The organism is Solirhodobacter olei, from assembly GCF_004010155.1.
GTDB classification, from domain to species: domain Bacteria; phylum Pseudomonadota; class Alphaproteobacteria; order Rhodobacterales; family Rhodobacteraceae; genus Solirhodobacter; species Solirhodobacter olei.
Genome location: NZ_RRYH01000030.1, coordinates 1 through 54,216 on the forward strand (window position 1 = coordinate 1; position 54,216 = coordinate 54,216).

Here is a 54,216-nt window from a genome sequence, read left to right on the forward strand (position 1 = left end):
CGCTAGACTGCACGCCAACACCCGTCAACTTGACGATGCCCTCCTGGGACTTTCGCTTACTAAAACTCCGTTTTCGACAAGATACTCGAGCTTCTCAGCTGCGGCCTCAATGGCCCTCTCGAAGTGCTCGCATGCATCGCCCATAGATAGCCCCTTTGCTGGTCCATCTCCCCATCCGAGCATCGAACCCGAGGACGGTGTTGTCTACGTCAAGCAAGTGTCGGTGGATCAGACTCCACGCGCCGGCCATTCTTGTCCCCAAAAGTCGCCGGTTGTGCTGTTGGCAGAACAGCAGGTGCGCCTGGCGCGCCATCGGGCGCTCGGAGCCCACACGCGATGGGGCACGCCGAAGCGACTTGGTCGCTGCGGTCCGAGAGCGTACAATCGTCGGTGGGTCAGCGGCTCGAACCGAGTCCAATGTTGACCGGGCGATGTCAGCGCCTCAGATCAGCCAGGTAGCGCTGACACACGCGCGGAACGTACCCCTCGTTACCGCATCTCCAGAGCACAACTGCGAGATTCGGTCGAGTGGCTGGCCCGCCATGGAGGCGCAGGCACGGAGGCACCGGACGGGCTGCGGCCGGAGCCTGAGGGTGATGATGTGCCGCAGCGGTTTCTGACGACTCCTTCGCGAGACTAGCCTCTCTACATGTCGCGGGCCACGATCATGGGTCGCGTCCAGACAACACGCCCAACACCTCCGCGACCCTCGACCAAGCACACAACATTGGAGCCGGGCAGCCAGGTCACGGTGCTAATCAAGTGCTTCGCCTTGTTGATCGCCTCCGTCATGTCCCTTGCGCGCAAAGGGACGGACTGGTCCAACGCTCGGATCATATCCCCACCGCCGCGACCGACCTGAAGTGTGTAAACGCGCATTTCGACATCCTCCTCCGCCTATGAGGATAGAGGGGTGGCGTGAACCTGTCTGGTGGCATGGTGTCGCCCCACCGGCCAGCTGAGCGGAAAGGCGCAAATCCGTAGGCGAATTGCCGCCGCGGAGGCCAGCTGAATTTTCGGACACTATGCGGACATGTGCAAAGCCTCTTCGCCCGCTATCGCGGGGGAGAGGCTAGTGCACTGATTTCTTTTATTTTGTTCTCCGGCGGTAGGGATCGAACCTACGACCAATCGATTAACAGCCAACTGTTCGCGTCCCCTCTTGGAAGGGCAGCTAAGGTATCCATTCCTCGCCGCAAGCGGCCAGTCCGCAGCCGGCCCCGAAGCTGTCGTTCGGGTGTGTGTGGAAGGCTGGCGCTTTGAGAGCGGCTAAATCTGAAATTGTCCTTTATTTACAATTCTCTGTAATTCGGCCGGCAATAGTCATTATGTAATATCATAACGCAGCCGAGCGGCATCAGCCTGAAGCTCTGTCCTCATGAGGACGAATGCTGATCGACATACCGAGCGCTTTGACCACGCCCAACAAGGTCGAGAGCTTCGGATCGCCGTCCGGCCCAAGACTCTTGTAGAGGGCCTGTCGGGACACATGCGCTGATTTGGCAATTTCGGTCATGCCGCGTGCGCGGGCCACGGTTGCCAAAGCCCGTTTGATTTCCCCCTCATCGCCTTCCTCGAAGGCAATCGCCAGAAACTCTGCCTGCGCCTCATCGGTGCGCAGATACTCTGCCGCGTCGAAGGGAGTTGTCGCCAATACCACGTCAGACCTCCTTTGCCATGTCCCGCGCGCGGGCTATGTTGCGCCGCTGCGAGCTTTTGTCTCCGCCACACAAAAGAACTACAACAACGTCGCCAGTTCGGACCAAATAGACCCGGTAACCTGGGCCATAGTCGATGCGTAATTCTCCAATTCCATCGAAGTACTTCACGTCCCCGAACGCCCCGCGTTCAAGCCGCGCGATCCGGGTGGCGATCCGCGCGACAGCTCGCTGATCCTTCAGGGCTCGAAGCCACCGCCCAAACCTTTCCGATTGCCGCACCTCGATCATCTGTCAACTATAGGCGACAGGACGCAGAACGTCAACTATAGGCGACAATTAGAAGCCCGAACGGGGCGGGGCTGTAGTCCTGGACTGCCACATCGGCTACCGGCCAGGAACATGTCTGCCACCGTCACCGAAACAACGCCGATTGCCGGGACTGCTCCCACTCGGCGAGCCCCCGGGCAACCAGCTAGGCCGCACTGCGGCGGGCACGCAGTCGAAGTCGTGCGCAACCTCCGCTGAGCCCGGGACTGCGGGGTGCCTCGAGCGTACCAGTTCCAAACGGCCGAAACGCTCATCATGCATGTTCGTGGGTGGAGCATAGGTGTAAAATGTCACCGGGCGTTGCGTCGTGCGACCAAACCAACGGCGCCGCGACAGCCTTTCGAACTCGCTGCGCAGGAACGGCATTGCCAACTTGTTTATCGAGGGCCCTTGGTTAGGTGGCGGGGATGAAGATACCGAGCACCATGCCGCGCTTGAAAGGCTACCGCTTCCCGCGCGCGATCGTTGCCTACGCGGTCTGGGCGTATCACCGGTTCGCGCTCAGCACCGGCGATGTGCTCGACATCCTCGTGCAGAAGCAAAGGAATGCGAAGGCAGCAAGGCGGTTCCTGGAGCGGCTGATCGGTCGGTTCGGTACTCCGCGGGTCATCGTTACCGACAAGCTGCGCAGCTACACCAAGCCCATCGGCCATCTTGCACCCCGTGCCGAGCATCGGGCGCACAAGGGCTTGAATAACCGCATCGAAGGATAGCACAGGCCGACCCGAAAGCGCGAGAAGCTCATGGGGCGGTTCAAGTCCCCGCGACAGGCGCAGAGGTTCCTTGCCGCCCATGACCAGATCAACACGCTCTTCCGGCCCCGCCGCTATCGTCTCTCCGCACTCTCCTGGCGCCACGCCCGATCCGATGCTTTCGATCTCTGGGGCGCCTACGTCCTCGAAATGACCGCCTGACTGAAGCGGATCAGGCCGCGTTCACGCCAAGCCAAACAACTTGGCAATGCCTCGGTATCTTCATGCACGCCACCTACGCCAAGGACTTCCCGCAAACAAGTTGGCGATGCCAACCACTGAGGTAGACAGATTGGGGGCCGCTCGGTAGTATATTGGAGCACCAAGGGGAGGTCGTCATGGGGGTCCACAAACAGTCCGTCAGTTTCACAGACGCCGCCTTCGCCTACGCGAAGGAATTGGTCGACCGCGGAGATTACCCGAATGTAAGCGCGGCAGTTTCGGGGGAGTTGGCCCGAGCCCGGGCTGCGCGGGAGCGGGACCATATGATCCTCGAAGCTGAGGTGCGGCGACGTCTTCAACTGCCTGCGGACCAGTGGGAGCCTGTTTCGACGGCGGCGGAGTTCACCGCAGATGCGCGTTCATTTCTGGCCGAGCTCCGGGGCGGAGAAGCGTCCCAGGCATGATCCGGATCGAACGGCTTCCGCTCGTCCGACGTGATCTTAGGGAGTTGGCGCGCCATGTGGCAGAGGCGTCCGGTGATCTGCGTGCGGCTGCACGCCGTCTAGATCAAGTCGATGCGTTCCTGACCGACATTCTGGAGAACCCGAGTTTGGGATCAATCCTGAGTGCGGAACTATCCGGATGGCGTGTCCGGCATGGTGGCGCGGGTCGTCGGATCACTATCGTCTTCCGTTTCACGGAGGATGGAAGGTGTCTTCAGATCGCGTTGGTGGCCTTTGGCGGCCAAGACTGGATGGGCGTGGCTCCGGAACGATCCGTGGCGTTCAAGAGAGCCTGAAAACGGGATGGCCAAGTATTTTTGGCCGAAATCGGCATGGGCCTGAGTGGTGTTCGTCAGGCGCTCATCTCGAGGGTATAGGCACCCCATAGATCGAAGGCATCGGATCGGGCGTGGCGCCAGGAGAGAGCGGAGAGACGATAGCGGTGGGGTCGGAAGAGCGTGTTGATCTGGTCATGGGCCGCGAGGAACCTCTGGGCCTGACCGGGTGACTTGAACCGTCCCATGATCTTCTCGCGCTTCCGGGTCGGACGGTGCGATCCTTCGATGCGGTTGTTCAAGCCCTTGTGCGCTCGATGGTCCGCACCCGGCGCGAGATGGGCAATCGGCTTGGTGTAGCTGCGCAGCTTGTCGGTGACGATGACATGTGGAGCGCCCCAGCGACGCATCAGCTTGCGCAGGAACCGCATGGCCGCTTTGGCATTCCGACGACTCTGCACGAGGATTTCCAACGTGTCGCCCCTGGCATCGACGGCGCGCCAGAGCCAGTGCTTCCGGCCGCGGATCGAGATAACGACTTCATCCAGGTGCCAACTGTCCGCCGCTGCAGGCCGGCCCCGTCGGATGCGGGCAGCAAACTGCGGCCCGAAACGGCCTACCCAAACCCGGATCGTCTGGTAGCTGACCAGAGCGCCGCGTTCAGCCAACAGGTCTTCAACGTCGTGCAAACTGAGCGCAAATCGACGATTGGCCCACACCGCATAAGCAATGACTGAGCGCGAAAAGCGGTGCCCTTTGAGCGCCGCTGCTTCGATGTCGATCATCCCGACCCGCTGGGCGCCAGGCACCACCTCGTCAACTTTACAAAGCCTGCCCAACGCCCCGACTCGCTCCGGCCGTGTTCCCGTGTCACCGATCCCCAAAGTGCGATGGGCCGGGAAAACCGATGAAAGATTCAACCTGAGTTAGAAACATTCATCTGTTTGGACGATGCGCGGCACCGGTCACTGGTTCCATACTGGGTCTGTGCCGGCGGGCCTCGTCCGGCTCAGTCACGGGCCGCAAGACGCGACCCAATAGCACATCAACGGAACAGGAGACTCGAAATGAAGAGCTTCAAGACCTTCCTCAAGCGCTTTCACAAGGACGAGAAGGGCGTGACTCTCGTCGAATACGGAATCGCACTAACGCTCGCCCTCATCGTGGGCGGCACGGCGCTGACGAACCTCGCTGGAAGCGTCTCCAACCAGATGGGCGTTGCCCAAACCGCCTTGTGCGCTGGCGCCGCCGGAGCAACCACCGCCAGCTGCAAGTAGTAGAACTAGAGGATCAGGCGGCTCTGTCTGCCGCCCGAGTGCTTACCCCAGGAAAAAAGCCGTCGCCCGCCGACAGCCTTGGCGGGCGACAGCAGAGCCGAGGGTTTCCCCGGCTTCCACACAATCCCCCGAGGAAAGTGACATGGCCTTCCGATCCATCCTCGTTGCCCTTGTCGGCGTCGTCGTCGCTGGCGTTTCCGCTTATGCAACGCGCGAGTATCTCAGCCTGCAGACGGCACAGGCCCAAGTCGATCCGAAAGCCCAGTTGACCACGGTGGTCATCGCGGCGACGAACATCGATTTCAGCCAGCCGATTGAGCCGCAGGAACTCAAGGTGATCCCGTGGCCCCGCGCGGCACTGCCGCCGGGCGCCTTCCAGACGACGACGGCGCTGCTGCCCGCAGCGGGAAGACCGCCGCGTCGGGCGACCCGCGATTTTGCGCAGGGGGAGCTGATCCTCGCCTCCAAGGTTTCCGGCTTCGGCGCGAAGGTGACGCTGGTCCAGAGCCTCTTGCCCAACATGCGGGCGATGGCAATCCCGGTGACCGCGGTGACCGCCGCGGGCGGCTTCGTCACGCCGGGCGATCACGTGGACATCATGCTGACCCAGGGCAGCGGTTCCGACCTGCGCACCGTCACGATCCTGCAAGATATCCGTATCCTTGGCGTGGACCAGACCTCGAACCAGAGCCATGACAAGCCCGATATCGCCAAGACGGTAACCGTCGAGGTCACACCGGATCAAGGCCAGGTGCTGGCGCTCGCACAGCACGCGGGAACGCTGAGCCTCGCCCTGCGGGCGGCCGGCGTGGCAGGCGCGAAGAAGCAACCGATGGCATCGCTGCGGCTCGCCGACATCCTACAGGAAAAGTCACCGGCCGATGTGCCGAATGCGGGTGTGACGATCAAGGTGCACCGGGGCGACAAGAAGGTCGAACTCGTCGAGGTCAGCAAGTAGCCGCAAAAGGGGGGCGCGGCCGGGCACGCTTACGGCGGGCCGCAGAGGGAATGTGCAAGAGGACTGGGACCATGGCACGGATGATGCGCAAGTTCATCGAAGACACCCGTGGAACGATAATGGTGTTCTGGGCGATGTCGTTGGTCGTGATCATCGGGCTGGTCGCCCTGTCCTTCGATATCGGTCGCATTGCCTCGACCCGTGCGCAATTGCAGTCCTTCGCCGACAACGTGGCGCTCGCCGCCGCCGGCGAACTTGACGGCGGCTCGGATGCGATTACCCGGGCGACAACCGCGGCGGATACGATGATCAGCGGCTCACAGACCTTCGGGAACGGGTCGCACAGCCTTTCCGGCTCCGCTGATTTCTCGATTGCCTTTTACGCGACGCTGCCGGCCAACGACACGTCGCCGCTTGGTGCCACGACGACCGATCCGGCGAAGGCACAGTACGTGAGTGTCACGGCCACGCCGCGCAGCATCGGTCTGACTTTCGCCGCGGCGCTCTACCAGCTGCTTGGCCAGCCTGTGCCCAAGGTACTCACCCAGGCGACGGCGGTGGCGGGCTTCACCCAGTATGCCTGTGACATCACGCCGATGATGATGTGCCTGCCCCACAACACCGACGCCGAGGGCAACCCGATACCGTATCGTGCCGAAGATAATGTGGGCAAGATGATCCTCATGCGTGCCGGCGGCCAAGGGGCCGCCTGGGGACCGGGAGATTTCGGTTTTCTAGATCCCTCCGCCTCAGACATTGCTGCCGATCCGAATGGGCCTTGTGCCGGCCTGCCAACAACCGGCGAGAAATACTCCGAATGCCTGCTCGCAGCCGAGGGCAGCGTCAGCCAGTGTTTCCGCCAGCGCGGGGTGACGACCCAACCCGGGCAGGCCAATGGCATCAATAATGCCGTCATGAATGTCCGGTTCGATATCTATCTGGCAACACTGAACCATGCCAATAAAGATCCCAACTACCCGGCAGCCCCGAATGTGATCAAGGGCATTATCCCGCAAGGGACTGGCCAGACCTGCATCGGCCAGAACGCACAGGTATCTCCCAATACCGAGGCCCTACCGAACGACACCTGCCTCAACAACGGCTCCTGCACTCAACCAGGCGGAAATGGGCGGTTTGGGAACGGTATCTGGGATTCTCCAGGCTATATCACCCAGAATTGGGGGGGCACGGCCCCCCCAGGGTGGAACGGCGTCACCCGCTGGTCGCTCTACAATGCAGAGATCAAAAGTGCCGATCCTCCCAACGGACCGTCAATCCTGACCGACAAGGCGGAAACTGGGCGGCCGATCTGTTCCCAATATCAATCGCAATATCCGGAGCGCCGCTTAATCGTCGTGGCTGGCGTAGATTGCACCGCCAATCCGATCAACGGCACGTCCACCGTACCGGTGCAGGAATTCTTCAAGATCTTCCTGACCCGGCCCGTGGGGCCGGACCCGACGACCCCCTCCAAGGAGGATATCTTCGGTGAAATCGTCGGACCCGCTCAGGGCTACGGCGGCGCTGGCGGCAAGGGCGGGCTCTTCCACGATGTCGTGCAGCTTTACAGGTGAGGTGATGGAAGGGCGTCCGATGATATCCCCAATCATCAAGCGATGCAGGGCGTTCGCGGGTGGCGAGCGGGGCGCGATCCTGGTCGAGTTCGCCCTCGTCCTGCCGATGATGCTCATTTTCTTCGCGGTGATCGTGGAGGGATCGCGGATGATGTGGTCCTACCAGACCGCGATCGAAGGGGTTCGTGACGCGTCGCGTTATCTGGCACGCGTCGCGCCGGCGAACATCTGCTCGCTCGGCGGCGGATATGATATCAGCGTCTGGCAACCAGACCTGCAGCAGATCGTTAGCCAGACGATCTCGGGGCAGGTGTTTCCAACTGACGTCACGGTCTCAGTGACGCCCGGGTTCCGCTGCGACACCGGCGATTTTCGAAACACCCCTGTCACGATCGGCACGGTCAGCGCGCAGGTTCAGATACAGTTTCCCTTCTCAAGCCTTCTGAGCTTCTTCGGCGGCACGGCGCCCGCCTCGCTCCAGACCACGCTTACGGATCAGTCGAGGATCTACGGCTCATGAGCGAACGGTCGAAACAGATTGCCATCTCAAGCACCCCGAACGGACCGGCTGACGAGTCGGGCGCGGCACTGGTGGAGCTTGCGCTCGTATTGCCGCTGTTTCTGTTCCTGCTTTTCGGGCTGATCGACTTCGGGCGTCTCGGCTTCTCCATCGTGATGGCAAGAAGCGCCGTGGATATGGCCGTGCGCACGGCAGTCGTCCGCCCGTTGGCCTGCGATGATCCGACCTTTCCGACAAGCAACCAGCGTGGTTCGGACACAACGCAGCCATTACCGCCGTTCGGTACCAGCTGCAGCCCCGGGACAACCGGGATATGCGCTGCACCAAGTCCTGTCAGTTGCACAGGAAGTGAAAGCAACACCACGGCCTTCGAGATCTGGAACAAGATCGCACCGCTCATGCCGTTCGGGACAACGATTGCAAACCTGCAATTTACTTACACCTACGACCCGAACCTGGGCTTTCTCGGCGGCCCCTACGTCCCGACCGTCACGGTGGCGCTCACGGGTGCAAAATTCCAGTTCGTAACGCCACTTGGGGCGCTCGCCGAAGCGTTCGCAGGCGGTCCTCTGAGTTTCGACACATCCAAAGGGATCGACTTTCCGACAATCAGCGCCGCTCTGCCGGGTGAAGATCTCGCCGAAGGAACAGGCGGGTAATCCGCTGGCGCAATGGGAGATTAGAGAATGTCAATGAAACAGGTACCGCGCTCGATGCTGGTCATCTCCCCGGACCGGACCGTGGCAAAGGCAATTTCGGATGCAGTGCTGTCTGTACCAAACATACGGCTGGATAGCGAAATCGGCACGATCGGAAGTGTGAACGGCCGCGCCGTTCGACTCCTTTCCGGGCGGGACATCGTGTTGTTCCAAGCTGATGCAGCCGACCCATCCGAGCTCGATGCGATCAGGCGGCTGGTTGCAGAGCGCGGAGGCAAGACTAGGTTCGTCGCGCTTGCGGACGAACACATGTCGCTCGCGCAAGTTCGTTCGCTGACAGAAGCCGGGGCGGATGACGTCATGCCCCTTCCGACCCAAGGAGGTGACCTTGGCAAGGTCCTTTCTCGTCTGGGCGAGACCGCCCCGGCAGATCGCAAGATGGGCCATCTCTTCGCCGTCATCCAAGCGCGCGGGGGAATTGGGGCCACGACCCTTGCTGTCAATCTCGCTGATCAGCTCTGCCCGCCGAAGGGCCGTCGTGGTGGTAACTCAAAGGGGGTCGCGTTAGTCGATCTCGATCTTCAGTATGGAACGATCGGCAGCATGCTCGACCTGCCCGAACAGGACGCGCTCTACCAACTCGCGTTCGATGGCACGATCCCTGACGCGCAGTTCCTGGACCTCTCGATGAAGACCCTGCCTCAAGGCCTCTCAGTGCTGGCTGCACCGAGCCGCCTCGGCCCGGTGGATTCGCTTAGCACTGAGCAGATCAAGGCGCTGCTCGATCTCTTGCGTGAGCGGGCCGAATATGTCGTGGCCGATCTGCCGCATGTTATGGTGCCTTGGATGGATCCGGTCTTGCGGCAGGCGGATACAATCCTTCTGGTTTCCGACACCACCGTCCCAGCAGTCAGGCATTGCCGCCGGCTGATAGACTTCCTGGCTGCCGATCATCCGGACCTGCCGGTGCGTGTGGTGCTGAATCATGAGACGCGGCCGCTGTTCCGCAGCGCGGCGCTGCGTGAGGCATCGCGTGCCTTGGAGCGTCCGCTCGACATCTGGCTGCCACATGACAGTAGGGCCGCACGAGCTGCCGCCGATCGCGGCATGCCGTTGTCCCGCGTGGCAGGCCGCTCGGCTCTGACACGCTCGATCCGGCGCCTTGCAAGATCCCTCGCCGCGGAGTTCCCGCCGTCCGCTACCTCCCATCTGCCTATGTAGGAGCGCCAAAGTGTTCAAACAATTTGCAAAACCAACTGCGAAGTCGGTGAGCAATGTGGTCGAATTGTCCCCGGCGCTCAGCCCGGACAGCCAAAGAGCCCACTTTGTCGAAGATCAGCCGGACAGCGATCTTCTTGCCCGTCTCGAACTCAAGACCCGGCTGCACGAAGTCCTCCTGGAGAGGCTGAACCTCGCAGTGATCGACAAGGTGGAGCCCGAGGAGCTCCACCGCGAAGTGAGCAGCGTCGTTTCCCAAGTCCTGGCCGAGGAAAAACGACCGATGCGGGGCGAAGACGTCCGGAACCTGGTGAACGAGCTGCTGGACGAGATTCTGGGCTACGGACCACTCGAGCCGCTGCTCGCCGATCCGACCATTTCTGACATCCTCGTAAACTCCTATCGGTCCGTGTACGTGGAGCGAGCGGGAGTCCTGGAAAAGAGCCGAGTTCGGTTTCGTGACGAACGCCACCTCATGCGGATCATCGACAAGATCGTGAGCAGGGTGGGTCGGCGCGTCGATGAAAGCCAGCCTTGGGTCGACGCACGCCTCGAGGATGGCAGCCGTTTCAACGCGATCATCCGACCCTGCGCCATCGACGGCCCATCCGTTTCAATCCGGAAATTCGCCAAGATGCCCTACACGATGGAACGTCTGATTGAATGCGGAGCCCTCTCGCATTCGGCGGCCGGGTTCCTGAAGGCCCTAGTTCAGGCGCGCCTCAACGTACTTATCTCCGGCGGTACGGGTTCGGGAAAGACGACCATGCTCAATGCCATGTCCTCTTATATAGGTGGTCGCGAGCGCATCGTCACCATCGAGGACGCCGCCGAGCTTCAGCTGCAGCAGGAGCATGTCGTGCGGCTTGAGACCCGTCCGCCGAGCCCTAGCGGAACGGGCAACGTGACCCAGCGTGACCTTGTCCGCAACGCGCTACGGATGCGGCCCGACCGGATCATTGTTGGCGAAGTCCGGGGGGCCGAGGCGTTCGACATGTTGCAGGCAATGAACACCGGGCATGAAGGATCGATGACGACGGTCCACGCTAACAGCCCGCGCGACGCGCTGATGCGGGTGGAACAGATGGTCACTATGACCGGTATCGACCTGCCCGTACAAAGCATCCGCGGGAACGTCGTCTCGGCACTTAACATCGTCCTCCAACTCAGCCGGCTGAGCGACGGTCGCCGTCGTGTTCTCGCCATCTCCGAAATAACCGGCATGGAAGGTAATACCATCACGATGCAGGACATCTTCGTGTTCCTCCGCGGCGGCATCGTCAACGGAGAGGTCCAGGGTGAATTCGTCCCGACCGGCATCAGGCCTCAATGCTATGGGCGGCTGGTCTCGGCCGGAGTCGAATTGCCGGCCGAGACGTTCGTGCGGAAAGGGGTGATGGTATGACTGTCCTAAACGGATTCGAGTCTGGCATATCCGGTTACATCGGCCTGTTCATCGGCATACTGCTCATCTACGAGGGCCTGTGGCAACTTCTGACCCGGTCAGAGGCCCAGGCCAAGGCACGCAACCGCCGCATGAAGATGATCGCGCGCGGAGCTACGGCCGACGATGTGCTGAAGGTCATGAAACCCAACCAGGACGAGTGGTGGCTTCGAGGGCTGCCGTTCATAAGCCGCATTCCGAGCGATCTTCGCCAGGCCGGAATTACTATGGCTCCTCTCAATCTGGTTCTGATTTGTGGTGCCGGGGCAGTCATCACGGCCGTCTTCGCAGCCCTCAGGCTTCCCTCCGCCCTGGCCGGCGGATTGGCACTCGGCCTGTGGATCATGCTTCCGCTTCTCTTCCTGCGCGTTATGCGTAACCGTCGTCTTGACCAGTTCAGCCGACAGCTGCCCGACGCTCTGGACCTGATGGCACGCGGATTGCGCGTCGGGCATCCCCTCAACGTCACGATCGCGTCCGTGGCTGAAGAGATGAGTGATCCTGTCGCGAGTGAATTCGGGATCATCGTCGATCAGGTATCGTACGGCGATACGCTTGTGGACGCGGTTTTCGATCTGTCCAGGCGCATGCAGACTGAGGACGCCCAGTACCTTGCCTCGTCGATTTCCATCCAGCACGGAACGGGTGGCGACCTCGCGCGAATCCTATCCGTGTTGTCGACGGTCATTCGCGGCCGCAACGCGCTGCGTCGCAAGGTCAAGGCCATCTCGGCCGAGGGAAGGCTTTCGGCAAGATTCCTGTCCGCCATTCCTCTTCTGATGGGGGGCGTCATGTCGGTGATAACCCCGAGCTACTACGGTTCTGTCTCGAGCGACCCCGCGTTCCGCCCCGCGGCCGCAGCGGTTGTCATCCTGATCCTGTTGAATGCGCTGATTCTGCGCCGCCTTGTCAATTTCCGTGTTTGAGGAGTGCTGCCGATGTCCAGCCAACTGCTGCCTCCGCTCGCTGCGTTCGGCGTCACCCCCGTGGAACTCGCAATGCTCGGAAGCGCTCTCGGAGCCCTTCTGATCGTCTTCGGCGTGGCAAGCGCGTTCCGACGCAAAGACCCGGTCCTGCGCCGCCTGGAGGCATCCGGGCCCAAGCGGCAGCGCACAGTGGAGTCCGGGCTGCTGCTACCATCGGCGCCTGACCCGCGAGGCTTGGACCGCGTGCTGATACCATCGGATCGGGCCGAACGGACGCACGTTCAGCGTCAACTCTCTTACGCCGGCCTCAACGGGCCCCATGCTCTGCGCAACTATTACCTAGTGCGCATAATGCTCAGCATTATTCTGCCGCTGCTATTTCTCGGTTTGATATTCCTGCTCCGCAGCGGTGGCCTGTGGGTCCCGACGCCAATCGCTCGCCGCCTTGGCGCAATGAGCCACGTCACGATGATCCAGATCACCGCCCTGCTTGTCGGTGTAGGGTTCTTCTTCCCTGCGCTCTGGCTGCGCGATCGCGCCAATCAGCGCCGCGACGCGATCGAGAAGGCCTTTCCAAACGCGCTCGACCTGCTTCAGGTGTCGGTGGAGGCAGGCCTGGGCCTCGATGCCGCCATCATTCGAGTAGCAAACGAAATTGCGGAAGTCGCCCCGGAGATTTCCGAGGAATTCCTGACCGCGCAGCGAGAGGTCCAGGCTGGCCGCGGTCGAGACAAGGCTCTGTTCGATATGGCGGAACGGACGCAGGTCGAGGAAGTTAAAGCCTTTGTCAACGTTGTGATTCAGGCCTCTCGCTATGGCACAAACATCACGGACGTTCTGATGACCTACGCGCAAGAAATGCGTCAGAACCGGGAACTGAAAGCACAGGAAATGGCAAACAAGCTCCCGGTAAAGATTTCGGCGGTCATGGCTTCGCTGATGTTGCCAGCCCTTCTCATCATGACCGTTGGGCCGATTGCGCTGCGCTACATGCGCGTGTTTGGCGGATGAATGTACCAATCAGGTCATCCCAATGGCATTGCCAACTTGTTTGTCGTGGGCCCTTGTCGTAGGCGGCACAGATGAAGATGCCTTTCAGCTTGCCGCACCTGAAAGGCTACCGCTTCCCCCGCGAGATCGTCGCTTACGCGGTCTGGGCGTATCATCGGTTCGCGCTCAGCACCGGCGATGTCGAGGATCTGTTGGCCGAGCGCGGCGTGACGGTCAGCCGGGAAACTGTGCGGCAGTGGGTCAACCGCTTCGGAGGCCATTTTGCTACCTGCATCAAGCGTGACAGACCGGCCGCCAGCGACAAGTGGCACATCGACGAGGTCGTCGTACCGATCAACGGGGTGAAGTTCTGGCTCTGGCGGGCGGTCGATGCGAGCGGGATGTGCTCGACATCCTCGTGCAGAAGCTGAGAAACGCGAAGGCGGCCCGGCGATTTCTGACGCGACTGATCGGCCGGTTCGGCGATCCGCGTGTCGTCGTCACCGACAAGCAGCTGCGCAACTACACCAAACCGATCCGCCATCTCGCGCCAGGAGCGGATCATCGGGCGCACAAGGGCTTGAACAACCGCATCGAGGGATCGCACAGGCCGACCCGAAAGCGCGAGAAGATCATGGGGCGGTTCAAGTCACCCGGGCAGGTCCAAAGGTTCCTTGACGCTCACGATCAGATCAACACGATCTTCCGACCCCGTCGCTACCAACTCTCCGCTCTCTCCTATCGCCACCCCCGATCCGACGCATTCGATCTCAGGGGCACCTACGCCATCGAAATGACCGCCTGAACAGTGCCCTCCCGATCGAAGTCACCCGCGTTCAGACAAGTTGGCAATGCCTTTCGGTGTTCTAGCCTCGGCGGCGGCTCCACCATTTAAAAGAAATATCAACTCAACTAGGTTTGACGTATCAGTCTTCCCATAAATGCTCCGCAGATGAGCCTTGAGCGTGCTTGGCGCAAGATTTAACTCAGCGCATAGGCGATGCACAGAGCGACCCTGCGAAAGTTCAAAGCAAACACGAAATTCCGCCTTAGTCAGTCCTAACGGATTCGCGTCAGAAAGGGTCTTGGAGTTTTCAAGGTAAGATCCCTCCCCAACATCGTTTCCCAAAATATTGCTTCCTGATCCCTTAGTCCGTACATGCGACTTCCAATTGCGAGAAAGAACACCCAATGCCTCCGTCATGATGTCAATCGCCATGGGTGACAGAACATGCCGAAAATGGAGCTCCAAATGATAAGATTCCATAAAGCCAGGTGAGAGCACCAAAACGGCAAAATCTTTGAGGTCTCGGGAAAAGTGAAACTCTCTTAGCGCTTCCGTACCGGCAGGATTATAAACACTCTGTACCCATACCGAAGATCCTCGTGCTCGAGCAAGGTCTTCCCCGAAAATCTCATTGCCAAAAGTTGTGCTAAGTGAATTTGTTTGACCTTCGCGCCAGTCACACCGCGCAATGAGTTCATGGCGCCCCGGCCACGCGCGTCGACGAACGAGCATAGCCGCTTCACCCTTCGACGCCGTGAGCACCCTCGCCAGCGCGGCATCAAAGGGGACCTCCCCACGGACTGCTTCGCACCATACGCTAATCGCATCCACCCAAAGAGGAATGCTCACAACCGGGTCCCACGGCGTGCCTGGCCCGGCACCCCAAGAAGCACTATCAGAGCTCACATTCACCTCCAAACACCGTTGACGGCACTACTACCCAACTCGTATTGAACGTCAGCCTTTTCCAGAATATCACCACCTACAAACCTAGTGATTAGGAACAAAACGGATCCTCTACCCCTAAGAGCGGATCCACTGTCTCCGACAATAGACAGGGATAGGAACCTTCGGCGCGATCGAGCTTTGTGTCTCACACCAGGCATACTCCAAGAATCGTCAGTGGTACCCACGTCCCCGTCGAGGCGCCGGCCGGCAACGCGAATTCTCTGTCGATTGGATTCGACGCTGACCCCTAATGACAGCACAGTGTTGTTTAACCGTCGCAGAACAGCGCATTCATTTTCGGTTCATCAAGCGCGTGGTTCCAACGGCATTGCCAACTTGTCTGAACGCGGGTGACTTCGATCGGGAGGGCACTGTTCAGGCGGTCATTTCGATGGCGTAGGTGCCCCGGAGATCGAATACGTCGGATCGGGGGTGGCGATAGGAGAGAGCGGAGAGGGTTCCGTCGCAAACCTTTCCGGATGGCGGAGTAGCCCGAGCTAAGGACACAATTATGCCGCGAGCTCCGCGAAGATCTGAAACGCGGTGGTGCCATTGGCCGGGATCTGGCCCTTTCTGATCATATGCGCGGCTTCGATCCCGGCGATGGTGGCCGCGGCCGATTGGAACGCCTTGAAGCCCATCATCGGGCCGGTGATCCGCTTGATAACGCGATGATCTTGTTCAAGAATATTGTTCAAGTCCTTGGCCTGTCGCACCACGATGGTGCGCCCGTTTCCGGTGAATCTCAGGATCACGTTCACCGCCTGCAGGCCGGCCAGGTTGGCACCGCTCTTGTCGATGGCGACCCGGTCGGGCACGCCGTTGGCGGCAATCGCCCGTTTGAAGAACCGCCGGGCAGCGGCCAGATTGCGGCGCTCCGAGAGCAAGAAGTCAAGGGTTTGGCCATCCCGATCGACGGCGCGGTAGAAGTAGGTCCACTTGCCCTTCACCTTGATGTAGGTCTCGTCCATCCGCCAGGAGGCGGCCGTTGGGCGTTTTCTCGCTTGCACCTGGGCCGCGATTAGCGGTGCGAATTTCACTACCCAGCGGTTCAGCGTCTCGTGGTCGACGGTACCCCCCGCGCTCGGCCAGAATCTCCTCAAGGTCGCGGTAGGAGACGGCGTAGCGGAGGCAGAAGAACACCGCCTGCAGGATCACCGACTTCGGATAGTGCGCGCCCTTGAACTCGATCACGCCAAACGCCTCTCGCTAACTCTCTGACAACGCCGACATATCACGCGCGCTCAGAACGTCGAAAGTTTGCGACAGAGCCCCCTCCAGACCGAAGTCACTCTCGTTCCGACAAGTTGGCAATGTCACCCACAGACCGAGGTTGCGGTTCTCCTCGAATTCAAAGCAGCTTTTTTCGCCGAGATAGATGCGTCACTTGGCAGCGCAGCGCTGGCGGGCATCGTCACGGGCGGCAGTGAACCCCGCCAGCGAGAATGTATCCCGAGTTTCCGTACCATGCGTCGAAAGGGCAGTTATCGTGGCGTCCGATCCCTGCTTCAGCGCGTCAAGGAGACCCGATTGCGACGCCGGCACACGCGGCCACGCCCACTGTCCTTTAGTGATGAAAGGGTATTTTCGGCCGCCGATGTCCATAATCGGCGGGGAATTTGGGGCGAACGGATAGCCGCCGGTAAAAGAAATTCCTCCCTTTGGATCGCCCCCGTCTCGAAAGTTGACGAATAGAAGAATATCCCCCCTATTCACCTTCACAGGTTTACCGCCACGGGTGGTCAAACTTCTCTTCGGAGCGGACACTCCCCAACAATTAGGCTTCGGTGCGGCAATGTAAAAGACGCTCCAATCCGTTTCTATTTTAATGCGTTTCTCTGCGTGGGGCACATTCTGAGCCCAAGTAGAAGTCGCATAGGAACATGCAATTACGAGTAGCATTCCGCATTTGATCGGATTTTGCAACGTTCCGGTTCTCCATCAAACCATCGGACATCTGGGTTCACATGAAGACCCCGGGGCGCCCCGTTGCGAGGTCAACTAACGACTTCATCCCAAAATACACTGTCGGAATCTACCGGCATCAGGCAACCCCCATCGGCGGTTTGCCGCTCACAACACTCCGCCGAAGTCCTCCTCTATCTGAGGGCAAGGATTTATAAAAGAAAACAAAGGCTAATGCCGGCCGCACGTCATTTCCGTGCCAATGCACGTTCTCGCAGCAAACCGAGGCGGCGCTCCGATCAGTAAAGGGATCGCAAGAGATTGATCGGCATGGACATGCTATCCAAATTCGCGAAGGACAAAAGCCACTCAGCCTGCGCGACAACTATTTCTGCAGTAATTCGTGGCCTGACATGCTGTCCAAGCTTGACGCGTGCGGGGCTTGCACAGGTGCCGATCATTGCATGGCGCAGCGCCGCCAAAGGTGCTCGTCGCTGGTCAATATACTGTGAGCCACAAACCGATGCTTCGACCAAGGAAGGCAGTCATACGTGTAATACCTACCACGGCAGCGGGGCAAAGGCCCGATTGGGCTAGACGAAGATCATCATGGGCGGCCCACCGTCGGGCGCATCACGGACATTGACTGTTTCATCAAGGTACCGAAACAATGGGAACGTTTTTGTGGCGGTTCCCGTGAAACCCTGAGGGGCTCGGATCAGCAGAACGTCAAGCGCCTGAAGTGCGACCGAAGATTGACCTACCGCCCGCAGGGGAGCGGGCCCCGCGAACCGTGTGGGTTCTACCAAACCCGAGGATCATTCTGTGGCTATAATGACCTATGAGATATCTCGTTTCGCCGACGACGCGCGCGAGGAACGCTGGATCCTCATGGTCCATGGCACGGGGAGGGTTCGGGTTCAGCGGGTGGGTCGCGGCACGGACAACCCGCGTGACCAGTCAACAATCGAAGTACTTCTCGACGGCTCGCAGTCACGCGCCATCAAGGATGCTATCCAGGAACTTCTGTTGGTTCTCGAAACACCCTTCGGCGAACTGCCTTGACGACGTTTTACAGCTTCCCTCGGTTTGCGCAGACCTCATTAACGAACCCGCCGGTGCCACCTCGACGACGCCCATCTCCAACCAGGCGTGGCCGTGCCCAGGTGGGGTAGAGCTGTTCGGTCGGTCCTTCCGCAGGCAACTCTGGCCGGCTAAACTCAGGCGCAGCGTAACCGCTGGTCCGAGCCTTCGGTGGCCATGGCCCGGAGAGCTACATCCCAGTTCGCTCTTCGGGCCTGTCGTCCCTCATATGCTTCCGGATCATCCGAGTTGATTTCGTGACCTCGCGTTTCTGAGTGATCGCGCTAACTCCCGAGTAGGCAGAAGGCGGAGGCACGCAGCGGCGGTGGGCTGAGGCCGTCGCATGGGCTGTTCGGTGGCGTCTCGGAACAAGCTGAGAAAAGGAAATGTCGTCATGGCAGCGGAGAGCCTTGCTTTGGCAATCTTGGAGGAGCTGGAGCATCAAGGGGCCACCGAACCGGAGGATGCAGTCGATGTGATCGCGCTGCGGCATACCCTTGGCGCCCTGCAGCTTGATTTCGACACTGCCGTAGCCGAACTCGCGGACTTGGAGCAGGTGGGACTCGTGATTGGGAAGATCTATCTGCGACGCAATGTGTGAGCGTGTTCCACTCTACACACGGCGGCAAGAAAAGTACCCGTATGGGGAGTGGGCGCCTAAGACGCTTCAATTGCGGCATGTGAGGCCACCAGAAACCCTCCGTCAGGAAATCAACCCGAATGTCTAAAGGGTGCGGATCCAGGACGGCGTAGCGCGTGAGAAGGGCTTCGCTCGCTTCAGCCCGCCCCGCGGATTGGATTGACCATCTCGATGCCGATAAAATCACGCTCGTTGTCGGTGACAACAACGCAATCATTCGTGCCAGCTATCGCGGCTACAATCATGTCGAGGCCGCTGCGAGGGCGACCGGCGGCCTTACCCTCCGCCATAAGCCGCGCCCAAACTAAACCAGCCTTGTCGTCGAAGAACAGGATACGTCCTGCAAATAGAGCCTGAGGACCCTCCGCCCCGGCGAACCAAGCGTCAAGTGCACCACGCTTCTTGCCGCGCGGCTTTTCCAGAATGCCACGTTGAATTTCGGCGACTGTCAGCGAGGAAATGAACAAGTCCTCGTCGCGCTGGCTCCGCATCCAGGCCAGAAGCGACTCTGAAGGGTTCGGCTTGACGATATTGCTGATAATGTTGGTGTCGAGAAGGTAGCGCGTCACAGATCGACCTTACGCCCCTCTTCACGTGCGCGGGAAAGGTCGAGATCAGCGCCAACCAAAGGTGAGCGACGCAAAGCAGTTAGAATATTACCGGGCTTCGGTGGTTCTCCGATCACGGCTGTCTTCACGGCGGCGCGCACCTGTTCCGCTTCTGGCCCTTCCTCCGCCAGGCGGCGCGCGAGCGTGCGGATCAGTTCGCGATCTGCGTCGAGCGCCGTCACCTCAAAACGAGTAAAGCCGCGTTGCGTTAGACGCGCGCGGTAATTCTGAAGCGCCCTTTTCTGCGCGGCGTTGCCCATCATCATCCCCCCATAGACTATATCTGGATATATAATCCATACCTGCGTGGTCGACAAGGGATCACGGGATGATGACAGGCGCTCCTCGGCTGCTGGAATACCCGTTTCGGCCCCGTGGCTGGACAGCATCGAGACCGTGACCGGAGAGAAAATAGGGGAGTTACCAGGCCACAGAGAGACTTCCGGATTGCGACCCCGTTGAAAACTCACGGCGGAGACCCGCTCTTAAGTTTGCCTTAAGAATCGTCCCCGAGGAGGCCGGCATGAAACATGCTTCCCCCTCCGGCCTCTTGCGCATCGTCCTGATCTGGCTCGCCCTCGCCGCGGCCCTTCCGGCCCAGCCCACGACCGACCTTTTCGCCGGGCCCGGCCGCGGTGCCGCGCCGCTGACCGCGGATCAGGCGTTCCGGGTTGCCACTCGGCGCGCGGCCGACTGCGCCCTGGAGGTGAAGATCGACGTCGCCGCGGGCTATCACCTCTATCGCGCCCGGCTGACCGCGGCGACCACGGGCGGCGCGGCGTTAATGGTGGACAGCCCGCCCGGCACGATCGAGGAGGATCCGAATTTCGGCCGGGTGGAGATCTGGCGCGGCACGGTCGCGGCCAGGGTCGCCTCGGACGGCGGGGCGGCGGTGCTCCGCTGGCAGGGCTGCGCCGATCCCGGGATCTGCTATCCGCCGCAGCGCCTGACGATTCCGGCGATGGCCGCTGCAGCCGGCTCTGGTCCCGCCGTCTCCGCCACGGCGACAGTGCCGCCGACCTTCGCGCCGCAGGACGGTCTGATGGCCGGGCTGTTGTTGCGCGGCGGGGCGACGCTGGTGCTGCTGGCCTTCGCGGGCTTCGGACTCCTCCTAGCCTTCACCCCCTGCAGCCTGCCGATGGTGCCGGTTCTGGCCGGCATGCTCGCCGCCGGCGGCGGGCGGATGACGCCGGCACGCGGCGCGGCGCTCACCGGGGCCTATGTGCTGGCGGTGGCCTCGGCCTTCGGCCTGCTCGGCCTTGCCGCGGCCTGGTCAGGGCAAAACCTGCAGGTCGCGCTGCAGTCACCGCCGGTGATCTGGACGAGGGATTGCCAACTTGTTTGTGGAGCGGTGCCTTTTTAGGCGTCGGGTATGAATATAGCGTCCGCCATGCCGCGCCTGAAAGGCTACCGTTTCCCTCGTGAGATCGTCGCATATGCGGTCTGGGTCTACCATCGCTTCGCGCTCAGCATGGCAGATGTCGAAGATCTTCTCGCCGTTCGAGGTGTGGTGGTCAGCCGGGAAACGATCCGGAAATGGTTAAACCGCTTTGGGGTCCACTTCGCCGGTTGCATCAGGCGCGACAGACCGGCCGCAGTCGGCAAATGGCACTTGGATGAGGTCGTCATCCCGATCAACGGCAGAAATTGCTGGCTCTGGCGGGCGGTCGATGCGAGCGGCGACATGCTGGATATTCTTGTCTCCGGCTACCTGGTTTCAACAGGGCGCTTCTCACTCGTCCTCGTTGCCACTGCGGGAGCCCTGGGATGTAACATCGGATCAACCCTCGCCTATCTCGTGGGCGTCTTTGGAGGGCGTCCCCTGGTGGACCGCTAGGGACGCTACGTCCTGCTCAACCCCGCCGAGCTAGACCGGGCCGATCATTATTTCAGCCAATATGGCGGTGCGACGGTTTTCGTTGCGCGTCTCCTGCCGGTGGTACGGACGTTTATCTCGCTCCCGGCCGGCATCGCGAGGATGCCGTTCGTCAAGTTCCAGCTTTATACCTTCGTCGGATCCTGGCCGTGGTGCTTTGCGCTGGCATTCGCCGGTCTGAAACTTGGCGAAACTTGGGACCGGAACCCGGTCTTAAGACATGTGATGCACACGCTAGACGGCGCCGTGCTGGTCACACTTCTCGTCGGTGCGGTCTTGTATGGCCGGCACCGGTGGAAGGATCAGACGCGGTAAGAGATAGAGTGCAACCCTGCAGCCCCGCCTTGAGCCTTTCCGCTGGGCCAGCCTGCGGGCGCTAGGCTCCGCGGCTTACGGTGGACCCGCGCCATCGTGATGAACATTGCCAAGGGTTTTCTGGAGTTAGGGTTCATTGTGGGGGCGCGAAGAGGCGGGCGCATCTTGTCCGTCATAGTGCTTTCAGCTTGGATGAAGTTGACCTGAAGCTGGCAATGATTACGGAGCGTCTCGCCAAATGCTGAAGAACCTTCTGAATCTCCATGTCACCCAGAATCAGACCTTGGGCCAGCTGCTGACGGTCGGATTTCTGACCAACATCCTGGGAAGTGTGCTTGCCGCGGCGGCCATCCTTCTAATCGGCTTGATAGCGGCCAACTGGTTTCACAAGCGGATCGTCGGCCTGACTAAGCGCTATCACCGGCTGGATCAGACCCTCTTCACGTTTCTCGGCAATATCACCCGATATGTGGTGCTGACCTTCGCCGGGGTCTTCGTGCTCAACAAGTTCGGTATCCAAACAACGTCCATCGTCGCGGTTCTGGGCGCCGCGGGCCTCGCCGTGGGGTTAGCCCTCCAAGGCACGCTGGCAAATGTTGCGGCCGGGGTAATGATCATCTTGTTCCGACCGTTCAAGCTTGGCGATTTCATTGCTGTAGACGGAGTCTCCGGCTCAGTGATGGACATCAACCTGAACTTCATCGAGCTAAAGACCTACGACGGGCTGCAGATCATTGTCCCGAACGCGAAGGTCTGGGGCAACGTGATGACGAATTACTCGGTCTATAAGACGCGGATGGCGGAATGGACCTTTGGCGTTGGCTACGCCACGGACCTGTCGCTCGCCGAGCGGGTCATCCGCGAGACCATTACCTCCGATCCTAGGGCCCTTGCAGATCCGCCGTTCTTTCTGAAGGTCAACAGCCTCAACAACAGCTCAGTGGATTTCCTGTGCCGCTGTTGGGCCAACAGCGCGGACTTCTGGGTTTTCAAGAATGACATGAACCGGGCGGTCAAGGAGGCGCTTGATGCCAGTGGGATCGAAATCCCGTTCCCCAACCGCACGGTCTGGCTTAATCACGTGACAGACCAGCCGAAGGCCCCAGAACGCGAAACATCGCAGGACTTGGCTGCGCCGAAGGCGGATCAGCTCACGGCACAGAGATAGCCTTGGATGGTACACTTGCTATGCGCGCCGGTGGGTGCTCAGGCCGAGATCTAATGTGCCAGCAGCGTGAGATATTCGCGTCGGCATTGAATGGATCAGCGGATTTGGTGGCGGCGAGGCGCTGGGCCTGATCGCGAACCACCAATTCTCGAGACGGTCTGCGCGGTGGGCAAAGAGGTGCGCTTCAGCATCCGCCCGCTGGTTGGCCGTCAGCAGGGGCACATGAACATGTTTCTGGCCGAGGCCAAGGTGCCCTACGACATCGTGAACCCGTTGATCCACAAGGAGAACCGCCGGATGTTGTCAACGGCGGGAGCGTGAAGAAGGGGAGGATCTGGGGATCTGTCGCAAACTTTCGACGTTCTGAGCGCGTGATATGTCGGCGTTGTCAGAGAGTTAGCGAGAGGCGGGCGACGTGATCGAGTTCAAGGGCGTGCACTATCCGAAGTCGGTGATCCTGCAGGCGGTGTTCTTCTACCTCCGCTACGCCGTCTCCTACCGTGACCTGGAGGAGATCCTTGCGGAGCGGGGGGTGCCGTCGACTACGCGACGCTGAACCGCTGGGTGGTGAAATTCGCACCGCTGATCGCGGCCCAGGCGCAAGCGAGGAAGCGGCCGACCGCCACCTCCTGGCGGATGGATGAGACTTACATCAAGGTGAAGGGCCGCTGGACCTACCTCTACCGCTCCGTGGACCGGGATGGCCAAACCCTTAACTTCATGCTCTCGGAGCGCCGCAATCTGGCCGCTGCCCGGCGGTTCTTCAAGCGGGCGATCGACACGAACGGCGTGCCCGACCGGGTTGTCATCGACAAGAGCGGTGCCAACCTGGCCGGCCTGCAGGCGGTGAACGTGATCCTGAAATTCACCGGCAACGGGCGCACCATCGTGGTGCGACAGGTCAAGTACTTGACGGATGTATTTGACAGGACCATCGCTTTATCAAGCGGATTACCGGCCCGATGATGGCTTCAAGGCGTTCCATTCGGCTGCGGCCACCATTGCCGGGATCGAAGCCGCGCATATGATCCGCAAGCGGAAGATCCCCGCCAATGGCGCCACCGCCTTCCAGACCTTCGCGGCGCTCGCAGCATAGTCATGTCTGCCGAACGGCTCCGCTCATCCTGCTCGGAAGTTTGCGACGGAACCGCTGAGATCGGACCTCCACACCGGCGGTCGTAATGCCAACCCAGGCAGTGGCTCACTCCGAGATCAGGGGGCCTAATGCAACAGAAGGCTGATCAGGGTTGCCACGAGAACGTTGAGCAGGCCGACAAGCACCATGAGTAGCCCAGCGATCGACCCTTCCTCGGGTCCGATCTGATTGGCACGAGCGGTGCCCGCGCCGTGCGCGCCAATTGCGAACAGGGCGCCGCGGGCGAGCGAGCTGCGGATGGGGAGCCAAGACAGCAGAAGGTCTCCGAGAACAGCGCCGAACACGCCGGTCATTACGACGAAGACAGCGGTGAGATTGGGGACGCCTCCGATGTCTTGCGAGACCAACATCGCAAAAGGCGTGCTGATGGAGCGCGGCAGAAGGCTCAGCCGAAGCGTTCCATTTAGCCCGAGAAGGGTCGCCAGGAGCCAACTGGTGCCGACCGCCGTCAAGGTGCCGGCGACCATGCCGATCGCGAGAACCGCCCAGTCACGCTTGATCAGTGCGCGCTGCTCGTAGATCGGGACGGCAAAGGCAACAGTTACGGGACCGAGCACGGTCAGAAGCCAGCCGGCGCCGTGTAGGTAGTCGCCGTAATTCGCGTGAACAACGAGTACAACCACGATCAGCAGTGCAGGTGTCAACGCCAGCGGCATTAGCCACCAACGCGGCCAGCGGCTGTAGAGCTGTTTTGCCAGTAGATAGAACGCGATGGTCAGCGACGACCAGAAAATCGTCGCCAGCCAGGGCTCAAGTGTTGCCAGAGCGAGAAGCGGCATGGCGCGCCCTCCAGTTGCCTGAAAGCTCGACGGTCATGGCGGTTACGCCCATCACGGAAATCGTACCGCCCAGAATAACAGCCAGGATTTTTAGCCCCAGAACCCCGAGAAGTTGCGGATAGTTCAGCACTGCCAGGACCGCTGGGACGAAGAAGAGAAGCATCTCAGCGAGAAACCAGTTTGCACCTCGACGGAGGCTAAGGGGACTCATGAGGCGGCTACCAAGGAGGAACAGCAGGAGGGCGAGGCCAATGATCCCTCCAGGAAGCGGCAGGCCCGTTACGTGCACCACCGCTTGGCCGATCAGCCAGATCGCGGCAAGCAGCGCGATCTGTCCAGTCCTGCTGCGATGAAGGGCATAGCGGAATCTAACCGACAGGCGATGAGCGGTCATCGAGGTCACTCCAAAGCGGGCATTTCTCGCCTTGCCCCCTATATGAGAGGTGAGCAATAATTCTCAAAATGACTTATACGACTAATCATAAGTCAAAATTGGAATAGACATGAATTTCCGCACCCTCCAGGTCTTTGTCGAGGTCGTCCGCCAGGGCGGCTTCACCCGCGCTGCGGAGACAGTCTTCGCGACCCAGTCGACAGTCAGCAAGGCAGTCCGACAGCTCGAAGATGAGGTCGGAATGCCATTGCTCGATCGGGTCGGACATCGGAGCACGCCAACGTCGGCGGGAGAAGTCGTTTATCGGCACGCGCTTCGACTTCTGGCGGAGCGGGATGACCTTATGGGGGAACTTGACGAGATCCGCGGCATGAAGCTTGGCACCCTCCGCCTTGGCCTTCCGCCCATTGGATCAAGCATCCTCTTCGCTCCGGTTCTCGCCGCCTACAGAGAGCAGTATCCTGACATCGATATCCAACTCGTCGAATACGGGAGCACCCGACTCGAAGAGGTTCTACGGGCGGGGGACCTTGATCTCGCGGGCTCACTCTTGCCGGTGTCCGCAGAGTTCGATTGGCAGGAGGTACGTCGCGAGCCGCTCGTTGCGCTCCTAACGGAGACACATCCGTTGGCGGGCGGGGCCCCGATTGGCATTGATGCGCTGAAGGATTTGCCATTCATCCTTTTCGAAGGTGGCTTCGCTCTGAACCGGATCGTCCTTGAGGCATGCCGACGGCGGGGGTTCGAACCCCAGGTTGCGGTGCGGAGCAGCCAGGTCGATTTCATCGTCGAACTTGCGGCGGCCGGCCTCGGCGTCGCATTCCTCCCGCGCATGATTGCGGATGAGCAGCGCCGACATCCTGTTGGCAAAGTCTTGTTGGCTCACAGCGATACGGACTGGAACATGGCGATGGTCTGGCGGCGCGATGCCTACCTTTCCCACGCGGCACGGGCATGGTTGACATGCTTGCGTGATCGAGAACCAGCCGGTGGGTGAGCAGCGCCAGAGATTCTGCTCGTCGCCTTGCTTGCCTGAGACGATGGTTGGGCGCACTCCAAGCCAAGCCGTCAAGCACATCGCGCCAGTCTGTCACCGACGCGGCCCAATCCGAAACAGACATCACGACCCCTCCATTCGATCTGGAAGAGTTGAAACAGAAATCATCAAAAAACGCAGCTGTAGTACTATGGGCCACGGTTTTCGCGCGTTATGGGCGGCGGACGCGCCTTTGAGGCGGGCTATGATAGCGGCGCGAGATAGTGGCATGCAAGAGTGGCACGTTTCTGCGTCTGATGTTGTATTTCATAGTCACAACAGATATTTATGTCTGACTCATAGTGGCACGAATTGGGCCAAAAATGAACCTCCATGAGAGGTGCGAGAACGCCATGATGGAGAACATGATCATCGCGCCGACACGGATCGAACCGGCCCGGATCGAGGGTGAGATCGACTTCGGTCTGGCCGAGGCGGCGTTGAGCCTCGCCCAGGCCGCAGGCCGACTTGGCGCGGGCTTGCCGCCAGCGACACTGGCACAGGTGGCAGCGATGATCCGGGTGATGAACAGCTACTACTCGAACCGCATTGAAGGCAACAATACCCGCCCGCGCGAGATCGAGGCGGCGCTGGCCGGGACTTTCGATGAAGACCCGCGGCGACGCGCGCTGCAGCAGGAAGGCGCGGCGCATGTCCGGCTTCAAGCCGAGATCGACCGGCGCGCTGCTATGGGGGTGCTTGAGGACCCGTCTTCGCCGGACTTCATCCGTTGGCTGCACCGGGAGTTCTATCGCGATGTCGACTCTTCGGCCCTGGTTATCCGTGAGGGTGACTCCGGAAAGGAAGGACGCATCGTCATGGTCCCGGGGGAATGGCGCGAGGGCGATGTCGAGGTCGGCGATCATGTGCCACCGCCTCATGACCGGTTGCCGGCCTTCATGGAGTATTTCCACACTCGGTTCCGGCAGGATCGGTTGCATGGCCAGGTTGCGAAGATTCTGGCAGTGGCGACGGCACATCACCGGATGAACTACATCCACCCGTTCTACGACGGTAACGGGCGGGTCAGCCGCCTGATGAGCCATGCGATGGCGCATCAGGCCGGGATCGGGACGGGGGGTCTCTGGTCGGTTTCGCGCGGTCTTGCCCGCGGAATTGCCGGCGGCGTGCCGGGGCGTGAGGAATACAAGGAGATGATGCGTCTCGCCGACCGGATCCGACAGGGCGATCGCGATGGACGCGGGAACCTGTCGCTCCAGGCTCTCACTCGTTTCGCCGTATGGTTCCTCGGGACCTGTCGCGACCAGGTGGCCTTCATGGGAGGGCTCCTCGACTTCGCTGGCATGGGTGAGCGGCTGGCGCGCTACGCCGCGGCGCGGGATTTTCGCGCCGGAGGCGCAGAGCTCCTGCGCGCAGTGTTGATCCGCGGCCGGGTCGAGCGCGGTGACGTCGCGGCGGTGCTGGGCGTCGCGCCCCGGACTGCACGAGCCGTGATCAAAGAGTTGACCGATGATGGCATCCTGGGATCGGAGACGCCGCGCTCGGCGCTCGAGCTCAGGTTTCCGAGCCAGACCCACGAGATGCTGTTTCCGCGCCTCTTCGAAGGGTGAGCCGGCGTGCGCCGAGTGTCAGAAGGACAGTGCGCGTGAATAGCAATGCTGCGCCTCGACTCGCAATGTATGTTGGCGGAATTCGCAGGAACCGAAATCGTCAGCCCCAGGCGTTCACGCGATCACGGAACTGGGCGTCTGTCATGCAGCGTCCTTGCGACATGAGGGACTCGGCCCGGCGGATCCGGCCGCCCTTTCCGATATCCCGCGTGACGCGGATGCAGGCCGGCGATCGCTGATCGCGAAGTAGCAGTCTCTCCTGGCGAACGCGCAGGTGTCGGCAAGTCCGGTCGGTTCGAACTCCCGGGGGATCCGGGTCCGGCAGAGCCGTCAGCAAACCGAAAACGCCATCACTAGATAGATCGCGGGTTCAACAGACCCGCCAGCAGGCGACGAGCAGGACAAGATCTTGCCACATCCCTGTGAGGTGCACATCAACCGCAAGCACCGCTAGTTCGGGAAGTAGGCCTAGATCAAGTCCAGACCTCCTGCGCGCTGGTTGCATAGATCGCCAAGCGGCGGGGGACAGAGAGCCGTCACAGTGCCTGGCAGTCTGTGAGGCGCCGCTCCTTCGACAATTTGGAGGCACCGGATGAGGAAGTATCTGATATCGAGGGCAGCGGCGCGCATCCCTTGAACACACCGAGAAGAAGCGGCGCGATGTGCAGCGACGCGGCCTCAGGTAGTATCCGCCGTTGGACAGGATCTCCTCGATACTCGCCGAGAGCCTCGAGGCATGGGAGGCCGACGCCTTGACCGCGCTCGCGAAAATTCCCCGGTCAGAGAGGACACCGGCACTCCAACGGCTGCTCGACCTTCGTCTCGCGGAACCGGCGGTCGCCAACGAGGCTCGGACCGGGTATCGCGTCTCGCTGCTCGGGCAGTCGGTTCTCGCTATACTGCGCCAGGCAAGATAGCGCCCAGTCCGTCGATCCTAGAGTAAGTTCCGACGCAGGTAGAGTTGCCCAGCGACGAGCCCGACGCGCTCAGTATCCGTCAGCTCGACAAGGGCTACCTCGAAGTCATTCTCGAGAACGCCCAGGCTCTGCCGCACGGCGATCGGGTCGACCGCCCGCTCCGGAACGGTCGCATCCTGGTGCTCCAACTTGTCGAGGATTGCTTGTCGCATGTTCTTGGCGTGCACTGCTCGTCCTCCCCATTTGGCTTTGCATATCCCTCAATAGATGGTCGCTGACACACCTCGTCGGGTGCCCCAGGTCTTCTCTCGCTCACGTTGTGTGGCGTCTGACCGTTTGGGCCACGAGGTTGATGTAATTCTTATTGTCGCCCCTAGCCAGGCGGCTGCGCGAGCGCATCACCTCGACTGCATCTTCTGCGGGGCCGCGATACAGGCCAAACGCCGGTTCAGGCGCCGCGCAACAGATCCTGAACGACGGACGGCTTTTTGGCGATCAGGGCAAGCAGCACCTGGGCCGGACCCGTTGGATGACGACGTCCATGTTCCCAGTTCAAGAGTGTACCCTTGGCGACACCAATGCTTTTGGCGAATTCGGCCTGCGACAGACCAGTCTTCTGGCGAACGGCGACAACATCGACATCGGCGACAGCCACCTCATGCAGCCTTGCGCCGGCGGTGTCGCCGTTCGCAAAAGCCAGTGCCTCTTCCAGGCCCTTGGACACAGATTCGAATACGCTCATGTTGGGTCTCCATAGCGTGCGATGATCACCTTGCTCATTTCGACGGCCGCCGCCTGTTCAGCCCTCGACAGATTAGCCTTCTCGTTCTTGGCGAACACCGTGATCAGGAATATCGGCATATGCGTTCCGCCAAACACATAGATCGTCCTGAAGCCTCCACTCTTGCCGCCGCCCTCCCGCGGGATGCGGACCTTGCGCAGCCCGCCACCAAGGGCCACGCCAGCCTCTGGGTTGGCGGCAATGTAGTCGATCGCCGCCTTGCGCTCCTGCTCCGACATGATTGCCCTGGCGCGCTTCTGGAATTCCGGTAGCTCGACCACGGTTTGCAATCGTGTCATCTTCGGTCCCATATATGCGCCACTGACCTATACGTCAATGACGTACAATCTGGTGCCGGCGGCTGCAATACTGGTGCGCGACGGAATGTTATCCGGGCTTCCGCCGCACAATAAGCTTCAAGAGCCAGCGCCTGTCGATGATCCGCCGAACCTCCGACGCAACTTTGCTCGCCGCCCGTCCGCGCCGATCAGAATTGCGCGGCGCTGGCCGTTATTGCTCTGTGCGTCAATCTGCGCACAAGCGAAGCCAAGGGGACGAACCAACGTCAGTCGAGGAAGGCCGCCGCAAGCGCAGGGGGGAGGTCGAATTCGGACCGCACGCGGGCACGCCCGGCGGACGACATCTTTCGCGCGGTCTTTTCGACAATTTTCTGCACCGCCGCGGGGTCGTGCTGCGCTGCAAAGGGTTGGAAATACCAGCGCAGAAAGGTGAAACAGACGACATCCTCCAACATCTGCACGGACGGGTCGCGCTTCAGTCCTTCCTTACGCAACATCGCTGCCACGTGGTCCTGGCTGGCTGCGTCATAACCCGCCTCGGCCATCAGCCCCGCCACCCGAGCGCCATGGCGCCGTCCCTGTTCCCGCCTCCAGGCCAGATAGCCCTCCTTCCCCTCAGGATAGCTAGTGCGCGGCAGGGTCCAACGTTCAATATGCTGACCCCGCACCGCGATCTGCAGCACCTCGTCCGCGTCCGGATCCAGCCGCGCCAGTTCTGCACTCATCCGCTGGCCATAGAGCAGCGCCTCACCTTGCGGATCCGCCCGATTAGCCGCGTCAATCGCGTCTAGGGCCCATTGCAACCGATCCGTCATAGCCAAAACCCCCAATTGTGGCTCCGCCAGAGTATCCACCGTCGCCCCCGTGGACCACCAGGAAGCCGGCACCGGCACCGGTGTCGTTTTTCCTTGATACCTGAGACGAACGCGGCGAGCGCGATGTCTTGCCATTTAACACCAACGCCTCACTGACCCGTCAGCGGCGCGAACAGATCTGCAATCACGTCCTCGTCGAAGAACCCTTCCGTAGTGCCATCGTTGCCTTCGGCAAAAAGCGCGTCCGCCAGGGCCTGTTTCTTGGCCTGAAGTTGGAGAATCTTCTCCTCGACCGTGGCGGAGGCAACAAGGCGATGGACGAAGACCGGCTTGTCCTGACCGATCCGATGCACACGGTCCATCGCCTGCCGTTCCACAGCCGGGTTCCACCACGGGTCATAGAGGATCACCGTATCGGCTTCGGTCAGCGTCAGCCCCACCCCGCCTGCCTTCAGGCTCAGCAAGAACACCGGTGCGGCGCCCTCCTTAAACGCCCGCAATATCTCCGGCCGGTTCGTCGTCTGGCCGGTCAGCATCAGATGCTTGATCCTGAGAGCGTCGAGATCGGCCGCGATCAGTTCCAGCATCTCTACGAATTGCGAGAAGACGAGTACTCGCCGGCCCTCCGCCACCAGTTCCTGCAGCAGCTCCCGCAGCCGCGCGCGCTTCGCGCTGTCTTTCACCGTGCGCGCGGCATCGGTTTTCACCAGGGCCGGATCGCAGCACACCTGGCGCAGCTTCAGCAGGGCATCGAGTATCGTTATACGGGCCGCCGCAAGCCCGCGCGCCGCAACCGCCTCGCGGACACGGACGTCCATCACGCTGCGCACGGTTTCGTATAGCGCCTGTTGCGGTTTCGGCAGATCAACCTGATCGAGGATCTCCGTGCGCGGGGGAAGTTCGGCGGCGACCTCTTCCTTTGTCCGCCTGAGCAAGAACGGCTTCAGCCGACGATTGAGCCGCGCTTGGGCAACCCTGTCACCCTGTTTCTCGATAGGTGTCCGAAAGACCGACTGGAAAGTCTTACGATCGCCGAGCAGGCCCGGCACGACCCAGTCGAACAACGTCCACAGATCCTGAAGCGAGTTTTCCATCGGTGTGCCGGTCAACGCGAGCCGCCCGCGCGCCGGAATGTCGCGCAATGCCTTGGCCATCTGGGCGGCGGGGTTTTTCAAGGTCTGCGCTTCGTCGATGATCACCAGGTCCCAGGCGATATCCGATAACACCTCCCGGTCCCGCCCCAGAAGCGGATAGGTCGTCACCACGAGGTCGGCCGTGCCGATACGATCCAACAGCGCCCCGCGTCGCGTACCATGCAGGATCAGGAGGTCCAGTTCCGGCGTGAAGCGCGCCGATTGCTCCTGCCAGCCATGCAGCAGGCTCGTCGGCACGACGAGAAGCGCAGGCCCCTGCGCCGCGCCTTGTTCCTTGCGGGCCTGCAGCAGCGCCAGAACCTGCAGCGTCTTGCCCAGCCCCATGTCGTCGGCCAATACGCCGCCGAACCCGGCACGGATCAGGCTGCCCATCCAGGCGGCACCTAGCGCCTGGTAGCCGCGCAAATCTGCCTTCAAACCACGCGGCGGTGCCACGGATGCGACCCCACGCAGCGCCTGGAGGTTGCGCGCCAGCGGCAGGATCCCGGCATGGTCGGCAAATTTAACGGGGCTGCCGGCGAGAACGGCCTCCGCCTCGGCGGCCAATGTAGCCTCGGCCGGATGCAGGCGCTCAGGATCGGCATGGTGTTGCAGGAACAGGTGCAGGACCCGGGCGATTGGGCTCAGGTCGACCGAGGCATAGGTGCCCTTGCCCAGATCGATGAAAACCGGGCGATCCGCCAACAGGCTGTGCAGGGTTTCGAGATCTGGTGGCCGACTTGCATCGAGCTCACCGCCAAGCTGCGACAGGACGGCGGCAATCAGCGGGGCAAGATCGTGCAGCCGCCCCGCAATCTCGACCTTGAAGCCCAGATCGAACCAGCCGTGCCCGAGAAACCGCTCCCCGCCCTGGGTCGCGGTGGACACCACAAGCTGCGTCTCGGCCTCTTCCAGACGATATGGCCACTTCGACGTGATCTCGACCGCCCACCCCTCCGCGCGCAATCGCGGAACTTCATGAAACGCGAACCTCAGCGCGTCCGAGCTGCGGCAGACCTCCAGCGTCAAAGGATTGAATTCCCCCTGGGCAAAGACGAAATCGCAAGCCGTCATCCGCTCGCCTGGCATATATTGCTCGAGGGTTTCCACGGGGACGGCCCCTGCCAGTTGCAGCCGTGCGAGGACGGTCGCCTCCCATTCCCGGTCGCGCTCCAGCGTGACCAGATCGCTCCCCTCCACAAAGCGCGGCGATGCGTCTTCCCAGGCGGCAACCGCCTGTCCCTCGTAGATGAAAAACACCGCGACGGTCGGCAGCGTTACGGTCGGTGCGCGGCGGGCGTATCCTTCCCGTGCGGTTGCCGCAGCAAGGACCAGGCGCACCTGCCGTATCTGTGCCGAACGGCGGATTTCGCCCGGCATATGCGGCGCGGGCAAGGGCATGGGACCGAGCGTGGCCGGCAGTCCGCCTCCCAATGCTCTGGCATCACTTGGCTCAAGCGCCGGACAATCCCGTACAAGACGCAGTATCTCGTCGGACACCGGCGCGGCAAGCCGGCCGATCCGTCCGCTGTTCCGGTCGATCCAAAGGCCATCTTCCCCAAAGCGGCCCACATCCAGCGGATCACCCTCGGGCGTCAGAAATCGCAATGTCTGGCTGCCATCCACCGCAACGGTCCAGCCAAGCACCGGCTCGTTGACGACATCCGACCATTCCAATGCAGCCTGTGGGCTGGGTTCGCCGAAGAGCCGACCTGTCGCACAAAGAGAGCGCATCAACGCGGCACCGACAGATGCCTGCTTCTGCAAGACATCGGGGAGCTCGGAGCCATAGCCATATTGCCCGGCAAGGCAGCGTGCCCTCGCCAGCGTGCCTGCCAGCTCGAGATCGACAGGGCGGAGAAACTCAGGCGTGGTCCGGCTCGCGCGCAATTGGTGGAACAGGTCATAGCGCCGGATCGTGGCGTTGAGCCCAATCCCCTTGGCACTGACCCGCGCCTTGTGGAGGTCGATCCGGAAGCCAGGCTGCAGACAATCGAGGACGTAGACCAGCCGGTCCTTGATCTTGTCAGGATAATCCTCAGGACGCGGCGACGAGAAGGACGCCGCCGGCGGAACGACGTCCTTGATGGCGCGTGCGCGACCGATCCAGCTTTGCACCGGCCCCGAGAGCCTGGGGGCTGCATCATTCCCGGCTTGAGCCCCACCACTGGCCAGAGCGTAGAGGGCCGCGGCAACGTGCTTGCAATTGATATGCACCGGACAGGTGCAAAGCCCGTGAATCCGGCCGTTGCGATGCCGGGACGACGGAGTTTCTATGCCGATCGTCTGCTGATAGGTTGTGCCGCGCCCGTTGCTGACCCGAGACGTGACGCCGCCTGTGCCATCGGGCGCGACAGCCAGGACAAACCCGGCATGAAAGTAGACCTGCGCGCGCTCCAGGGTAGCCCGGTCGAAATGTGCGGCGAGCGCTACAGCCATCTTCGTCTCTTGCCAATGTGCCGCGGGAGGCAACCACCCGCGCGCAGCTGCCCGATGTGCGGTGACCATGGGCCACGGCGCAACAACCAACAAGCGCGTATTTGCACCCCAGATCACGCATCTTGCGGCCCAACCTCGGCCAGCCGCTCGGGGATCTGGCAAGAGGCACAGGCTCCCCAGCAACGCACATCCGGGCTTGTTCCGTATTGACACTCAGTTGCACGGCCCCAGTGCGCAATCGAGCGCCTGCAGCCTACCCAGGCAGCACCTTGATCACAAACGCGTGAACTCCATATCTTGCGGATGGACCTCGTGGGGGTGCGGAGATGGGCCAGGCCCTTTCAGAAGCCGTGGATAGTCAATGTGCGCACTGCCCGGCGCATCACCTCGCATTTTGCGCAAAATGCACGCCCATCGAGTTGGCGGATTTTGAAAATCTTAAGTATTACAGACGTTTTGAGCCCGGCGAGGTGATCTTCTGGCTAGGGGAACCAATGGGATTTGTCGCAACCATCGTCAGCGGCATCGCAACCGTGAACCAGACACTACCGGACGGACGACGTCAGATGGTCGGTCTGATGATGCCGTCGGACTTCATTGGTGACCCGCGCAGGGACAAGGCACCGTACGATGCCATCTCGGCCACTGAAACGACACTCTGCTGTATACCGCGGCGGGCGTTCCAGGAGGCGATGGAAAAATCGCCGCGAGTGATTGGCCAGCTTTTCGAGATGAAACGGAACGAACTCGATGCCATGCAGGAGTGGATGCTCCTGCTTGGTCGCAAGACGGCTCGAGAGAAGGTCGCGAGCCTGCTCTTGCTTCTGGTGCGTCGACAACTCTGCACCGGGTCGCGAGAACGCCGTGGGCCCATAAGTGTTGCCATTGAGCTCTCCCGCGAAGAGATGGGTGACTATCTGGGACTGACAACCGAAACGATCTGCCGACAGCTGTCATCGCTGCGACAGGACGGTGTGATCGCGTCCAATGGCGTGCGCAACCTATCGATCAACAGTATCGATCGACTGTGCGCGGAAGCATGTGAAGCGCCTGAAAGCGCCTAACAGGCCAGGGACGGTTCCGCATGTGGGCTGCCAAGATGTGAGGCTGGGGCAGGTTCGGCGGATCCAGGGGACGACCAGTCAGCCGCAATATGGCTCGGAAACCGGCAACTGCCAATTTGTTTGCACAGATATAGGTCATAAGTAATGTCCTGTATGCTGCATAGCGGCGTTGCGCGAGAGGGCCATTGTGCATGCGCAGCATTCGTCTACTTTGGTGAGTGAATGAGGCGGGATCTCCGCCAAGCCGAATGTCACGAAGGCAAAGACCATGACAGTTGCACACATGAACCGCGTCCAGAGCGTCGGCTACGGACTCAAAGAAGGCTATGCCGCGTTCATTCGCAGTTACCAGGAGGGGGCAGCACGGCGCCGGGCCTATCGGCAAACCGTGTGGGAGCTCCAAACGCTGTCCGACAATGACCTGTCAGATCTTGGGATTGCCCGGTGCGATATTCATCGCGTGGCCCTCGAGAGCGTCAACGGCAAGTAGATTGAGTTCGGAAGGCCCTCTCCTCCTCCCTGGGCCCTTCTGATCTGGCGGCGGCATCCTCCTCCTCCCTGGATGCCGCCGTCTTCCATTTTGGGTTGGTGCCAAAATTCTGTCGCGAGGCCCGAGCCGAACGACCGTTCTCGGCGAGCCGCGCTATCAAGCCACCATTTGAGCGAATTGACGGAAAGAGCAGGGCTCTCCCCGGAAATGGTCCCTGCCGGTTACTAGGGCGATTTCTACGGCCTTGGGAAGTTTGCGCCGGTAGCTCCGGCCTCCGAAATTCGCTCGAGGAGCCAGAGCATCAGGAGCGACTGGACGACGAACATCGCGGCAATCGCCATCCTTCGTGCAATGCCTTCTGAGATCGGCAGGTCAGGAACGCCGGCGAAGAGTGCCCTTTGCCCATCGCAAGAGAGCTCGGAATTTTTCGCGCCCGGCGTTTCCACTGCAGTCCTGGCCTAAGACAGGAGACGGGGTACTGGCGGGCAAGCTCTTCGCCCTACCAACCGTTTCGCATCGCCATCCTGAACGAGACGACCGTCAGCAGTCCGGCGCCAGCCAGTGTCAGCGAGGCCGCGACCGCCGGATCGCCGAGGCCCGAGAGTGCGGTGCAGATCGCTGCGATGACCATCTGCGAGAAGCCGTAAAGGCCCGAGGCGGACCCTGCAAGTTCGGGCCGGACTGAGATTGCGGCCGTCGCTGCAATCGGGCTGGAAATTCCCGTCGCAAAGGAGAAGAGCGCGAGCGGCGCGACAAATGTCGCAAGCGTCAGCTGCCCGCTCAGCACGACACCGACAAGAAGAAGACCTGCGGCCAGCGTCAGCCAGTTCGCTGTCGCGATCAACCGCTGCATGGGGAAGTGGCGCAAGAGCTGGCGCACCAGCAGTGTGCCGGCTGACAGCACCAGGAGCGCCAGCATCAGCCAGAGGCCGACGCTTTCTGGATCGCGGTGCAGGTCGCGCTCGAAGATGAAAGGTGCAGCGGCGATCACTCCGTAGATCGAGGTGGTGCAGCAGCCTCCGCCGATGATCAACCAGCGCATCGTCGGCTCGCGAAGCAAGGTCAGGTTGGCGGTGCGGAAGCTCGTGGTCTGGCGGTGCGCTGGCGGCCGGGTTTCCGGCAGCACCCAAAGGATGGAGGCCATGTTCACCAGCCCGATCACCACCAGGAATGCGAAGATCGACCTCCAACCGAGGGACTCTGTCATCGTAGCTCCCAGCACCGGGGCGACCGCAGGCCCGATGACCTGGAACGCGGTCAGCAAGGCTAGCCTGGCCGCGCCGCCATGGGTCGTGGAGCTGTCACGCACCATGGCTCGCGTCAGCACCAGCCCCGCGCAGCCTCCAAGTGCCTGCAACACGCGTGCGGCGACCAGCGCCCAAAGAGTCGGCGCGACGACCGTCGCCACCCCCGCAGCGATGTAGAGCGCGATCCCGGCGATCAGTGGCCGCCGTCGTCCGAAGCGGTCGGAGACCGGCCCATAGAGCAACATCCCTGCGGCCATGCCGAGGATGTAGAGACTGATCGTCAGCTGGATTTCTGGGATGGAGACTTTCAGTGCTGAAGCCGCTGCCGGCAGGGCCGGCACGAAGATGTGGATGGCGAGCGAGCCCGTCAGTGTCAGCAGTCCAAGCGCCCAGAGCTTCGGCATGGGCACCTGCGGCGCCTCCTCAGGCAGGGCGGCGGAGGCCGGCAGCATTGGCTCGTCCAGATGCGGAGGTTCCTGCATCGCGTTCATGGGTCCTGTCCTTCCGACGGAGAGAAGGGCAGCTGGGCTATGATCCGCCCCAGAACGGCTTCGGCCGTGGCGATGTCGGCGGCTGCGATTCCGGCGAGCGCGGCCGCCCGAACGCGGGCCGAGCTGGCCTCGGCTGTTCTGAGAATGTCTGCCGCGGCCTCCGTCACCACGACGAGCTTGGCCCGCCGGTCTGCTGGGTCGTCCTGCCGCTCGACTAGACCCTGCCTAGAGAGGTTGTCGATGAGCCGCACCACCGAGGAGCGGTCGAGCCCGAGGTAGTCGGCGAGCTCGACCTGTCGTACCGGTCCCTCACGGTGGAGAAACAAGAGTGGAAGCCAAGTCGCCTCGGTCAGCCCTAGGGGTGAAAGTTCAGCATTCATCGCCCGCCGCCACTGGCGCGCGGTCTTTTGGATCAGCCTGGGCAGGCCGGGGAGCGAAGGGGAGGGCATGACGATCGAATATTGATGCTAATACACCAATTGCATTATCACCAATATGGGCGATGTCAATGCACCACTGGAGCGGCTGGCACCCGACGAAGACAGGTGTCGCTTATGTTGGGTCAACTTCCCGGTACCGATGAGCTAGAAAGCCTTCGTCAATGGTCCGGCCCGCGCGATGGCCGCCACACCCCTCTGGGCGGCCAGGACGGGCATCTCCTTAGTGGAAGAACCGCGACATCAATCCGCGGTACCGCGGGGCGGGGCGAAGGTCTTTCTCCGAGCGACTGTGCACCCGACTGGGGGCTGGCACACAGCGGATCATCCGCTTGACCGGCCCGTGGATCACCTTGTCGTCCCAGGCAATCGAATCGGGCGCGTCCGTGGCAACCGTGCACGTGACGATACGACCGGTCGGCGTTTCCCAGATGCTGGTTCCGGAAATGGCAGCCGCCTTGGCACTGTAGACGCCGATCTTCATAGACGATGTCCCCCATCTGGCCCGCTTGTTCGGGCCGTCGAGCTCTTGCCTGAGGCGCGATGGCTATAGCCCCCCGAACGCTTGAGCAAGGGACAAGTTGCCGCTCCCGTCAGCTGTCGAGAGAAGCCGTGAACGGCGGTCGCAGCGGACGCGCGTCGATCATACAGAAGTGCACGGCGTTATCCTGACGCAGGCAATATACAGCCCTGCAGGTTGGGCCGCCGCATAGGCCGATAAATCAATCCGGCGTCCGCCGACTCACCATCCAGTACGAGGGCAACGCGCCGCCATGCATTCCGGAAGAGTCGCGTTATGCGCGAAAGCTGCACGCTCTGCACCCGTTACCGATCGCTCTTGCAAGCCCCAAGCCTGGAAGTCGCAACCGGATTGAACGGCAGCGAGGCACGGCGAGCGTCAAGCCCTTGACGGCCGAAGGCATTCATACCTAGCGTTCAGGGATATCACCCTAGGTGAGGAGCGTTTCCCGGTGGTTGAGATCATCAAGGGCGACAAGGTCACCGTGCAGTTTGATGCCTCGCTTTGCGTTCACTCTCGCAACTGCGTGCTTAGTCATCCGGAAGTCTTCGTCCCGAATGTAAAGGGTGACTGGATATTTCCCGACGCCGCCTCACCAGATGCGGTCATGCGGATTGGCTTCAACTGTCCGTCTGGCGCAATCAGCGTCACAACCAACGTCGGCGCCGACTCGTCCGAGGCCCCCCCGACCGTCAATACCATCCGAGTGCGGGAAAACGGACCTCTTGGGATCGAAGGAGAACTGCTTCTGAGAGGCACTTCCATGGGCCGAGCGCGCGCAACGCTCTGCCGCTGCGGCAAGTCGCAAAATAAGCCGTTTTGCGATGGAAGTCATGTCGCCGCCGGGTTCTCTGCAACTGGCGAGCCAATGTCCAAGGAAGCACCCACGCTGGAACGACGCGACGGCCCTGTCGATCTTCAACCTCAGCCAAATGGCCCGTTGAAGATAGTCGGGAACCTGGAAGTGGTTAGCGGGACCGGCCGCACGGTCAACAAGGTAAGACAAGCTTTCTTCTGCCGCTGCGGCGCGTCCCGGAACAAGCCTTATTGCGATGGAAGCCACAAGACGGAGAACTTCAGCGCGGATTAAGCGGTCGTTCCAGGCCTCTGGAACGTCGGGTCGAAAATGAAACCGCGCTGCGTCCTGGGGCCCCGATGACTGGACGGCGGTGCTTCAAGAGTTGTCCGTCAGCAACGCGCCCGCATTGCTGATGGTCGTGGCCGTGGTCGTGTCACCCCGTCAGGATAGGGGTGACCCGCGCCTCACATCTTGCCGCCGTAGACCGGGAAGACGCTTGCATCGCCGTAGTCCTTGATCGGCTCGACGTTCCGGAGCGTCTCCATGTCCGCATCGGAGATTTCGAAGTCCACCTCCGCGTTGCTGCGCATGTGATCCGGGTTCGCCGTCTTCGGCAGGGCCGCGAGGCCGAGCTGAAGGACGTAGCGGATGCAGAGCTGCGGCACGCTCACGCGGTATTTCGCCGCCATCGCGCCGATTTCGGCATTGCCAAGGATCTTGCCGTGCCCGACCGGCGAATAGGCTTCGACCAGCAGGCCCTGGCTCTTGCTGTAGTCGATCAGCTCGAAGGGCGTGTTGCTGACATGGGCGAGGATCTGGTTCAGCATCGGCTTGACCGAGGCCTTTTCGAGCAGATTGTCCAGATCCTCCTTCTGGAAGTTCGACACGCCGATGGCGCGGAGCTTGCCGGCCTCGTAGGCCTCTTCCATGGCCTTCCAGGCGGCGAGGTTCCCCTCGAAGAAGCGGTCCGTGCCGCCGAAATTCTGCCAGGGCGTGGGGCTATGGATGATCATCAGGTCGATCGCATCCAGCCCAAGGGTCTTCAGCGAGCCGTCGATGGCGTTCTTCGCGCCTTCATAGCTCTTGATGCCGGCATCGAGCTTGGTCGTCACGAACAGCTCGTCGCGCGCGACCCCGCAGTCACGGACGGCTTCGCCCACGCCGCGTTCATTGCCGTAGGCCTGCGCCGTGTCGATGTGGCGATAGCCCATCCCGACGGCAGCGCGCACGGCCCTTGCGACCTGGGCATCGTCGATCATCCAGGTGCCGAGGCCCAGCTTCGGGATCTCCACACCGTTCGACAGGGTATAGGTTTCGTTAAGGATCATCGGTTTCTTCCTTTCTACCGGGGCTCCATCGAGCCCGTGTCATTTTCTCTGCCGGCCTTGTTCCCGATCACCGGGTTGGCCGTGCTTCTGCGCCTCAGCCGGCGGCCTTCGGGCGGGTCTGCCCGTCAGATCGTCCGGCCAACAGGAGGCGCGCGGCAATCAGGGTTCCGACCTGGAGCAGGGCACCGGCCGCGAAGGCGCCCGCAACGCCGCTCCACCCCGCAACAAGTCCCAGAAGCGGGCTGCCAAGGCCGAGCGCCAGGTCGAGAAAGATCGTGTACATGCCCATCGCCACGCCGCGGCTTTCGGGGGGCAGGCTGCGGACGGCTTCCTTGCCGAGCCCGGGATAGACCAGCGAATAGCCGAAGCCGGTCATGGCGGCCCCGAGGGCGGCAACAAGGGGGCCCGTGGTCCAGGCGATGAGTGCGAGGCCGGCACCCTCGACGATGGCGAAGAGCAGGGCGATCCGCGCGCCCCCAAGCCGGTCGGGCAGGTCGCCCAGGGTAAGACGCGCCAGGATCAGCGCAGCGGCGAAGGCGCAGAAGGAAAGCCAGACGGGCTGCCAGTGCAGCTGGGCATAAAGCAGGCTGCCGAACGTGAGAATGACGCCGTAGCCGAGGCTGGCAAAGGCGGCCCCCACCCCCGGCAACCAGACCGCATCGGCAACGCTCCGAAGGGAGGGCCGGTTCGCGGTCGGCACCGGGGCGACGCCCGGCACCCGAAAGATCAGGAGCGCCGTCGCAAGCGGCAGAAGAACAGTGGCCAGGCCGATCGCGGAGAAGCCGGCCGCGCCATAGAGCGCCGTGCCGACCGGCGCACCCAGGGCCAGGGCGGCGAACATGGCCGTGCCAACCCATGCGATGACCTTGCCCGCACGGTCCGACTCGGCCACAGCCAGCCCCCAGCTTACCCCGCCGGTGATGATGAGGCTTTCCGCGGCTCCGAGCAGTGCCCGACCGCAAAGCAGGACTGTCAGCGAAGCGGCGGGGTCTGTCCCGATCGCAACGGACAACAGGTAGAGCAGGCCAGAGGCAGAGGCCGTGGCAAGGCCGAGCATCACCCCGCGCTTCGCCCCTTTGGTATCGGCGTAGTGCCCGGCCGAGACCCGTGTCAGGACCGCCGCGCCGAACTGGCAGCCGGTGACGAGACCGACGGCGAAGGCCCCGAACCCCAGCACCTGATGGACCTGCAACGGCAGAACCGGCAGAGCCAGGCCGATGGTCAGGAACCCCGCCAACACGGTCGCCATGATCGGCAACAGCGCGGACGTGGTGGAGGGCATCTCCCTCGTATGAGCGGGGCCGACGGGCATTTTCACGCAGGCCGCACGGTCGGACGGAACAGGATCTCGTTCACATCCACGTTGTCGGGTTGCGAGATCACGAAGGCGACCATGTCGGCCATCGTGGCGGCAGGCAGACCGATCTGGCTGACCACGCCACGGACCTGATCGCCGAGGCCGGGCTCGGAGATGTGGCCTGCCAGCTCGGTATCGACCGCGCCCGGCGAGATGACGGTGACCCGGATGTTGTCCTGCTGCACCTCCTGCCGGAACGCTTCAGACAGCGAGCGCACGGCGTGCTTGGTCGCACAGTAGACTGCGCCGTTGGCCACGGACACGTGCCCATAGACCGACGAGACGTTGATCACATGGCCGGATTTTTGCGCCTTGAACACTGGCAGCGCGGCAGCGATGCCGTAGAGGGTGCCCTTCAGGTTCACGTCGATCATCTGGTTCCACTCGTCGATGCGGAGGCTCTCCAGTGGCGAAAGTGGCATGAGGCCGGCGTTGTTGAAGATCACGTCGACGCGGCCGAAGGTCTCCCTCGCGGTGTCGACGAGCTTCTGCACGTCATCCAGACTGGTGACATCGGTGGTCACGGCGACGGCTTCGCCGCCGGAGGCCCTGATCTCCCCCACAAGGGCGTCGAGCCGGTCGCGGCGGCGTGCGCCAAGGGCAACCTTTGCCCCGCGGGCGGCGAGGCCGCGAGCCGTCGCCTCTCCCATGCCGCTGCTGGCGCCCGTGATGACAACGACCTTGTCCTTGATCTTGTTGTCCATCGAGTATCTCCGTGTTCGCGGGGCGTCAGGCCAGCGACCCGTACCCCGGCTTCTTGTAGAGCATCTCCTGCTTGGCCCGGATGTCCGGCTCGTAGACCTTCGCGGTCCAGTCCTCCGGCGCGACCTCCTCGAAGGAGACCGACACCGGGTCAGCGCCGTAGCCGAGGATGGTCATGACGCTTTGGGTGATTTCCTCGGCAAGCCGGGTCTTCTGCGCCTCCGTCTTGCCGGGCCACAGTTTGACGATGACATGCGGCATCGGTCGATCCTCTTTCAGGCGCCGTATTGCGCGTCGGTCACTTGCTCCATCCAGTCGACGGGCGAACCGTTGAGTGCCTCCTGGATGGCGATATGGGTCATGCCCGTCGACGCGGTCGCGCCGTGCCAGTGCTTCTCGCCGGGCTCGAACCAAACAACGTCGCCGGGACGGATCTCCTCGATCGCGCCGCCCTCGCGCTGCACCCAGCCCAGCCCGGCGGTGACGATCAGCGTCTGGCCCAGCGGATGCGTATGCCAGGCGGTGCGGGCGCCCGGCTCGAATGTGACGCTGGCGCTGGCCACGCGCGCCGGCTCCGGCGGGTTCATCAGAGGGTCGATGCGGACCGAGCCGGTGAACCAGGCCTCGGGGCCCTTGACGGAAGGCTTGGAGCCGCTGCGATTGATGTCCATTGGGACCTCCTTGAGCTGTCGATGTCTCCGGACGCATCAAGCGCCCCACGCAGCTTTATTTGGTCCTTCCGTCGGGTCACGATTAGCCCATATAATCTGAAAGGGTTTATTAGTATGACTTCTGAATGGCGCAAGAAAACCTGAATGATCTCGCCGCCTTCCTCACCGTCGCCCAGGAGCGCAGCTTCACCAGGGCCGCGGCGAAACTCGGCGTCTCGCAATCGGCGCTGAGCCAGACGGTGCGCAATCTCGAGACCCGGCTGGGGTTTCGGCTGCTGGCAAGGACCACGCGCAGCGTGGCCCCGACCGAGGCGGGCGAACGGCTCGCGCGGACCCTTGCGCCGAGGCTCGAGGCGATCGACGCCGAGCTGGCCGCCTTGACGGAGCTGCGGGAAAGGCCCGCGGGAACGGTCCGCATCACCGCCGACGAACACGCTGCGAACCGGGTTCTCTGGCCTCTTCTGGAGCGGTTCCTTCCGGACTATCCCGATATCAAGGTCGAGGTGGTTATTGACTTCGGCCTGACCGACATCGTGGCCGAGCGCTATGACGCCGGGGTCCGCAACGTCGAGATCATCGATCAGGACATGATTGCCGTGCCGATCGCACCGCAGATGCGGATGGCCGTCGTCGGCGCGCCGACCTATTTCGAGGGGAGACCGAGACCGCAGGTGCCGCAGGACCTCACCGAGCACCTCTGCATCAATCTCCGCTTGCCGACGCATGGCGGCCTTTACGCATGGGAGTTCGAAAAGGCGGGCCGCGAGCTGCGCGTGCGGGTCGAGGGGCAGGCCATCTTCAACAGCGTCGCGATGATCCTGAAGGCAGCCCTTGCCGGTGCCGGGCTCGCCTATCTTCCAGAGCTGGAAGTGCTGGAGCACCTGGAGGAAGGCCGCCTTCAACGCGTGCTAGAAGATTGGTGCGAGCCGTTCTCGGGCTACCACCTCTATTATCCGAGCCGCCGACAGGCATCGCCGGCCTTCTCCCGGCTTGTCGAGGCGCTACGGTATCGGGGGCTGGAAGCGAGGTAGCTCGATGTGGAGTGTTGAGGATCGCACATGCGGGTATTCGCCTGATGCGGAAGGGGGCAAGTTGTGCGGCAGGCACGAAAGTCCGCAATAGGTGTTCGGTAACCGCGGTTCGGAACGTCCGGTAAGGGCCGGCCGCGTGCTTCCGCTCGAAGCAACGACCAAGGCTTTGTAAGGGTCGCTTTCTGCGCATCGCTAACGTTCGAACCAGGCCCGGCGAAGGTCGGTTCTGAACCCCAAGCCGATCGTTCACGGTCGGAGTTGGACATCCCGCACGGATTGGCAGCTTTGGCATGTTTGCTGCACGTAGCATGGGGTCCAGACTAACCGGGTTTCGCCGGATATGGGCAGATCGCTGCCGAGCATGCTGGGTACCGCATTTTCGGGGACATCGCGGCGCTCAACCGTGGTCGGAGATGTAGCCTGCGGCGACGACGACGCCGGCGGCGAGGCGCGAGTAGGTGTGTTTCGTGCCGGACGTGCCCGTCCGCGGATCAAGCCAGATGTATTCGGTCCAAGCTCCCTCATGCGGGGCTGCGAGTGTTTCGGCGATGATGTCCCGGATGAAGGGCTTTCCCTTCGCGTCGAGGGTCGCGGCCACATTGCGGCCTTCCATCCCCTCGTCCGGATGCAGCAAAAGGGTGCCATCCCGGCCAAGGACGAAGATGTAAAGGCCGCTCCGGCTGCGATACCACGTTCTAGGCGCCGTTTTCCGGACCGCGCGCGGGACGCCATATCTGTCGATGGCGGCCACGGCCGCGTCCACCATCTCGACGACGGCAGCGCGGTCGGCATTGCCGGCAAGGGCGCCACGCGGGGCAAGGAGGACGGGACCGGCGAAGACGACGGCAAGGCACACCCCCCGCCTCGAAATCGTCACCCGGCTTGCGGCCCTGCAGACGCGTTCGGCGTCCCGTTTGACCGCGCTGCCGCCGCGGGACGAGGTCGTGCCGGTTGCCCTACGGAACCGGGCCACCACCCCGCCCCGGATCCTTGAAGTGGCGGTCATGTCCCGCCGTGGCTTGCTTCCCGCCAGTACGCGACGTCGATATCCGTCAGCAGGGAGTCGACGCGGGTTGCGAGGCATTCGCGCAGGGTGAAGATCAACCCCTTCGCAACGATGCGCTGGCAGGTTCCGAGAGCCGCGACCGCCTGGCCCGTTGCGCCCCCCGTGGCCGCCATCGGCGAGGTGCCGAAGGTGGTTGACCACAAATCCTTACGCTGCGAGGCCGTCATCGGGCCCGCAACCGGCGCCTGGTTCAACAGGCGGTTGACCATCCCGACCGTCTCGACCTTCTGCCGGCGTTTCTGGAAGACACGCTCGGCCAGCGGCCAGAGTGTGTCCTTCACACGACTGATCTCGGCCTGGGTGATCGGGTTCGTATCGCCCTTGATCGGCGCGGGAAGCAGGATCGTCCCCGCGGTCACGCTGAGCGCGACGGGCATCAGGCCTCGCGCCCGAAGCCCGGAGGTCGCAAGCACCACCCGGCTTGCCGTGTACCCACGGGCGACGCGAAACGTGGCCTCCGGCAACGGCACATGAACCATCTTTCCTGCGCTGTTTCGGGCGACGACGGAAAATACTTTTGAATCCATCGGTTTGTAGACCCGTCCGGCGAGCGGCGTTTCCCGCTTCGCCTCAAGGCACAGGGTCGGAACCTCCACCTCGCAGCGGTTGTCGCTGCACTGCAGGTTCAGCGGCTCCGCGGTGGCGACGACGCCGAGTATCTGAGGCGCTGCGCGGGCGCTGGCGGCAGACGACAACAGGACGAGCGCTGGGCCCAGGATGTTCGTCAATTGGCCCATTTCTCCCCTCCTCTGGCCAGCCTGGCGAGAAGGGTCGGTCTTTTGCTTTGAATTGGCCAATGAATAAAAAATATATAGACTATGCAGAGATGAATATTGAGCACATCGACCTCAATCTGATCAAGGCGCTGGTGGCGATCTACGAGGAACGCCAGGTCACTTCGGCGGCGGAGCGGCTCGGCATCACCCAACCCGGACTGAGCCACGCCCTTGGCCGGCTTCGCGATCTTTTCGACGATGAGCTGTTCGTCCGGCGTCAGGGCGGCATGGTGCCGACGGCGGTCGCGGAGGACGTCTATGGCCGGGTTCGGCCGGGCCTGCGCCTGTTGCAGGAGAGTGTGGAGGTCCCCGCCCGGGTGGACCCGCGGACGCTGGACCGGACATTCGTCCTCGGTATGAATGACTATGGGGCCCATATTCTGCTGCCGAGACTGATCCACCGGATTGCGGTGGTGGCCCCGGCGGTCCGCCTCAAGACCCGGCACTACGCACACCGCACCCAGTTCGAGGACCTGCGGGACGGGACGATCGACCTTTCCATCACCGTCACCGGCGGCCTGCCCAGCTGGATCAGCCAGGAGATCCTGTTCGAGGAAACGGCGCTTGCCGTGGCCGCTGTCGACAACCCGATGATCGGTGAGCGGCTCACGCTTGATGCCTATACCGCCTGCCCGCACGTCATAATGGCGCCGGATGGTAGTGTACGGAATTGGGTGGACGAGATCCTTTCGGAACTTGGGCGCAGCCGCACCGTGCAACATACGCTGCCGCACTTCCTGGCGATACCACCGGTCGTGGTCGGCACCAACCTGATTACGACAACGCCCCGGCGCATCGCCGAGCAACTGGGCAAGAGCGACGGGCTCAGAACCTATGAGCTGCCGTTTCCGGTGCCGCCGCATCACATTGTCCAGGCCTGGCGCCGGCGCCAGGATCGCAATCCCGTACACCGCTGGCTGCGCGGCGAAGTCCGTGCAGCCGCGGCCGAGGTCGCCTGAAACGCCGTTTCAGGCAGGCATGTGCAGGGCGTTGTCCCGTCGTGCGTGGCGGCCCTTAAATCGCCGAGTAAATGGGGCCGTCCGATACTTTGAGTATTGACTTTCTCCCGCGCGCGTCCGGGCAGCAACGCGCCCCAATCCCGGCCGTTGGAGGCCGGGATTGTCGTTCCTGTAAGTCGCCCGACTGCTCTCCCAAGTTAGAGATCTGCCCCAGAGCCATCGACTGTGCAGGCTTCGAGCACGGCGAGAGAGTACAAACCCTCGCGGCGGCCGGTGCGGAGGTTCTGCGTGGGGGGCTAGGCCGCCCCATGCCAATGTGGGCGGTGGTCGACGATCAGGCCGCCTCGGTCATCCATTGCACTGCATCCGCGCCCGCCGGAATTCTGAGTGGCGCGCTCGTATCGGTGGCCGCCTGCCAGATGGCCTCCGCCACATCACCGGCATGCGTGACGGGTCCGCTATCCTCCTGGAAACGGGCGATCATTCCTTCGATCAGCGGTTTGTAATCGGGGTTGTCGAGCCCACGGAGATGCGGCATCGCATTCTCCCCAAACCGGGTTTCGGGTGCGCGGCCGGGAAGGACGATATGCACCCGCACGCCGAACGGCTCCATCTCGACCGCCAGGCTCTCGGTGAGTGCGTTCACCGCCGCCTTGCTCGCGCGGTAGACGCTGACCAACGGCAGGGGTTTGAGCGTCACCGTGGAGGTGACATTGACGATCACGCCCGACCGGCGCCCGCGGAACCTCGGCAGGACGGCCTGCAGCATCGCCAGTGTGCCCAGGGTATTTGTCTCGAACAACTGTCGTGCCGTCTCCGGTTCGATCAACTCGATTGGCACCCCCGCGCCGAACCCGGCATTGTTGACCAGCACGTCGATATCGCCGGCCTTTTCGATGGCTGCGGCGACGCTCGCGGGATCGGTGACATCGAGGGGCAGGAGAACGAGATTGTCGGACGCCGGCAGGATCCCGGGAGTGGGATTGCGCATGGTGGCGATCACCTTCCAGTCCCGCTCGAGGAAGAGTTTCGCAGTTTCGAGGCCGAAGCCCGAGGAACAGCCGGTAATGAGGATGCCGGGCATGGTATGTCTCCGAAGTTCATGAAGGTGATCGGGAAATGGCCATGTCGGGCCAGATCTTCTATGGGTGAAAGTCCCGGATAAATTTGCGATAGTCCTGACATGCCCGTAGATCCGCTCGCCGAGATCGTGACCCTGCTCCAGCCGTCGGCCAGCTTCTCCAAGCTGGTCGAATATGCCGGGCGCTGGCGTATCCAGCGCGATATCGAAGGCAAGCCGGTCTATTTCGCGGTCCTGGAAGGCGAGTGCCGCGTGATCCGCGCGGGCGAGTCACCGCTCGTGGTGCGTGCCGGCGACTTCCTGCTGTCGCCCTCGACCGACGATCAGGTCATCGAGAGCCTCGAAGCACCGCCTCACGGGATCGCCATGCGACCAGTCGAGCTTGGCGAAGGGCGCTTCCGGGTCGGCCCGCCGAGCGAGCCGGTCAATCTCAGGATGCAGGTCGGGCTGTGCAGTTTCGCGTCGCCCGATGCGGCGCTCCTCGTCTCGCTTCTGCCTGCGATGGTGGTGGCGCGCGGTGAGCCGCGGCTTGCGACGCTGATGCAGCTGGTGAGCGACGAGACGCGCCAATCGCGACCGGGACGCGAACTGGTACTTGAACGGCTGTTGGAGGTTCTGCTGATCGAGGCGCTACGCTGCGGGACCGATACGGCCTCGATGCCAAGCGTCGCCCGCGGACTTTCCGACGATCGTCTGGTTGCGGCCTTGCGGGCGATACACGCCAAGCCCGCCCATGGCTGGACCGTCGCCGATCTCGCAGCGGAAGCCGCGATGTCACGATCGGCCTTCTTCGCCCGCTTCCGCCGGGTCGTCGGAATGCCGCCGATGGAATATCTGCTGGCCTGGCGCATGGCGCTCGCCAAGCGCCTCTTGCGCACGCGCGAGTTCGCCCTCGAGCATGTTGCGGCACGGGTCGGCTACGGCTCGGCGAGCACCTTCAGCACCGCCTTTGCGCGGCACGTCGGGATGCCGCCGGCCCGATATGCGCGGACGGAAGGGGCTATGAACGCACTCTGACCTTGACGCGCCCTGAAATCAGTCGTTCGCGCTCGAGCCCGGGTGCCTGTCAAGCTGACCGGCTGGTTTCCCGCATTCACGGCGCGGCACTCGCGCATCGACCGTTTGGAACTTCAGCAACGATGCGCGAACTCCGGACTTTCGGTGCGGTCGCCTGAGGGCGATTACCTGGGATCGATTGGGTTGACTCGGGTCAAGTTCGGGTCCCAGGTTGGCGCTGCAAGAGAGCCCGAGCAGCCGCAACCTCATCTCACATCCGGTCATGACCAAGCGAGAGCTCGACACCGCTCCGATCCAGGAGATCTACCGCCGCGACGGGCGCCGCGTTTTTGCGACCCTGGTGCGGCTGCTGGGCAGCTTTGACCTGGCCGAGGAGGCGCTGCAAACCGCCTTTGTAGCGGCCGCCGAACGCTGGCCGCAGGCGGGGGTGCCGGGGAATCCCGTCGCCTGGCTTGTTTCCGCGGGACGTTTCCGAGTGATTGATCAGTTGCGTCGGCAGCGCCGCATGACGCCGTGGAGCGATGCGGCGGAGCAGATCGACGCGATGCCGGACGGGGCGTCGGCGCCGGACGAACGCGAGACCGTGGAAGACGATCAGCTGCGGCTGATCTTCACCTGCTGCCACCCGAGCCTGTCGGAGGAGGCCTGCATCGCACTAACCCTGCGCGAGGTCTGCGGGCTGTCGACAGAGGCTATCGCACGTGCCTGCCTCATCACTCCGACCACTCTGGCGCAAAGGATCGTCCGGGCAAAGGCGAAGATCCGCGATGCCGGAATCCCCTACGAGGTTCCCGGTACCGACGAGTTGCCGCGGCGGCTGGCCCGCGTCCTTCGCGTCATCTACCTGGTTTTCAACGAGGGTTATTCGGCCTCGCAGGGCGAAGACTTACTCCGGACGGCCCTGTCTTCGGAAGCCATCCGCCTCGCGCGGCTTCTGCTTGAGCTTCTGTCAGAACCAGAGGTGCAAGGACTGCTGGCGCTTCTGTTGCTTCAGGACTCCCGACGAACGGCAAGAGCCACAGCTGAGGGCGAGCTCGTTCCGCTGGACGAGCAGGATCGCGCCCTGTGGGACCGGGCGACCATTGCCGAAGGCTGTGCGCTTGTCCGCCAGGCGCTGCGATCGGGCCGGTTTGGGGCCTACAGCCTGCAGGCCGCCATTGCCGCGGTCCACGCCGAGGCATCGAGCCCTGAAGCGACGGATTGGGCCGAGATCGTCGGGCTCTATGACGCCCTTCTGCGCTTCGAACCCTCGCCGATCGTGCTCCTGAACCGCGCCGTCGCCGTTGCCATGCGCGACGGGCCGGAGGCCGGTTTGATGCTCGTCGAGCCCCTTCTCGAAGGCGGGGGACTCGGCCGCTATCATCTGGCCCATGCGGTCAAGGCCGACCTACTGCGCCGGCTCGAGCGCCCGGTCGAGGCGCGGGTCGCCTACTTGACGGCGTTCGAGCTGACACAGCAGGAGCCCGAGCGGCGTTTCCTAGTCCGGAGACTTCGGGAAATCGGCGGGTAGAAAGAAAACTGAAAAAAGTGGCGGCCTCTGTCGAATCCCGCGCCAGTCGTTCGACCAATCTGCAGGGAGGCCAATGCAACGGCCACCCCGACGACCGGGAACAGCCCATTTAAGGAGACGAGATCGTGGCCCAAGCGATTCCCTACCTAGCCTTCGACGGCACCTGCGCCGAGGCGATGCAATTCTATGCCGACACCCTCGGCCTCGGCGCCAAACTCGTCATGATGGTGAGCGGCGCCGATACGCCGATGGCGGCGCAAATCCCGCCGGAGCACGCCCATCGCATCCTGCACGCCCGTATCGCCTTCGATGATGGCTCGCTTCTTTACGCCGGCGACACACCGGTGCAGATGCCGTTCGACGGCATGAAGGGTGTCACCATCACCATGAACTACCCGACCGTCGCGGAGGCGGAGCGCGTGTTCGCAACGCTAGCCGAGGACGGCGAGGTCATCATGCCGATCGCACCAATGTTCTATGCCAAGAAAGCGGGGATGCTTACCGACCGGTTCGGCACGCGCTGGGCCATCAACGGCGAAGTGACGATGTAGCCGCCGGCCGACGGAGCGCCAGCGAAAAGGAGAGCGTGATGAAATACCTCTGCCTTGTCTATCTCGACCAGGAGAACTGGAGCGCCTGTCCCGATCCGGTCTGCGCAGCCTACGCGCAGGGCCTGATCGACAACGATCGACTGATCGCTGGCGAACCACTGCACCCGGTGCATACGGCGACCACCATACGGGTCCGCAACGGGCAGGTGCAGCTCTACGACGGCCCCTTCGCTGAGACCAAGGAGCTGCTCGCCGGCTTCTACCTTGTCGATGCGAAGGACCTGAACGAAGCGATCCAGATCGCCGGCGGCATTCCGCCAGCCAAGTACGGGAGCATCGAGGTGCGCCCGGTGCGCCAGCTCGATCTGAGCGACGCCGCCGGGTAGGCCGGCACCCGCTCACATCAGGGAGCATAACGATGACAATCACGATCACCGCTTTCGAGCGATCCCCCGATGATGGCCGGGGGTTGGCGCGCGACACGCGGGTCCGCTGGGCGCTGGAGGAGGTGGCTCTGCCCTATGAGGTTCGCGTCGTCTCGTTCGCGGCGATGAAGGAGCCGGTGCATCTGGGGCTGCATCCCTTCGGCCAGATTCCGACCTATGAGGAAGACGGCCTCATTCTCTTCGAAACCGGGGCCGTCGTGCTTCACATCGCGGGGCGCGATCGCGGCTTGCTGCCGGAAGATGCGAATGCCAAGGCGCGTGCGATCGCCTGGGTGTTCGCCGCGCTCAATACGATTGAGCCGCCGGTCCTCGATCTCACCACCGCCAGGATCATTGAGGCCGACAGTTCCTGGGCCGAGGAACGCCTTCTGCTGGTCATGGACCGGGTCCGGGTTCGGCTTGAGCAGCTGTCGTACCGTCTCGGCGATGCCGACTGGCTCGGCGATGGCTTCACAGCGGGCGACCTGATTGTGGTCTCGGTCCTGCTCAGGCTGCGGGCCTCCGGTCTCCTCGACGAATATGCCAACCTCGCGGCCTATGTTGCCCGCGGGGAGGCCCGCTCCGCCTACGGGCGCGCTTTCGCCGCGCGGCTGGCCAAAAACGCTACCGCGTCGGCAGAAGTAACCGGGGCACCCGCCCCATAACCCCACGACCGGAGGAGCTGTCATGCCGAACGATACCTATCTCGCCGTCTTCCTCGGTTCGAAGACCAGCCCGCAGATGCAGGCCTGGGAGGCTTTGCCCGAGGCGGAACGCAAGGCCCGTGAACAGGAAGGCATGGCCGCCTGGAGGGTATGGGCCAGCTGCCACCAAGGCGCGACTGTCGCCATGGGCGGTCCGCTTGGCAAGACCAAGCGGACCTCGGCCAAGGGCGTCGCCGACATCGCCAACGAGATGGGCGCCTTCATGGTCGTCCGGGCCGAGAGCCACGAGGCCGCGGCCAAGATGTTCGAAAATCACCCACACTTCACGATCTTCCCCGGCGAGGCGGTCGAGATCATGCCGGTCCTGCCGATCCCGGGCGCCTGACTGCGCCGCCTACCTCAAGAAATGGAGAGAGAGATGCCCAACACCGTCCGCCTGCACCGGGTGCTGACCACCAGCCCGGAAAAGCTCTATCGCGCCTTCACCGAGGCCGATGCGCTGGCCAAGTGGCTGCCCCCCAACGGCTTCACCTGCACCGTTCACCATCACGAGGCAAAGGTGGGCGGAAGCTACCGGATGAGCTTCCGCAACTTCACCACCGGCGCGAGCCACGCCTTCGGTGGCGAGTATGTCGAACTCGTTCCAGGTGAGCGGCTACACTACACCGACCGCTTCGAGGACCCAAACATGCCCGGCATAATCGAAGTGACGATCGAGCTCCGGCAGGTCTCCTGCGGGACCGAACTACGCATCGTCCAGGCCGGTGTGCCCGACGCCATCCCCGTGGAGGCCTGCTATCTCGGCTGGCAGCAGTCGCTGGAGAACCTCGCACGCCTCGTCGAGCCGGAAATCAACCAGTAGCGCCGTCCCGAGCCGTGTCTGGCGACGACACCGGGCCAGTTTGCCGGTAGAGTGAGGGAAACTGATGCAGAAATTCGTCATCATCGATTACGGAGACCGCAAAGGCTACGACCGGACTCCGGCCACTCTTCGGGACGCGGCCCATGCCGAGGACCGAACGCTGCTCGCTGGTGGCGCCGTAATTGGCATTGCCGGTACACCTATGCAGGTGCGCAATCCCGAGGCCGGCGGCGTCGAGACCACGAGCGGGCCCTTCATGTCAGCGGCGCTGCCTGTGGCGGGGTTCGGGATCATCGAAGCGGCGAGCCTGGGCGAGGCGGTCGGCATGGTCTCAACAGTACCATGTGCAGTTGCGTATGGGGTGGTCGAAGTCTGGCCGCTGGAACGGACTTTATAGGAACTGGCCATGAGGCTGCCGTCGGGGTCCGGACAGAAGGACTGATCGAGATGAAAAGAGCGATAGCCATCCTGATTGCGCGGTTGATCTTCGGGGCGATGTTCCTGATGGCCGCGGGTTTCAAGTTCGCCGGGATGCAGGCTACGTCAGCCTACATCGCCTCGGTGGGATTTCCGCTTCCGCTCTTCCTGGCGTGGCTTGCGGCCTTCTTCGAGGTTGCGCTGGCACTTGCATTCCTCACTGGCGCCTTCTTCTCCGAGGCGGCGCTGGCCGCAGTGGTGTACGTGCTGTTCCTGGCCTTCACCTTCCACGGGCCCTCCCGGTGGCAGGGCAACCAGACGGAATTCGGCTTCTTCGTCGATCATTTCACCTTCGTTGCTGGCCTGCTCTTCGCCGCCGTCCACGGACCGGGCAGGGTGCTGGTCCTCAACTGGCCCTTGAGCCAGCCTTCGCTGGCAGCCCGGCACGGACGAGGCGAGTAGCCGCTTTGCCGCTCTCGGTCCTGACGGCAGGAGTGAATCCGTCCCGCTGTCCCGTCACGACGACGCAGAAGGAAACTTGAGTGATGCCCGTGCAAATTCTCTTCATCCAGGGGGCTGGCGAAGGGGTCCACGACCGCTGGGATTCCAGGCTTGTCGAAAGCCTCGAGCGCGAACTCGGCGAAGGCTTCGTGATCCGCTATCCCCAAATGCCCAACGAAGGCAGTCCCACCTATTCTGTCTGGAAGGCTGCGTTATTGTGCGAATTCCGCTCGCTGGAGGATGGAACAATCTTCGTGGGCCACTCCGTCGGCGCGACTGTTCTTCTCCACACGCTGGCTGATGAGCCCTCGAGTACCAATCCGGCAGCGGTCGTTCTGATCGCGGCGCCATTC

General features: G+C 62.4%; 58 protein-coding genes and 5 pseudogenes (1 of these 63 only partly in view). 37 read left to right on the plus strand and 26 right to left on the minus strand.

The genetic code is table 11. The features are described from left to right. Positions 1 to 1,357: 1,357 nt before the first annotated feature. Positions 1,358 to 1,660 (minus strand): addiction module antidote protein, encoded by a 303-nt coding sequence (locus EIP85_RS18140; RefSeq protein ID WP_127903631.1) that lies wholly within the window; start codon positions 1,658 to 1,660, stop codon positions 1,358 to 1,360. Position 1,661: 1 nt separating this feature from the next. After that, positions 1,662 to 1,949 (minus strand): type II toxin-antitoxin system RelE/ParE family toxin, encoded by a 288-nt coding sequence (locus EIP85_RS18145; protein WP_127903632.1) that lies wholly within the window; start codon positions 1,947 to 1,949, stop codon positions 1,662 to 1,664. A 446-nt stretch (positions 1,950 to 2,395) separates the two neighbouring features. Between EIP85_RS18145 and EIP85_RS18150 the strand changes: the two are divergent. Continuing rightward, positions 2,396 to 2,902: pseudogene (locus EIP85_RS18150) on the plus strand (IS6 family transposase). A gap of 460 nt (positions 2,903 to 3,362) precedes the next feature. After that, a complete protein-coding gene (locus EIP85_RS18160) occupies positions 3,363 to 3,701 on the plus strand; it encodes a type II toxin-antitoxin system RelE/ParE family toxin (RefSeq protein ID WP_127903634.1) in 339 nt (112 codons plus the stop codon). 56 nt (positions 3,702 to 3,757) lie between these two features. Here EIP85_RS18160 and EIP85_RS18165 read toward each other — a convergent pair whose 3' ends face one another. Continuing rightward, the gene (locus EIP85_RS18165; RefSeq protein ID WP_127903635.1) at positions 3,758 to 4,465 is read right to left on the minus strand and encodes an IS6 family transposase; all 708 of its coding nucleotides are present in this window, start codon (positions 4,463 to 4,465) and stop codon (positions 3,758 to 3,760) included. Between the two features lie 282 nt (positions 4,466 to 4,747). Here EIP85_RS18165 and EIP85_RS18170 point away from each other — a divergent pair, with 282 nt between their 5' ends. The 10 genes and pseudogenes from EIP85_RS18170 to EIP85_RS18215 all read left to right on the plus strand — a co-directional run bounded on the left by EIP85_RS18170 (position 4,748) and on the right by EIP85_RS18215 (position 14,051). Then, entirely contained in the window at positions 4,748 to 4,957 is a 210-nt protein-coding gene (locus EIP85_RS18170; protein ID WP_127903636.1) for a Flp family type IVb pilin, read from the plus strand. A gap of 142 nt (positions 4,958 to 5,099) precedes the next feature. Further along, positions 5,100 to 5,915, plus strand: coding sequence for a Flp pilus assembly protein CpaB (gene cpaB / locus EIP85_RS18175; RefSeq protein ID WP_127903637.1), 816 nt, complete (start codon positions 5,100 to 5,102; stop codon positions 5,913 to 5,915). A gap of 71 nt (positions 5,916 to 5,986) precedes the next feature. Then, on the plus strand, positions 5,987 to 7,489 hold the full coding sequence (locus tag EIP85_RS18180; protein ID WP_241560086.1) for a TadE/TadG family type IV pilus assembly protein: 1,503 nt from the start codon (positions 5,987 to 5,989) through the stop codon (positions 7,487 to 7,489). 4 nt (positions 7,490 to 7,493) lie between these two features. Further along, on the plus strand, positions 7,494 to 8,009 hold the full coding sequence (locus EIP85_RS18185; RefSeq protein WP_241560087.1) for a TadE/TadG family type IV pilus assembly protein: 516 nt from the start codon (positions 7,494 to 7,496) through the stop codon (positions 8,007 to 8,009). Then, on the plus strand, positions 8,006 to 8,668 hold the full coding sequence (locus tag EIP85_RS18190; RefSeq protein ID WP_127903638.1) for a TadE/TadG family type IV pilus assembly protein: 663 nt from the start codon (positions 8,006 to 8,008) through the stop codon (positions 8,666 to 8,668). The genes EIP85_RS18185 and EIP85_RS18190 overlap by 4 nt, the downstream gene beginning before the upstream one ends. 33 nt (positions 8,669 to 8,701) lie before the next feature. Next, positions 8,702 to 9,889 (plus strand): CpaE/TadZ family protein, encoded by a 1,188-nt coding sequence (locus EIP85_RS18195; RefSeq protein WP_127903639.1) that lies wholly within the window; start codon positions 8,702 to 8,704, stop codon positions 9,887 to 9,889. A gap of 10 nt (positions 9,890 to 9,899) precedes the next feature. After that, on the plus strand, positions 9,900 to 11,291 hold the full coding sequence (locus EIP85_RS18200) for a TadA family conjugal transfer-associated ATPase (RefSeq protein WP_127903640.1): 1,392 nt from the start codon (positions 9,900 to 9,902) through the stop codon (positions 11,289 to 11,291). Then, positions 11,288 to 12,256 carry a type II secretion system F family protein gene (locus tag EIP85_RS18205; RefSeq protein WP_164871796.1) on the plus strand — a complete coding sequence of 323 codons (969 nt, stop codon included), beginning with the start codon at positions 11,288 to 11,290 and terminating at the stop codon, positions 12,254 to 12,256. The genes EIP85_RS18200 and EIP85_RS18205 overlap by 4 nt, the downstream gene beginning before the upstream one ends. 12 nt (positions 12,257 to 12,268) lie before the next feature. Next, positions 12,269 to 13,267 (plus strand): type II secretion system F family protein, encoded by a 999-nt coding sequence (locus tag EIP85_RS18210; RefSeq protein WP_127903642.1) that lies wholly within the window; start codon positions 12,269 to 12,271, stop codon positions 13,265 to 13,267. A gap of 71 nt (positions 13,268 to 13,338) precedes the next feature. After that, a pseudogene (locus EIP85_RS18215) lies at positions 13,339 to 14,051 on the plus strand (IS6 family transposase). A gap of 21 nt (positions 14,052 to 14,072) precedes the next feature. Here EIP85_RS18215 and EIP85_RS18220 read toward each other — a convergent pair. The 3 genes from EIP85_RS18220 to EIP85_RS23495 form a co-directional block, all read right to left on the minus strand. Then, positions 14,073 to 14,882, minus strand: coding sequence for a LuxR C-terminal-related transcriptional regulator (locus tag EIP85_RS18220; protein ID WP_127903643.1), 810 nt, complete (start codon positions 14,880 to 14,882; stop codon positions 14,073 to 14,075). Positions 14,883 to 15,490: 608 nt separating this feature from the next. Further along, a protein-coding gene (locus EIP85_RS18225) for an IS6 family transposase (protein WP_241560088.1) occupies positions 15,491 to 16,175 on the minus strand; the annotation gives its coding sequence in 2 pieces (ribosomal slippage) (positions 15,491 to 16,060 and positions 16,062 to 16,175; 684 coding nt in all). Between the two features lie 189 nt (positions 16,176 to 16,364). Then, positions 16,365 to 16,883 (minus strand): invasion associated locus B family protein, encoded by a 519-nt coding sequence (locus EIP85_RS23495; protein ID WP_422067222.1) that lies wholly within the window; start codon positions 16,881 to 16,883, stop codon positions 16,365 to 16,367. Between the two features lie 837 nt (positions 16,884 to 17,720). Between EIP85_RS23495 and EIP85_RS18230 the strand changes: the two genes are divergently transcribed. Beyond that, positions 17,721 to 17,951 (plus strand): hypothetical protein, encoded by a 231-nt coding sequence (locus tag EIP85_RS18230; RefSeq protein WP_127903644.1) that lies wholly within the window; start codon positions 17,721 to 17,723, stop codon positions 17,949 to 17,951. Positions 17,952 to 18,363: 412 nt separating this feature from the next. Further along, entirely contained in the window at positions 18,364 to 18,570 is a 207-nt protein-coding gene (locus EIP85_RS18235) for a hypothetical protein (RefSeq protein ID WP_127903645.1), read from the plus strand. A gap of 176 nt (positions 18,571 to 18,746) precedes the next feature. On the opposite strand, the gene EIP85_RS18240 is transcribed toward EIP85_RS18235, so the two are convergent. Together EIP85_RS18240 and EIP85_RS18245 are read right to left on the minus strand one after the other, a co-directional pair. Next, positions 18,747 to 19,178, minus strand: coding sequence for a PIN domain-containing protein (locus EIP85_RS18240; RefSeq protein WP_127903646.1), 432 nt, complete (start codon positions 19,176 to 19,178; stop codon positions 18,747 to 18,749). Further along, on the minus strand, positions 19,175 to 19,477 hold the full coding sequence (locus EIP85_RS18245; protein ID WP_127903647.1) for a hypothetical protein: 303 nt from the start codon (positions 19,475 to 19,477) through the stop codon (positions 19,175 to 19,177). The genes EIP85_RS18240 and EIP85_RS18245 overlap by 4 nt, the downstream gene beginning before the upstream one ends. A 263-nt stretch (positions 19,478 to 19,740) precedes the next feature. Between EIP85_RS18245 and EIP85_RS18250 the strand changes: the two genes are divergently transcribed. The 6 genes and pseudogenes from EIP85_RS18250 (at position 19,741) to EIP85_RS18270 (ending at position 23,672) form a co-directional block, all read left to right on the plus strand. Then, complete coding sequence (locus EIP85_RS18250) at positions 19,741 to 20,580, plus strand: cytochrome c biogenesis protein CcdA (RefSeq protein WP_127903648.1); 840 nt, start codon at positions 19,741 to 19,743, stop codon at positions 20,578 to 20,580. A gap of 9 nt (positions 20,581 to 20,589) precedes the next feature. Continuing rightward, positions 20,590 to 20,919 (plus strand): annotated as a pseudogene (locus EIP85_RS22885) (IS6 family transposase); the annotation flags it as partial. A gap of 147 nt (positions 20,920 to 21,066) precedes the next feature. Beyond that, positions 21,067 to 21,408 (plus strand): DedA family protein, encoded by a 342-nt coding sequence (locus EIP85_RS23075; RefSeq protein WP_206615584.1) that lies wholly within the window; start codon positions 21,067 to 21,069, stop codon positions 21,406 to 21,408. 238 nt (positions 21,409 to 21,646) lie between these two features. Beyond that, positions 21,647 to 22,576 (plus strand): mechanosensitive ion channel family protein, encoded by a 930-nt coding sequence (locus EIP85_RS18260; RefSeq protein ID WP_127903649.1) that lies wholly within the window; start codon positions 21,647 to 21,649, stop codon positions 22,574 to 22,576. A 162-nt stretch (positions 22,577 to 22,738) separates the two neighbouring features. Further along, positions 22,739 to 22,843, plus strand: a pseudogene (locus EIP85_RS23500) (NAD(P)(+) transhydrogenase (Re/Si-specific) subunit beta); the annotation flags it as partial. Positions 22,844 to 22,991: 148 nt separating this feature from the next. Next, positions 22,992 to 23,672: pseudogene (locus tag EIP85_RS18270) on the plus strand (IS6 family transposase). 125 nt (positions 23,673 to 23,797) lie between these two features. Here EIP85_RS18270 and EIP85_RS18275 read toward each other — a convergent pair. Both EIP85_RS18275 and EIP85_RS18280 read right to left on the minus strand, forming a co-directional pair. Then, positions 23,798 to 24,511, minus strand: coding sequence for an LrgB family protein (locus tag EIP85_RS18275; RefSeq protein WP_127903651.1), 714 nt, complete (start codon positions 24,509 to 24,511; stop codon positions 23,798 to 23,800). Continuing rightward, the gene (locus EIP85_RS18280) at positions 24,483 to 24,905 is read right to left on the minus strand and encodes a CidA/LrgA family protein (RefSeq protein WP_127903652.1); all 423 of its coding nucleotides are present in this window, start codon (positions 24,903 to 24,905) and stop codon (positions 24,483 to 24,485) included. The genes EIP85_RS18275 and EIP85_RS18280 overlap by 29 nt, the downstream gene beginning before the upstream one ends. Positions 24,906 to 25,014: 109 nt before the next feature. Here EIP85_RS18280 and EIP85_RS18285 point away from each other — a divergent pair, with 109 nt between their 5' ends. Both EIP85_RS18285 and EIP85_RS18290 read left to right on the plus strand, forming a co-directional pair. Continuing rightward, positions 25,015 to 25,902: a LysR family transcriptional regulator gene (locus EIP85_RS18285; protein WP_127903653.1), complete on the plus strand. Its 888-nt coding sequence runs from the start codon at positions 25,015 to 25,017 to the stop codon at positions 25,900 to 25,902. A gap of 404 nt (positions 25,903 to 26,306) precedes the next feature. After that, a complete protein-coding gene (locus tag EIP85_RS18290; protein ID WP_127903654.1) occupies positions 26,307 to 27,512 on the plus strand; it encodes a Fic family protein in 1,206 nt (401 codons plus the stop codon). Positions 27,513 to 28,446: 934 nt separating this feature from the next. Here the strand turns inward: EIP85_RS18290 and EIP85_RS18295 are convergent. The 5 genes from EIP85_RS18295 to EIP85_RS18315 form a co-directional block, all read right to left on the minus strand. Beyond that, positions 28,447 to 28,641 carry a hypothetical protein gene (locus EIP85_RS18295; RefSeq protein WP_127903655.1) on the minus strand — a complete coding sequence of 65 codons (195 nt, stop codon included), beginning with the start codon at positions 28,639 to 28,641 and terminating at the stop codon, positions 28,447 to 28,449. A gap of 236 nt (positions 28,642 to 28,877) precedes the next feature. After that, on the minus strand, positions 28,878 to 29,171 hold the full coding sequence (gene nadS / locus EIP85_RS18300) for a NadS family protein (RefSeq protein ID WP_127903656.1): 294 nt from the start codon (positions 29,169 to 29,171) through the stop codon (positions 28,878 to 28,880). Then, entirely contained in the window at positions 29,168 to 29,509 is a 342-nt protein-coding gene (locus EIP85_RS18305; protein ID WP_127903657.1) for a type II toxin-antitoxin system RelE/ParE family toxin, read from the minus strand. Before EIP85_RS18305 ends, nadS begins: the two co-directional genes overlap by 4 nt. Before the next feature lie 266 nt (positions 29,510 to 29,775). Continuing rightward, positions 29,776 to 30,324 (minus strand): DUF4202 domain-containing protein, encoded by a 549-nt coding sequence (locus tag EIP85_RS18310; protein ID WP_127903658.1) that lies wholly within the window; start codon positions 30,322 to 30,324, stop codon positions 29,776 to 29,778. 149 nt (positions 30,325 to 30,473) lie between these two features. Then, a complete protein-coding gene (locus EIP85_RS18315; protein ID WP_164871797.1) occupies positions 30,474 to 33,896 on the minus strand; it encodes a DEAD/DEAH box helicase in 3,423 nt (1,140 codons plus the stop codon). A 326-nt stretch (positions 33,897 to 34,222) separates the two neighbouring features. Here EIP85_RS18315 and EIP85_RS18320 point away from each other — a divergent pair, with 326 nt between their 5' ends. Beyond that, the gene (locus EIP85_RS18320) at positions 34,223 to 34,960 is read left to right on the plus strand and encodes a Crp/Fnr family transcriptional regulator (RefSeq protein ID WP_127903660.1); all 738 of its coding nucleotides are present in this window, start codon (positions 34,223 to 34,225) and stop codon (positions 34,958 to 34,960) included. 268 nt (positions 34,961 to 35,228) lie between these two features. Beyond that, entirely contained in the window at positions 35,229 to 35,450 is a 222-nt protein-coding gene (locus tag EIP85_RS18325) for a DUF1127 domain-containing protein (RefSeq protein WP_241560089.1), read from the plus strand. 499 nt (positions 35,451 to 35,949) lie between these two features. On the opposite strand, the gene EIP85_RS18330 is transcribed toward EIP85_RS18325, so the two are convergent. The 3 genes from EIP85_RS18330 to EIP85_RS18340 form a co-directional block, all read right to left on the minus strand. Beyond that, positions 35,950 to 37,188 (minus strand): multidrug effflux MFS transporter, encoded by a 1,239-nt coding sequence (locus EIP85_RS18330; RefSeq protein ID WP_127903661.1) that lies wholly within the window; start codon positions 37,186 to 37,188, stop codon positions 35,950 to 35,952. Continuing rightward, the gene (locus EIP85_RS18335) at positions 37,185 to 37,568 is read right to left on the minus strand and encodes a MarR family winged helix-turn-helix transcriptional regulator (RefSeq protein WP_206615581.1); all 384 of its coding nucleotides are present in this window, start codon (positions 37,566 to 37,568) and stop codon (positions 37,185 to 37,187) included. The genes EIP85_RS18330 and EIP85_RS18335 overlap by 4 nt, the downstream gene beginning before the upstream one ends. Before the next feature lie 280 nt (positions 37,569 to 37,848). Continuing rightward, positions 37,849 to 38,109, minus strand: coding sequence for a hypothetical protein (locus EIP85_RS18340; RefSeq protein WP_127903663.1), 261 nt, complete (start codon positions 38,107 to 38,109; stop codon positions 37,849 to 37,851). Between the two features lie 487 nt (positions 38,110 to 38,596). On the opposite strand from EIP85_RS18340, the gene EIP85_RS18345 reads away from it, so the two are divergent. After that, entirely contained in the window at positions 38,597 to 39,235 is a 639-nt protein-coding gene (locus tag EIP85_RS18345) for a CDGSH iron-sulfur domain-containing protein (RefSeq protein ID WP_127903664.1), read from the plus strand. Between the two features lie 173 nt (positions 39,236 to 39,408). Here the strand turns inward: EIP85_RS18345 and EIP85_RS18350 are convergent, their stop codons facing one another. From EIP85_RS18350 to EIP85_RS18370, 5 genes are all read right to left on the minus strand, one after another. Continuing rightward, complete coding sequence (locus tag EIP85_RS18350) at positions 39,409 to 40,272, minus strand: aldo/keto reductase (protein WP_127903665.1); 864 nt, start codon at positions 40,270 to 40,272, stop codon at positions 39,409 to 39,411. Positions 40,273 to 40,366: 94 nt separating this feature from the next. Then, positions 40,367 to 41,554 (minus strand): arabinose transporter, encoded by a 1,188-nt coding sequence (locus EIP85_RS18355; protein ID WP_206615582.1) that lies wholly within the window; start codon positions 41,552 to 41,554, stop codon positions 40,367 to 40,369. Between the two features lie 32 nt (positions 41,555 to 41,586). Further along, the gene (locus EIP85_RS18360) at positions 41,587 to 42,333 is read right to left on the minus strand and encodes an SDR family oxidoreductase (RefSeq protein ID WP_127903666.1); all 747 of its coding nucleotides are present in this window, start codon (positions 42,331 to 42,333) and stop codon (positions 41,587 to 41,589) included. Between the two features lie 25 nt (positions 42,334 to 42,358). Continuing rightward, the gene (locus EIP85_RS18365) at positions 42,359 to 42,592 is read right to left on the minus strand and encodes a tautomerase family protein (RefSeq protein WP_127903667.1); all 234 of its coding nucleotides are present in this window, start codon (positions 42,590 to 42,592) and stop codon (positions 42,359 to 42,361) included. A 14-nt stretch (positions 42,593 to 42,606) separates the two neighbouring features. Further along, complete coding sequence (locus EIP85_RS18370) at positions 42,607 to 43,002, minus strand: (R)-mandelonitrile lyase (RefSeq protein ID WP_127903668.1); 396 nt, start codon at positions 43,000 to 43,002, stop codon at positions 42,607 to 42,609. Between the two features lie 125 nt (positions 43,003 to 43,127). Here EIP85_RS18370 and EIP85_RS18375 point away from each other — a divergent pair, with 125 nt between their 5' ends. Continuing rightward, positions 43,128 to 44,033, plus strand: a complete 906-nt coding sequence (locus EIP85_RS18375) for a LysR family transcriptional regulator (RefSeq protein ID WP_127903669.1) — start codon at positions 43,128 to 43,130, stop codon at positions 44,031 to 44,033. Positions 44,034 to 44,430: 397 nt separating this feature from the next. Here EIP85_RS18375 and EIP85_RS18380 read toward each other — a convergent pair whose 3' ends face one another. After that, on the minus strand, positions 44,431 to 44,889 hold the full coding sequence (locus EIP85_RS18380; RefSeq protein ID WP_164871798.1) for a cache domain-containing protein: 459 nt from the start codon (positions 44,887 to 44,889) through the stop codon (positions 44,431 to 44,433). A 146-nt stretch (positions 44,890 to 45,035) separates the two neighbouring features. After that, a complete protein-coding gene (locus tag EIP85_RS18385) occupies positions 45,036 to 45,827 on the minus strand; it encodes a hypothetical protein (RefSeq protein WP_127903671.1) in 792 nt (263 codons plus the stop codon). A gap of 98 nt (positions 45,828 to 45,925) precedes the next feature. Here EIP85_RS18385 and EIP85_RS18390 point away from each other — a divergent pair, with 98 nt between their 5' ends. Further along, positions 45,926 to 46,834: a LysR family transcriptional regulator gene (locus tag EIP85_RS18390; protein WP_164871799.1), complete on the plus strand. Its 909-nt coding sequence runs from the start codon at positions 45,926 to 45,928 to the stop codon at positions 46,832 to 46,834. A 334-nt stretch (positions 46,835 to 47,168) separates the two neighbouring features. On the opposite strand, the gene EIP85_RS18395 is transcribed toward EIP85_RS18390, so the two are convergent. Beyond that, positions 47,169 to 47,918 carry an SDR family oxidoreductase gene (locus tag EIP85_RS18395; protein WP_127903673.1) on the minus strand — a complete coding sequence of 250 codons (750 nt, stop codon included), beginning with the start codon at positions 47,916 to 47,918 and terminating at the stop codon, positions 47,169 to 47,171. A gap of 99 nt (positions 47,919 to 48,017) precedes the next feature. Between EIP85_RS18395 and EIP85_RS18400 the strand changes: the two genes are divergently transcribed. The 10 genes from EIP85_RS18400 to EIP85_RS18445 form a co-directional block, all read left to right on the plus strand. Next, a complete protein-coding gene (locus EIP85_RS18400) occupies positions 48,018 to 48,932 on the plus strand; it encodes an AraC family transcriptional regulator (protein WP_127903674.1) in 915 nt (304 codons plus the stop codon). A 262-nt stretch (positions 48,933 to 49,194) separates the two neighbouring features. Then, positions 49,195 to 50,442 (plus strand): RNA polymerase sigma factor, encoded by a 1,248-nt coding sequence (locus EIP85_RS18405; RefSeq protein ID WP_127903675.1) that lies wholly within the window; start codon positions 49,195 to 49,197, stop codon positions 50,440 to 50,442. Between the two features lie 125 nt (positions 50,443 to 50,567). After that, entirely contained in the window at positions 50,568 to 50,993 is a 426-nt protein-coding gene (locus tag EIP85_RS18410) for a VOC family protein (RefSeq protein WP_127903676.1), read from the plus strand. 38 nt (positions 50,994 to 51,031) lie between these two features. Continuing rightward, positions 51,032 to 51,379: a YciI family protein gene (locus EIP85_RS18415; protein ID WP_127903677.1), complete on the plus strand. Its 348-nt coding sequence runs from the start codon at positions 51,032 to 51,034 to the stop codon at positions 51,377 to 51,379. 32 nt (positions 51,380 to 51,411) lie between these two features. Beyond that, complete coding sequence (locus EIP85_RS18420) at positions 51,412 to 52,083, plus strand: glutathione S-transferase family protein (RefSeq protein ID WP_127903678.1); 672 nt, start codon at positions 51,412 to 51,414, stop codon at positions 52,081 to 52,083. A gap of 22 nt (positions 52,084 to 52,105) precedes the next feature. Continuing rightward, on the plus strand, positions 52,106 to 52,468 hold the full coding sequence (locus EIP85_RS18425) for a hypothetical protein (RefSeq protein ID WP_127903679.1): 363 nt from the start codon (positions 52,106 to 52,108) through the stop codon (positions 52,466 to 52,468). Positions 52,469 to 52,501: 33 nt separating this feature from the next. After that, complete coding sequence (locus EIP85_RS18430) at positions 52,502 to 52,945, plus strand: SRPBCC family protein (RefSeq protein ID WP_127903680.1); 444 nt, start codon at positions 52,502 to 52,504, stop codon at positions 52,943 to 52,945. A gap of 64 nt (positions 52,946 to 53,009) precedes the next feature. Beyond that, on the plus strand, positions 53,010 to 53,342 hold the full coding sequence (locus tag EIP85_RS18435) for a YciI family protein (protein ID WP_127903681.1): 333 nt from the start codon (positions 53,010 to 53,012) through the stop codon (positions 53,340 to 53,342). Between the two features lie 50 nt (positions 53,343 to 53,392). Continuing rightward, positions 53,393 to 53,824, plus strand: a complete 432-nt coding sequence (locus EIP85_RS18440) for a DoxX family protein (protein WP_127903682.1) — start codon at positions 53,393 to 53,395, stop codon at positions 53,822 to 53,824. Between the two features lie 83 nt (positions 53,825 to 53,907). Further along, positions 53,908 to 54,216 carry the 5' portion of an alpha/beta fold hydrolase gene (locus tag EIP85_RS18445; protein WP_127903683.1) on the plus strand. The gene runs 255 nt beyond the window's last position, so only the first 309 of its 564 coding nucleotides appear in the window; its start codon is at positions 53,908 to 53,910; its stop codon lies off the right edge, out of view.

What these genes read in the sequence shown, in the direction of transcription:
- nadS (WP_127903656.1), bottom strand. Translation starts at nt 29,171, where the DNA reads ATGAGCGTATTCGAATCTGTGTCCAAGGGCCTGGAAGAGGCACTGGCT.
- EIP85_RS18375 (WP_127903669.1), top strand. Translation starts at nt 43,128, where the DNA reads ATGGCGCAAGAAAACCTGAATGATCTCGCCGCCTTCCTCACCGTCGCC.
- EIP85_RS18355 (WP_206615582.1), bottom strand. Translation starts at nt 41,554, where the DNA reads ATGCCCTCCACCACGTCCGCGCTGTTGCCGATCATGGCGACCGTGTTG.
- EIP85_RS18425 (WP_127903679.1), top strand. Translation starts at nt 52,106, where the DNA reads ATGCCGAACGATACCTATCTCGCCGTCTTCCTCGGTTCGAAGACCAGC.
- EIP85_RS18145 (WP_127903632.1), bottom strand. Translation starts at nt 1,949, where the DNA reads ATGATCGAGGTGCGGCAATCGGAAAGGTTTGGGCGGTGGCTTCGAGCC.
- EIP85_RS18390 (WP_164871799.1), top strand. Translation starts at nt 45,926, where the DNA reads ATGAATATTGAGCACATCGACCTCAATCTGATCAAGGCGCTGGTGGCG.
- EIP85_RS18245 (WP_127903647.1), bottom strand. Translation starts at nt 19,477, where the DNA reads ATGGGCAACGCCGCGCAGAAAAGGGCGCTTCAGAATTACCGCGCGCGT.
- EIP85_RS18160 (WP_127903634.1), top strand. Translation starts at nt 3,363, where the DNA reads ATGATCCGGATCGAACGGCTTCCGCTCGTCCGACGTGATCTTAGGGAG.
- EIP85_RS18395 (WP_127903673.1), bottom strand. Translation starts at nt 47,918, where the DNA reads ATGCCCGGCATCCTCATTACCGGCTGTTCCTCGGGCTTCGGCCTCGAA.
- EIP85_RS18190 (WP_127903638.1), top strand. Translation starts at nt 8,006, where the DNA reads ATGAGCGAACGGTCGAAACAGATTGCCATCTCAAGCACCCCGAACGGA.
- EIP85_RS18295 (WP_127903655.1), bottom strand. Translation starts at nt 28,641, where the DNA reads ATGCGACAAGCAATCCTCGACAAGTTGGAGCACCAGGATGCGACCGTT.
- EIP85_RS18415 (WP_127903677.1), top strand. Translation starts at nt 51,032, where the DNA reads ATGAAATACCTCTGCCTTGTCTATCTCGACCAGGAGAACTGGAGCGCC.
- EIP85_RS18435 (WP_127903681.1), top strand. Translation starts at nt 53,010, where the DNA reads ATGCAGAAATTCGTCATCATCGATTACGGAGACCGCAAAGGCTACGAC.
- EIP85_RS18340 (WP_127903663.1), bottom strand. Translation starts at nt 38,109, where the DNA reads ATGAAGATCGGCGTCTACAGTGCCAAGGCGGCTGCCATTTCCGGAACC.
- EIP85_RS18360 (WP_127903666.1), bottom strand. Translation starts at nt 42,333, where the DNA reads ATGGACAACAAGATCAAGGACAAGGTCGTTGTCATCACGGGCGCCAGC.
- EIP85_RS18310 (WP_127903658.1), bottom strand. Translation starts at nt 30,324, where the DNA reads ATGACGGATCGGTTGCAATGGGCCCTAGACGCGATTGACGCGGCTAAT.
- EIP85_RS18260 (WP_127903649.1), top strand. Translation starts at nt 21,647, where the DNA reads ATGCTGAAGAACCTTCTGAATCTCCATGTCACCCAGAATCAGACCTTG.
- EIP85_RS18325 (WP_241560089.1), top strand. Translation starts at nt 35,229, where the DNA reads ATGACAGTTGCACACATGAACCGCGTCCAGAGCGTCGGCTACGGACTC.
- EIP85_RS18205 (WP_164871796.1), top strand. Translation starts at nt 11,288, where the DNA reads ATGACTGTCCTAAACGGATTCGAGTCTGGCATATCCGGTTACATCGGC.
- EIP85_RS18185 (WP_241560087.1), top strand. Translation starts at nt 7,494, where the DNA reads ATGGAAGGGCGTCCGATGATATCCCCAATCATCAAGCGATGCAGGGCG.
- EIP85_RS18285 (WP_127903653.1), top strand. Translation starts at nt 25,015, where the DNA reads ATGAATTTCCGCACCCTCCAGGTCTTTGTCGAGGTCGTCCGCCAGGGC.
- EIP85_RS18315 (WP_164871797.1), bottom strand. Translation starts at nt 33,896, where the DNA reads ATGGCTGTAGCGCTCGCCGCACATTTCGACCGGGCTACCCTGGAGCGC.
- EIP85_RS18230 (WP_127903644.1), top strand. Translation starts at nt 17,721, where the DNA reads ATGACCTATGAGATATCTCGTTTCGCCGACGACGCGCGCGAGGAACGC.
- EIP85_RS18370 (WP_127903668.1), bottom strand. Translation starts at nt 43,002, where the DNA reads ATGGACATCAATCGCAGCGGCTCCAAGCCTTCCGTCAAGGGCCCCGAG.
- EIP85_RS18250 (WP_127903648.1), top strand. Translation starts at nt 19,741, where the DNA reads ATGAAACATGCTTCCCCCTCCGGCCTCTTGCGCATCGTCCTGATCTGG.
- EIP85_RS18335 (WP_206615581.1), bottom strand. Translation starts at nt 37,568, where the DNA reads ATGAATGCTGAACTTTCACCCCTAGGGCTGACCGAGGCGACTTGGCTT.
- EIP85_RS18210 (WP_127903642.1), top strand. Translation starts at nt 12,269, where the DNA reads ATGTCCAGCCAACTGCTGCCTCCGCTCGCTGCGTTCGGCGTCACCCCC.
- EIP85_RS18400 (WP_127903674.1), top strand. Translation starts at nt 48,018, where the DNA reads ATGCCCGTAGATCCGCTCGCCGAGATCGTGACCCTGCTCCAGCCGTCG.
- EIP85_RS18195 (WP_127903639.1), top strand. Translation starts at nt 8,702, where the DNA reads ATGAAACAGGTACCGCGCTCGATGCTGGTCATCTCCCCGGACCGGACC.
- cpaB (WP_127903637.1), top strand. Translation starts at nt 5,100, where the DNA reads ATGGCCTTCCGATCCATCCTCGTTGCCCTTGTCGGCGTCGTCGTCGCT.
- EIP85_RS18280 (WP_127903652.1), bottom strand. Translation starts at nt 24,905, where the DNA reads ATGACCGCTCATCGCCTGTCGGTTAGATTCCGCTATGCCCTTCATCGC.
- EIP85_RS18305 (WP_127903657.1), bottom strand. Translation starts at nt 29,509, where the DNA reads ATGACACGATTGCAAACCGTGGTCGAGCTACCGGAATTCCAGAAGCGC.
- EIP85_RS18235 (WP_127903645.1), top strand. Translation starts at nt 18,364, where the DNA reads ATGGCAGCGGAGAGCCTTGCTTTGGCAATCTTGGAGGAGCTGGAGCAT.
- EIP85_RS18165 (WP_127903635.1), bottom strand. Translation starts at nt 4,465, where the DNA reads ATGATCGACATCGAAGCAGCGGCGCTCAAAGGGCACCGCTTTTCGCGC.
- EIP85_RS18350 (WP_127903665.1), bottom strand. Translation starts at nt 40,272, where the DNA reads ATGATCCTTAACGAAACCTATACCCTGTCGAACGGTGTGGAGATCCCG.
- EIP85_RS18320 (WP_127903660.1), top strand. Translation starts at nt 34,223, where the DNA reads ATGGGCCAGGCCCTTTCAGAAGCCGTGGATAGTCAATGTGCGCACTGC.
- EIP85_RS18440 (WP_127903682.1), top strand. Translation starts at nt 53,393, where the DNA reads ATGAAAAGAGCGATAGCCATCCTGATTGCGCGGTTGATCTTCGGGGCG.
- EIP85_RS23495 (WP_422067222.1), bottom strand. Translation starts at nt 16,883, where the DNA reads ATGCTACTCGTAATTGCATGTTCCTATGCGACTTCTACTTGGGCTCAG.
- EIP85_RS18275 (WP_127903651.1), bottom strand. Translation starts at nt 24,511, where the DNA reads ATGCCGCTTCTCGCTCTGGCAACACTTGAGCCCTGGCTGGCGACGATT.
- EIP85_RS18170 (WP_127903636.1), top strand. Translation starts at nt 4,748, where the DNA reads ATGAAGAGCTTCAAGACCTTCCTCAAGCGCTTTCACAAGGACGAGAAG.
- EIP85_RS18405 (WP_127903675.1), top strand. Translation starts at nt 49,195, where the DNA reads ATGACCAAGCGAGAGCTCGACACCGCTCCGATCCAGGAGATCTACCGC.
- EIP85_RS18290 (WP_127903654.1), top strand. Translation starts at nt 26,307, where the DNA reads ATGATCATCGCGCCGACACGGATCGAACCGGCCCGGATCGAGGGTGAG.
- EIP85_RS18420 (WP_127903678.1), top strand. Translation starts at nt 51,412, where the DNA reads ATGACAATCACGATCACCGCTTTCGAGCGATCCCCCGATGATGGCCGG.
- EIP85_RS18180 (WP_241560086.1), top strand. Translation starts at nt 5,987, where the DNA reads ATGGCACGGATGATGCGCAAGTTCATCGAAGACACCCGTGGAACGATA.
- EIP85_RS18430 (WP_127903680.1), top strand. Translation starts at nt 52,502, where the DNA reads ATGCCCAACACCGTCCGCCTGCACCGGGTGCTGACCACCAGCCCGGAA.
- EIP85_RS18365 (WP_127903667.1), bottom strand. Translation starts at nt 42,592, where the DNA reads ATGCCGCATGTCATCGTCAAACTGTGGCCCGGCAAGACGGAGGCGCAG.
- EIP85_RS18330 (WP_127903661.1), bottom strand. Translation starts at nt 37,188, where the DNA reads ATGAACGCGATGCAGGAACCTCCGCATCTGGACGAGCCAATGCTGCCG.